General features: G+C 46.9%; 51 protein-coding genes and 1 pseudogene (1 of these 52 running past the window's edge). 11 read left to right on the top strand and 41 right to left on the bottom strand.

The annotated features are described in order from the left end of the window. Positions 1-290: 290 nt before the first annotated feature. The gene (locus IEW26_RS08585; RefSeq protein WP_188592072.1) at positions 291-1,589 is read right to left on the bottom strand and encodes an NCS2 family permease; all 1,299 of its coding nucleotides are present in this window, start codon (positions 1,587-1,589) and stop codon (positions 291-293) included. 441 nt (positions 1,590-2,030) lie between these two features. Between IEW26_RS08585 and IEW26_RS08590 the strand changes: the two genes are divergently transcribed. Next, positions 2,031-3,389, top strand: coding sequence for an alkaline phosphatase (locus IEW26_RS08590; RefSeq protein ID WP_188592073.1), 1,359 nt, complete (start codon positions 2,031-2,033; stop codon positions 3,387-3,389). Positions 3,390-3,548: 159 nt separating this feature from the next. Here IEW26_RS08590 and IEW26_RS08595 read toward each other — a convergent pair whose 3' ends face one another. Both IEW26_RS08595 and IEW26_RS08600 read right to left on the bottom strand, forming a co-directional pair. Beyond that, entirely contained in the window at positions 3,549-4,748 is a 1,200-nt protein-coding gene (locus tag IEW26_RS08595; RefSeq protein ID WP_188592074.1) for a macrolide family glycosyltransferase, read from the bottom strand. A gap of 63 nt (positions 4,749-4,811) precedes the next feature. After that, positions 4,812-6,239, bottom strand: coding sequence for an MFS transporter (locus IEW26_RS08600; RefSeq protein ID WP_229729742.1), 1,428 nt, complete (start codon positions 6,237-6,239; stop codon positions 4,812-4,814). A 186-nt stretch (positions 6,240-6,425) separates the two neighbouring features. Here IEW26_RS08600 and IEW26_RS08605 point away from each other — a divergent pair, with 186 nt between their 5' ends. Then, positions 6,426-7,652 (top strand): NAD(P)/FAD-dependent oxidoreductase, encoded by a 1,227-nt coding sequence (locus tag IEW26_RS08605; protein ID WP_188592075.1) that lies wholly within the window; start codon positions 6,426-6,428, stop codon positions 7,650-7,652. Positions 7,653-7,810: 158 nt separating this feature from the next. Here the strand turns inward: IEW26_RS08605 and map are convergent, their stop codons facing one another. Next, complete coding sequence (gene map, locus IEW26_RS08610; RefSeq protein ID WP_188592076.1) at positions 7,811-8,551, bottom strand: type I methionyl aminopeptidase; 741 nt, start codon at positions 8,549-8,551, stop codon at positions 7,811-7,813. Between the two features lie 300 nt (positions 8,552-8,851). Continuing rightward, positions 8,852-10,855, bottom strand: a complete 2,004-nt coding sequence (locus IEW26_RS08615) for a glycoside hydrolase family 16 protein (protein WP_373288457.1) — start codon at positions 10,853-10,855, stop codon at positions 8,852-8,854. A gap of 555 nt (positions 10,856-11,410) precedes the next feature. Between IEW26_RS08615 and IEW26_RS08620 the strand changes: the two genes are divergently transcribed. Together IEW26_RS08620 and IEW26_RS08625 are read left to right on the top strand one after the other, a co-directional pair. Continuing rightward, positions 11,411-11,878: a CBO0543 family protein gene (locus IEW26_RS08620; protein WP_188592078.1), complete on the top strand. Its 468-nt coding sequence runs from the start codon at positions 11,411-11,413 to the stop codon at positions 11,876-11,878. 112 nt (positions 11,879-11,990) lie between these two features. After that, the gene (locus IEW26_RS08625; protein ID WP_188592079.1) at positions 11,991-12,461 is read left to right on the top strand and encodes a ferritin-like domain-containing protein; all 471 of its coding nucleotides are present in this window, start codon (positions 11,991-11,993) and stop codon (positions 12,459-12,461) included. Between the two features lie 320 nt (positions 12,462-12,781). On the opposite strand, the gene IEW26_RS08630 is transcribed toward IEW26_RS08625, so the two are convergent. The 13 genes from IEW26_RS08630 to IEW26_RS08690 all read right to left on the bottom strand — a co-directional run bounded on the left by IEW26_RS08630 (position 12,782) and on the right by IEW26_RS08690 (position 28,407). Beyond that, positions 12,782-14,368, bottom strand: a complete 1,587-nt coding sequence (locus IEW26_RS08630) for an FAD-dependent oxidoreductase (protein ID WP_188592080.1) — start codon at positions 14,366-14,368, stop codon at positions 12,782-12,784. Then, the gene (locus IEW26_RS08635) at positions 14,361-15,365 is read right to left on the bottom strand and encodes an ROK family protein (RefSeq protein ID WP_308423450.1); all 1,005 of its coding nucleotides are present in this window, start codon (positions 15,363-15,365) and stop codon (positions 14,361-14,363) included. Before IEW26_RS08635 ends, IEW26_RS08630 begins: the two co-directional genes overlap by 8 nt. Before the next feature lie 124 nt (positions 15,366-15,489). After that, the gene (locus IEW26_RS08640; RefSeq protein WP_188592082.1) at positions 15,490-16,323 is read right to left on the bottom strand and encodes a MurR/RpiR family transcriptional regulator; all 834 of its coding nucleotides are present in this window, start codon (positions 16,321-16,323) and stop codon (positions 15,490-15,492) included. After that, positions 16,310-17,002: an N-acetylmannosamine-6-phosphate 2-epimerase gene (locus tag IEW26_RS08645; RefSeq protein ID WP_188592083.1), complete on the bottom strand. Its 693-nt coding sequence runs from the start codon at positions 17,000-17,002 to the stop codon at positions 16,310-16,312. The genes IEW26_RS08640 and IEW26_RS08645 overlap by 14 nt, the downstream gene beginning before the upstream one ends. A gap of 43 nt (positions 17,003-17,045) precedes the next feature. Next, on the bottom strand, positions 17,046-18,584 hold the full coding sequence (locus IEW26_RS08650) for a DUF4127 family protein (RefSeq protein WP_188592084.1): 1,539 nt from the start codon (positions 18,582-18,584) through the stop codon (positions 17,046-17,048). Further along, a complete protein-coding gene (locus IEW26_RS08655) occupies positions 18,571-20,277 on the bottom strand; it encodes a protein O-GlcNAcase (protein WP_188592085.1) in 1,707 nt (568 codons plus the stop codon). Before IEW26_RS08655 ends, IEW26_RS08650 begins: the two co-directional genes overlap by 14 nt. An 18-nt stretch (positions 20,278-20,295) precedes the next feature. Then, entirely contained in the window at positions 20,296-21,114 is an 819-nt protein-coding gene (locus tag IEW26_RS08660) for a carbohydrate ABC transporter permease (protein ID WP_188592086.1), read from the bottom strand. After that, positions 21,114-21,995: a carbohydrate ABC transporter permease gene (locus IEW26_RS08665; protein ID WP_188592087.1), complete on the bottom strand. Its 882-nt coding sequence runs from the start codon at positions 21,993-21,995 to the stop codon at positions 21,114-21,116. The genes IEW26_RS08660 and IEW26_RS08665 overlap by 1 nt, the downstream gene beginning before the upstream one ends. Before the next feature lie 139 nt (positions 21,996-22,134). Next, positions 22,135-23,433, bottom strand: a complete 1,299-nt coding sequence (locus IEW26_RS08670) for an ABC transporter substrate-binding protein (protein ID WP_188592401.1) — start codon at positions 23,431-23,433, stop codon at positions 22,135-22,137. A gap of 855 nt (positions 23,434-24,288) precedes the next feature. Then, complete coding sequence (locus IEW26_RS08675) at positions 24,289-25,188, bottom strand: cation diffusion facilitator family transporter (RefSeq protein WP_188592088.1); 900 nt, start codon at positions 25,186-25,188, stop codon at positions 24,289-24,291. A gap of 254 nt (positions 25,189-25,442) precedes the next feature. After that, positions 25,443-26,162 (bottom strand): hypothetical protein, encoded by a 720-nt coding sequence (locus tag IEW26_RS08680; protein WP_229729743.1) that lies wholly within the window; start codon positions 26,160-26,162, stop codon positions 25,443-25,445. Between the two features lie 110 nt (positions 26,163-26,272). Then, a complete protein-coding gene (locus IEW26_RS08685) occupies positions 26,273-27,577 on the bottom strand; it encodes a sensor histidine kinase (protein WP_229729744.1) in 1,305 nt (434 codons plus the stop codon). Between the two features lie 119 nt (positions 27,578-27,696). Further along, entirely contained in the window at positions 27,697-28,407 is a 711-nt protein-coding gene (locus IEW26_RS08690; RefSeq protein WP_188592091.1) for a response regulator transcription factor, read from the bottom strand. A gap of 132 nt (positions 28,408-28,539) precedes the next feature. Between IEW26_RS08690 and IEW26_RS08695 the strand changes: the two are divergent. Continuing rightward, positions 28,540-28,713: pseudogene (locus IEW26_RS08695) on the top strand (GlsB/YeaQ/YmgE family stress response membrane protein); the annotation flags it as partial. A 73-nt stretch (positions 28,714-28,786) separates the two neighbouring features. Here IEW26_RS08695 and IEW26_RS08700 read toward each other — a convergent pair. Continuing rightward, positions 28,787-29,554, bottom strand: coding sequence for an alpha/beta fold hydrolase (locus IEW26_RS08700; RefSeq protein WP_188592092.1), 768 nt, complete (start codon positions 29,552-29,554; stop codon positions 28,787-28,789). Positions 29,555-29,693: 139 nt separating this feature from the next. Between IEW26_RS08700 and IEW26_RS08705 the strand changes: the two genes are divergently transcribed. Continuing rightward, positions 29,694-30,311, top strand: coding sequence for a TetR/AcrR family transcriptional regulator (locus tag IEW26_RS08705; RefSeq protein WP_111270979.1), 618 nt, complete (start codon positions 29,694-29,696; stop codon positions 30,309-30,311). Between the two features lie 71 nt (positions 30,312-30,382). Here the strand turns inward: IEW26_RS08705 and IEW26_RS08710 are convergent, their stop codons facing one another. From IEW26_RS08710 to IEW26_RS08735, 6 genes are all read right to left on the bottom strand, one after another. Continuing rightward, positions 30,383-33,043: an ABC transporter permease gene (locus IEW26_RS08710; protein ID WP_188592093.1), complete on the bottom strand. Its 2,661-nt coding sequence runs from the start codon at positions 33,041-33,043 to the stop codon at positions 30,383-30,385. Continuing rightward, positions 33,036-33,728, bottom strand: a complete 693-nt coding sequence (locus tag IEW26_RS08715) for an ABC transporter ATP-binding protein (RefSeq protein ID WP_111270977.1) — start codon at positions 33,726-33,728, stop codon at positions 33,036-33,038. The genes IEW26_RS08710 and IEW26_RS08715 overlap by 8 nt, the downstream gene beginning before the upstream one ends. A gap of 113 nt (positions 33,729-33,841) precedes the next feature. Then, positions 33,842-35,086 carry a HAMP domain-containing sensor histidine kinase gene (locus IEW26_RS08720; RefSeq protein WP_188592094.1) on the bottom strand — a complete coding sequence of 415 codons (1,245 nt, stop codon included), beginning with the start codon at positions 35,084-35,086 and terminating at the stop codon, positions 33,842-33,844. Then, on the bottom strand, positions 35,086-35,787 hold the full coding sequence (locus IEW26_RS08725; protein WP_188592095.1) for a response regulator transcription factor: 702 nt from the start codon (positions 35,785-35,787) through the stop codon (positions 35,086-35,088). Before IEW26_RS08725 ends, IEW26_RS08720 begins: the two co-directional genes overlap by 1 nt. A 247-nt stretch (positions 35,788-36,034) precedes the next feature. After that, a complete protein-coding gene (locus IEW26_RS08730; RefSeq protein WP_188592096.1) occupies positions 36,035-36,223 on the bottom strand; it encodes a hypothetical protein in 189 nt (62 codons plus the stop codon). Between the two features lie 64 nt (positions 36,224-36,287). Then, the gene (locus IEW26_RS08735; RefSeq protein WP_229729745.1) at positions 36,288-37,028 is read right to left on the bottom strand and encodes a class I SAM-dependent DNA methyltransferase; all 741 of its coding nucleotides are present in this window, start codon (positions 37,026-37,028) and stop codon (positions 36,288-36,290) included. A gap of 141 nt (positions 37,029-37,169) precedes the next feature. Between IEW26_RS08735 and IEW26_RS08740 the strand changes: the two genes are divergently transcribed. Further along, complete coding sequence (locus IEW26_RS08740; protein WP_229729746.1) at positions 37,170-38,372, top strand: MFS transporter; 1,203 nt, start codon at positions 37,170-37,172, stop codon at positions 38,370-38,372. Next, a complete protein-coding gene (locus IEW26_RS08745) occupies positions 38,359-39,000 on the top strand; it encodes a TetR/AcrR family transcriptional regulator (RefSeq protein ID WP_229729747.1) in 642 nt (213 codons plus the stop codon). The genes IEW26_RS08740 and IEW26_RS08745 overlap by 14 nt, the downstream gene beginning before the upstream one ends. A 181-nt stretch (positions 39,001-39,181) precedes the next feature. On the opposite strand, the gene IEW26_RS08750 is transcribed toward IEW26_RS08745, so the two are convergent. Together IEW26_RS08750 and IEW26_RS08755 are read right to left on the bottom strand one after the other, a co-directional pair. Further along, positions 39,182-40,219, bottom strand: a complete 1,038-nt coding sequence (locus tag IEW26_RS08750) for a ketopantoate reductase family protein (protein ID WP_188592098.1) — start codon at positions 40,217-40,219, stop codon at positions 39,182-39,184. Positions 40,220-40,232: 13 nt separating this feature from the next. Further along, complete coding sequence (locus IEW26_RS08755) at positions 40,233-40,979, bottom strand: acetoacetate decarboxylase (protein WP_188592099.1); 747 nt, start codon at positions 40,977-40,979, stop codon at positions 40,233-40,235. A gap of 149 nt (positions 40,980-41,128) precedes the next feature. Between IEW26_RS08755 and IEW26_RS08760 the strand changes: the two genes are divergently transcribed. Together IEW26_RS08760 and arr are read left to right on the top strand one after the other, a co-directional pair. Next, a complete protein-coding gene (locus IEW26_RS08760) occupies positions 41,129-42,013 on the top strand; it encodes a LysR family transcriptional regulator (RefSeq protein WP_188592100.1) in 885 nt (294 codons plus the stop codon). A gap of 217 nt (positions 42,014-42,230) precedes the next feature. Beyond that, positions 42,231-42,647 (top strand): NAD(+)--rifampin ADP-ribosyltransferase, encoded by a 417-nt coding sequence (gene arr, locus IEW26_RS08765; RefSeq protein WP_188592101.1) that lies wholly within the window; start codon positions 42,231-42,233, stop codon positions 42,645-42,647. A gap of 1 nt (position 42,648) precedes the next feature. On the opposite strand, the gene IEW26_RS08770 is transcribed toward arr, so the two are convergent. The 6 genes from IEW26_RS08770 to IEW26_RS08795 all read right to left on the bottom strand — a co-directional run bounded on the left by IEW26_RS08770 (position 42,649) and on the right by IEW26_RS08795 (position 50,174). Beyond that, positions 42,649-43,827 carry an MFS transporter gene (locus IEW26_RS08770; RefSeq protein ID WP_188592405.1) on the bottom strand — a complete coding sequence of 393 codons (1,179 nt, stop codon included), beginning with the start codon at positions 43,825-43,827 and terminating at the stop codon, positions 42,649-42,651. A gap of 143 nt (positions 43,828-43,970) precedes the next feature. Beyond that, positions 43,971-44,273: an ArsR/SmtB family transcription factor gene (locus IEW26_RS08775; protein ID WP_145402283.1), complete on the bottom strand. Its 303-nt coding sequence runs from the start codon at positions 44,271-44,273 to the stop codon at positions 43,971-43,973. 173 nt (positions 44,274-44,446) lie between these two features. Then, positions 44,447-45,913: a glycoside hydrolase family 1 protein gene (locus tag IEW26_RS08780; protein WP_188592102.1), complete on the bottom strand. Its 1,467-nt coding sequence runs from the start codon at positions 45,911-45,913 to the stop codon at positions 44,447-44,449. Positions 45,914-46,002: 89 nt separating this feature from the next. Then, positions 46,003-47,985, bottom strand: coding sequence for a beta-glucoside-specific PTS transporter subunit IIABC (locus IEW26_RS08785; protein ID WP_188592103.1), 1,983 nt, complete (start codon positions 47,983-47,985; stop codon positions 46,003-46,005). 160 nt (positions 47,986-48,145) lie between these two features. Further along, a complete protein-coding gene (gene licT / locus IEW26_RS08790; protein ID WP_186322894.1) occupies positions 48,146-48,994 on the bottom strand; it encodes a BglG family transcription antiterminator LicT in 849 nt (282 codons plus the stop codon). A 244-nt stretch (positions 48,995-49,238) separates the two neighbouring features. Further along, entirely contained in the window at positions 49,239-50,174 is a 936-nt protein-coding gene (locus IEW26_RS08795) for an ArsR/SmtB family transcription factor (protein WP_188592104.1), read from the bottom strand. Between the two features lie 240 nt (positions 50,175-50,414). On the opposite strand from IEW26_RS08795, the gene arfA reads away from it, so the two are divergent. Then, positions 50,415-51,926, top strand: a complete 1,512-nt coding sequence (gene arfA, locus IEW26_RS08800) for an arabinosylfuranosidase ArfA (protein WP_188592105.1) — start codon at positions 50,415-50,417, stop codon at positions 51,924-51,926. A gap of 375 nt (positions 51,927-52,301) precedes the next feature. Here the strand turns inward: arfA and IEW26_RS08805 are convergent, their stop codons facing one another. The 8 genes from IEW26_RS08805 to IEW26_RS08840 all read right to left on the bottom strand — a co-directional run. Beyond that, positions 52,302-52,778: a hypothetical protein gene (locus tag IEW26_RS08805; protein WP_188592106.1), complete on the bottom strand. Its 477-nt coding sequence runs from the start codon at positions 52,776-52,778 to the stop codon at positions 52,302-52,304. Continuing rightward, positions 52,765-53,556 carry a MerR family transcriptional regulator gene (locus IEW26_RS08810; protein ID WP_229729794.1) on the bottom strand — a complete coding sequence of 264 codons (792 nt, stop codon included), beginning with the start codon at positions 53,554-53,556 and terminating at the stop codon, positions 52,765-52,767. The genes IEW26_RS08805 and IEW26_RS08810 overlap by 14 nt, the downstream gene beginning before the upstream one ends. Before the next feature lie 174 nt (positions 53,557-53,730). Then, positions 53,731-54,330 carry a hypothetical protein gene (locus IEW26_RS08815; RefSeq protein ID WP_188592108.1) on the bottom strand — a complete coding sequence of 200 codons (600 nt, stop codon included), beginning with the start codon at positions 54,328-54,330 and terminating at the stop codon, positions 53,731-53,733. Positions 54,331-54,523: 193 nt separating this feature from the next. Next, a complete protein-coding gene (locus tag IEW26_RS08820; protein ID WP_188592109.1) occupies positions 54,524-54,685 on the bottom strand; it encodes a hypothetical protein in 162 nt (53 codons plus the stop codon). A 45-nt stretch (positions 54,686-54,730) separates the two neighbouring features. Continuing rightward, the gene (locus tag IEW26_RS08825) at positions 54,731-55,768 is read right to left on the bottom strand and encodes an alpha/beta hydrolase family protein (protein WP_229729748.1); all 1,038 of its coding nucleotides are present in this window, start codon (positions 55,766-55,768) and stop codon (positions 54,731-54,733) included. After that, entirely contained in the window at positions 55,749-56,438 is a 690-nt protein-coding gene (locus IEW26_RS08830) for a GNAT family N-acetyltransferase (RefSeq protein ID WP_188592110.1), read from the bottom strand. The genes IEW26_RS08825 and IEW26_RS08830 overlap by 20 nt, the downstream gene beginning before the upstream one ends. Further along, positions 56,435-57,229 carry a MerR family transcriptional regulator gene (locus IEW26_RS08835; protein ID WP_229729749.1) on the bottom strand — a complete coding sequence of 265 codons (795 nt, stop codon included), beginning with the start codon at positions 57,227-57,229 and terminating at the stop codon, positions 56,435-56,437. Before IEW26_RS08835 ends, IEW26_RS08830 begins: the two co-directional genes overlap by 4 nt. A gap of 205 nt (positions 57,230-57,434) precedes the next feature. Further along, on the bottom strand, positions 57,435-57,671 hold the end of the coding sequence (locus IEW26_RS08840) for a CPBP family intramembrane glutamic endopeptidase (RefSeq protein ID WP_188592111.1). 582 nt of this gene lie beyond the right edge of the window; the window shows 237 of its 819 coding nt (coding positions 583-819); its start codon lies beyond the right edge, outside the window; the stop codon is at positions 57,435-57,437.

Here is a 57,671-nt window from a genome sequence, read left to right on the forward strand (position 1 = left end):
GAATAGCGTCTCTGGGGATCGTTAGAATTTTCCAAAGCCCAAATATGCCGAAATAAGGCTTCTCCTGATCGTTAGCGCTCGCAGCAGAGGGTGGCAGACTTGCACTTGCCACTTGCCATGAGCGATGGACGATATTTGATTAATGTGCCTGGATTGATGAGCATATTGGAGTGGATTGCGTACATTCTTTAGTTCAACTTATATAGATACAAAAGTATATCAAAAAAAAGAGAACTGCTTTATTGGAAGCAGTTCTCTCTGTGCATTTCAGATTCATTTCAAATCGTCTCTTAATGATCAAGGAAAACAAGTTGAATAAAGAACAGTATCGCGAAAATATAGAAGATCGGATGAACTTGCTTACCTTTACCCCGAAGCAGCTTCAGCACAGGATAGAAAATAAAGCCAATACCGATGCCTGTTGCAATGCTGTGAGTCAGTGGCATCAGAATAATGATCAGGAACGCCGGGAAGGCCTCTTCGAGATCACTCCAGTCCATTTTGCTAATGACACTGATCATGAAGAACCCAACTATAATCAGGGCCGGAGATGTGATTGCCGGAATGCTGGATATAACACTCACAATCGGGCTGAAAAACAGAGTCAGTGCGAGCAGTATACTTACAGTCACCGCAGTCAGTCCTGTTCTTCCTCCAGCTGCAACCCCTGTACTGGACTCTATATAGGCCGAGGTCGGACTTGTCCCGAGCATGGCCCCCGTCGTTGTACCCACAGCATCTGCCAGCAGCGCACCGCGGGAACGCGGGAACTTTCCGTCTTTGAGCAATCCGGCTTGTTCTGCAACACCCAGCATCGTTCCGGTCGTATCAAATAAGGTGATAAGCAAAAAGGTGAAAATGATCGTATACAGCCCATTGGAGAAAACCCCTGCGAGATCCATCTGGAACGCGGTTTCCCCAAGCCCCGATGGCATGGCCACAATGGATGCCGGCATTTGAAACAGACCCATGAACCAGGCAATGATTGCCGTAACGACCATACCGATGAAAAGGTACCCTTTCACATTGTAGGCCATCAGCGTAACCGTAATGATTAATCCGATAATCGTCAGATACGTCATAGGCTGCGCCAAATTACCAAGTGTAATCAGGTTCGATTCGGAATTTGCGATAATGCCCGCATTTTGCAGCCCCACGGTTGTAATAAATAATCCAATACCTGCTGTAATGGCATGTTTGAGACTCGCCGGAATTGCATCCAACAGCATGTAACGAAATGAAGTGAGCGACAGAATGATAAATAAAATCCCCGCAATGAATACGGCACCCAGTGCTGTCTGCCAGGATACGCCATATCCCTGTACAACACTAAACGCGAAAAAGGCATTCAAACCCATGCCAGGTGCAATGACGATCGGGTAGTTGGACCATAGTCCCATAATCAAGGTTGCGATAATACTTGCCAAAATCGTAGCAATAAATACCCCGTTGAAGCTCATTCCTGTGCCGCTAAGAATTCCGGGATTAACAATTACTATGTATACCATCGTGAAAAATGTAGTAATACCCGCAATGATTTCTGTCGAAACCGTGGTGCCTCTTTCCTTCAGCTTAAACCAGTTGTTCATTGTAAAGCCAGCCTCCAACTTTCATATTGTTCGTTCTGCATGAATCCTCATTGCCAAAAACAAAAAATCCTAATTCACATAGGATTGGATTTCTTTAGCTCCTATATTCGTCATTAGGATCAAAATAGCTCCGAATGTAAATATAAGGAAATCTATTGTTTGTTATTAACCTGAAGTCCATTTCGAATTTTATTAAATATGACATGCGTTGTCAATGAAATAACGAGTTTGTTCACATTATTTACGAACTATTTTATGAAAAATATATTTTTATATTCGTTTTTAAGGGTTTCACTGCACTTGTGAGACTATTTTAATTTTACATTCATCATACAATGATGATGGTTTTTATTTACAAATGAATGATAATCTTCATAAGGATCAACAAATGAACAAGGCTTCATGCATTCATGTTAGAGATATAACGAGGAGGAATTTATAGTGAAATTGTCCAAAAAAACATTGCCCGCATTCGCATTAACCCTGGCTGTATCAGCCTCTGCCCTTTTGTCTGCCGGGCCAGCAGGAACTGTTCAGGCTGCGGGTGCAGCAAAGAAACCGATCAAAAATATTATATTCCTCATCGGAGACGGGATGGGAACCTCCTACACGTCAGCTTACCGGTATATGAAGGATAACCCTTCAACCAAAGTGATGGAAAAAACGATTTTTGACCCTTATCTCGTCGGTGCACAAATGACGTATCCGGATGATGACAAGCAAAATGTGACCGATTCTGCTTCCGCAGCAACGGCCATGTCCTCGGGTGTGAAAACATACAATGCAGCCATCGCGGTAGACACGAATAAAAAATCGGTCAAAACCGTGCTGGAGCAAGCCAAACAAATCGGTAAATCCACTGGCCTGGTAGCCACTTCGGAGATTACACATGCCACTCCTGCTGCTTTTGGCGCGCATGACATCAGCCGTAAAAACATGGACGCCATTGCCAATGATTATTTTGATGAGATGATTAATGGCAAGCATAAAGTAGACGTGCTGCTGGGCGGTGGAAAAAATAATTTTGTTCGCAAAGATCGCGATCTCACCAAAGATTTTCAAAAAGCAGGATATAGTTACGTCACCGACCGTACATCCCTGCTTGCAAACAAAAATAAACAGGTGCTGGGATTGTTTGCTGACGGCGGACTCGACAAATACATCGACCGTACAAATGCAACGCCTTCACTTGCCGAGATGACCAATTCAGCAATTGATCGCTTGAAAACAAACAAAAAAGGATTTTTCCTTATGGTCGAAGGCAGTCAAATCGACTGGGCAGGCCATGATAACGATATTGTGGGTGCAATGAGCGAAATGGACGATTTCGCCAAAGCCTTCAAAGCTGCTATTGATTTTGCCAAAAAAGACGGCCAGACACTCGTAGTGGCTACGGCTGACCACTCTACAGGCGGTCTTACACTCGGCAAAGACGGTGAATACAATTTCTTTGTTGATCCGATCAAAGCGGCAACTCGTACACCTGACTTCATGGCTGCCCAGATTGCCAAAGGGGCTTCCGTAGAAGAGACATTAAACAAATACCTCAAACTGGAGCTGACAGCAGAAGAGCTTCAATCCGTTAAGGATGCTGCCCAAAGTGCTGATGTTACCAAAATTGATGATGCCATTGAAGCCATTATCAATAACCGCTCCTTCACAGGCTGGACAACCGGTGGTCATACAGGTGAAGATGTACCGGTTTATGCATATGGTCCTGGAAGTGATCGTTTCTCCGGCCTGATTGATAACACGGACAATGCAAAAATCATTTTCGATATTTTGAAAAAGAGCAAGTAATACGAGTTCTAATTGACTTGAATTTTAGCTTGCCGTTTCAGTTTAATAAAATACGCCTTTAAATTATAAACCCTTCCTTGCTTTCAACAAAAAAGCAGAGAAGGGTTTTGAAGTTGATGTAATCACTGTTGCGATTAAGCTTAGTGGATACTACGCTGCTTATACTTTAGCAAACTGCTGCATAATGGCTGCGGCAGCATAATCGCAACCCCCTGCTTGTCTCAGCGATTCACCGATCAGATGAGCTTTGTTTTTGTAGACGGAATTGCCTAGCACCTCCATGACTGCTTCTCGCAAGTCAGATGCATGCAGGTTATTTTTATCCAATACGATTCCCGCCCCAAGTTCTTGAACTCGGTTTGCAACAAACGGTTGATCTGAAGTCATCGGAATCATCACAAGCGGTACATCAAAATATAATGCCTCGCTGACACTGTTCATGCCTGCATGAGAAACAAAAACGTTCGTATACTGCAGAAGCTCAAGCTGTGCAACGTATGGTTTTACTATGAAATTATCCGGGATTAATTCGCGAAGTGGCTCTATGTCCGTGTTCTTGCCAGAAGATAGAATAACGTTTATCGGCAGATCTTTTAATGCATCAAAGCACAATTTGTAAAACTCCAGGTTTTTATTCAGAATCGTTCCCATCGAGATATACACGTTCTCTCGCGGATGCTCGCGGAGCAAATCCAGAGGAAATGCAGGCGCATCCTGACGCGGGATGATGGATGGCCCTGAGAAACAATATCGGTCGTGCAGCTCATCTGCTCGCGGCTGGAAAAAACGGCTGGTGTACACAATGTTCAAGGCACCTTGATGTGCCATCATGTCCTCCACTGCAGGTAAACTTACTTGAAGCTCTGATGCAATTTTCTGTGCTGTATTCATGATGGCTTCATACAGCTCTTCCGTATCTATAGGTTTGTCATGCAGGCCTGAAGGCTCCACCAAAGCAAAGGAGGAGATTGTACATACAGCCGGGATGCCCAATTTCTCAGCCAGAATCTGGCCACCCCAGCCCATCAGAGAATCATAGATGAGATAGTCAAATGCCTGATTCTCTATAACTCGAAGCACTTCGGGAATCATTTTGGGAATGATACCACATGTGACCATGTGAATGAATTGATAAGGGTGGCTGTATTCCAAGGGCTGCAGAATCGGGTCATGTGAGAAAGCATCATGTAAAAAAGGATATGTGATAACCTGAGCCCCAGTCTGCTCGATCCGTGAACGATACTCCTCTACACATACATAAACCACTTCTTCTCCAAGCTTGACCAGCTCCGTAATTAATCCCAGCGATGGATTCACATGACCTTCAGCCGGGGTGATAACAACCAAAACACGCGCCATCCTGCGCACCTCCTAAATGTAATATTTTCTCCGATCCTTACGCTGTCTGACCGGTTGTGAATCTTACATCGGAAGTGTATCTGTTTTCTGCCCAGCGGGCTGATGTTTGTGCCAAGCGAGACTTGAGATTCGTAAAGAAGAAAGGAAACTGCATAAAACCAATACAAGTTGAAGCGTTAATACCATGAAAATGCCTGTCGATATTCCCCATCCCATGTTCTCTGCTAGAGCGATCAATGCCCCGCTGACACCAATACTCAACGCTACATAGAAGGAATCAACAAACTGCAGATTGGACGACATCTTCCCCTCATGTCCAGACTCGGCATACTGCAGAGCAATGACCGCTGTTGTCGGGTTAGCCAGACCCACTCCAAATCCAATAATGATCTGGGAGAGCAGAATGAGTGTGATTCCGGTATTCGATAAAAACAAAGCAAGCATTACAAGAATTACTCCGCTAATCATGATTCCGATGCCCAGCATAACTCTCTGTTTACGCCCCGCACCCTCGTCTTTTGCATCCCATCTGGCTTGCAGCCATGCTGCTCCAGACCAGCTCAAGGAGCCAGCTGCGACTAACAATCCGGCACTGTGCGCAGATAAACCTTTCATCTCCGTCAGTCCCAAAATAACAAAGCTCTCTGTTGCAAAATAACAGGCGACATACAATCCTTTGGTTACAAGTGTTGCTGGCAAACCGGATTGCACCCGAAATGTTCCCTGAGGCAGCAGCTTGTACATTAACGGTATCATGATCAGTAATCCCCCAAGGGATAGAACGGCCCCTTGCCATTGAGTTACCATTCCAAGTCCTGTGAGTAACAAGCCGGTTCCAATAGCAAGCAGAATCGCTTGACTAATCCTTGAGTCCCCTCCCTGTACGCTTTCAATGACTTCCTGACTGCGCTGTAAAGCTTGGAAGGACCGGTATGTAAGCAGCAGTGCCACAGCAATCAAAGGAATGACAATCCAGAAAACAAGCCGCCAGGAAGCAAAGGAAGCAAGCAGTCCTGCCAAATAAGGTCCAATCAACGATGGCAGCACAAAAGCCATGGAAAACGCCGCCAGAATCTGTGATCGCAGCATATCTGGATAATATAACGTAACACATGTATAAACACATGTAATTAAAGCGCCGGCACCAAAGCCTTGAAGGACTCTTCCCCCAATGAGCATATACATGTTAATGGAAGCAGCAGCAGCAACGGTTCCAAGTACAAAGACGGTAAAAGATATAAGCATGGATGTGTATACGCCTCGTTTATCCACCTGCTGTCCCATCACTAATGTGCCTACAAGCTGAGATAACAAAAATGCGCTAAAAATCCAGCCGTATAAATGAATGCCCTGCAGTTCCTGAGCGATCTTCGCGGCAACTGTTGTTATCGCCAGTCCTTCAAATGCTGAAGTCGTTAATACCAGCATAATACCAAGGGTCATGGCTCTGTATTGTTTGTTATAAATACCAACGTTTTTATGTTCTTTCATTCACACCTCCCATAAAAAATTGAAATAATAGTAAAATACACCTGCAGATGTATCTTTAATATAGAGTAACCAGCATACTTTGTAAACTAAAATGTTTAAAAAGTAACAATAACCCAGGGAACCTCTGCATCGACTTCCAAAAAAGTGCTCATACTACGTACCGAATATATTTAAGGAGAGATCGACATGGATCTGCAGAGCGGCAAACTATATTGGCCAACTACGGTAACCAATCCACCTTCCTACCCCCGGCTTGATAAGGATGTTACCTGTGATGTTCTCATTATCGGTGCGGGCAGTTCAGGCGCGCAGTGTGCTCATTTTTTATGCAATCAGGGATTATCCGTCGTTGTGGTGGACAAGCGCAAGGTAGGCGAAGGCAGTACAAGCACCAATACTGCATTGATTCAATATGCCGGGGAGAAAAGCTTTGTTTCATTAAGCCACACCTTTGGTGAAGCCTCTGCCGCACGTCATCTGAAATTATGTGAGCAATCGATCCGCCATATTGAGCAGATCAGCGGTGAGCTGCCTATTGATCCCGATTTTATTCGGCGTGACAGTTTGTACTATGCGAGTTACCAGGAAGACATTCCCTCGTTGCAGGAGGAGTATGCTCTTCTTCGTAAACATGGTTTCAATGTGGAGATGTGGGATGAACAGCGTATAGGAAGTGTGTATCCCTTCCGTAAATCCTCTGCCTTGTATTACTACAATGACGCGGAGATGAATCCGTTAAAGTTTGTATATGGACTTTTGGAGAAGGCGAGGTTGGAAGGTGTTCAAATCTACGAGGAAACCGAAATTGCGGGTAAACGTTTTGAACAGGATGCCGCTGTTTTCTTCACCAAGGAGCGCCGCGAAATTCGTGCCAAACATGTGATTATCGCTGCCGGGTATGAGGATAAAGATTTCAAAGTAGAGAAAAATGCCACACTCTCCAGCTCGTATGCGGTGATTACCAAGCCGGTAGAACAATTGGAAAACTGGTACAAACGAACGCTAATCTGGGAAACGGCACGTCCATATGTATATATGCGCACGACCCCGGATAACCGAATAATTATCGGTGGTATGGATAAAGATACGGCATACGCCGACACAAGGGACTCCAAAATCCTGGCAAGCAAAGATAAACTGATCAGCGAGTTCACAAAGCTTTTCCCGAACATCCCGGTGGAAGCGGATTATTATTTAGGAGCTTTTTACGGAGGAACCCATGATGGCCTGCCTGTGATTGGTCAGTACGAAACATATCCGCATTGTTATGTCATCATGGCATACGGAGACAATGGAACGGTATATAACGGAGTCCTGGCAAAGATCGTTACAGATCAGATTTTGCATGGCTCCAGCCCGGATATGGAACTTTATTTGCAGAACAGACCCCTTCTTGAAAATGTGAAGGTTTAGCTCGGTTCGTTTAGGATTAGAAGATCCCGTTCTTTAGTATCTACTTGCACACAGGCACAAAAAAACCGACTCCTTAGGTGGAATCGGTTTTTGCTGTGTTTGCATAACATAGCTAAGTTTTATAAGGACAGTATTAGTCTTAAAGGAAAGAATCGCCCTTACAGTGTGATGATGATCGGGCCTTTTTTAGAGAGAATAATGGTATGTTCAATCTGTGCCACATAGCTATTTTTCGTAGCAAAAGTCCATCCATCGCCTTTTTGATATACCTCTTCTTCGGACGTCGAGATGAAGGGTTCAAAGGCAATAACCATACCTTCCTTCAACAGCTCATCATCTGAAGTGTCATTATAATTATAGATATGGTCTGGTGCTTCGTGAATTGCGCGTCCAACCCCATGTCCAGTCAGATTGCGAATAACGGTTAAGCCATGCTGACGTGCAGTCAGGAAAACAGCTTTGCCAATACCGCTTTTTTTGGAGCCAGGGTTTGCTTTTTTCAGACCTGCTTCAAACGCTAGTTTGACTACCTCACATATTTTCGTTAATATTTCTTCTCCCTGACCTACAACAAAAGAAATGCCCGTATCCGCGAAATACTCGTTTTTGGAGCCGGAAACATCAATATTGACGATATCGCCTTCCTGAATGACCCGATTGCCCGGAATTCCGTGAGCGACTTCTTCATTCACACTAATGCATGTATAACCAGGAAAGTCATATTCACTTTTGGGAGCAGAGATGGCTCCTTCTTTCTTGAACATCTCCCCGGCCAAATCATCCAGTTCCTTTGTCGTTATACCCGGAACCGTGCGCTCCACCAACGTATCTCGAATGGAAGCAACGATTCTGCCAATTTCCTTCAAACCATTAAAATCTTCTTCTGTTTTTGCAATCATATGTGCTGTCCTCACGATCCTTTTTCATTCTAAAACGTTCTTCTCATTCCAACATAAAATACAGCAATTTGCAACATTTTTAGGATTCGAAGTACTGGCGTAAAGGTCAAACTCAACTATTCAATATCTCAAACGAGTTGAAAAACGTTACCAGTACTTCTTTATAATACAGCAGCTGACCTTGGAGCGTGCAGAAAAAGAGGTGAACCGACGTTCACCCCTGGTAAATAAAGTTAATGATCATGCTGCATGATGGATTTCGTTCTCGCCAAATTAACTCAAGTGAACCACATTAAACCATTATTGCTGTTTATATACCCGAACATAATCCACCTGCATGGTTGCAGGAATATCCGAAGCATCCGGAATGCGACCACCATCGAAATTACCGCCGATCGCCAAGTTCATGATTAAATAGAACGGTTCATCAAATGGAGCATTCGGGTTGTTCGGTGCAGCTGCAGACGACCACTGCTGATTGGTAACTTTATAGAAGAATTTGCCGTCCACGTACCATTTGATGTTGTCCGGTTCCCAAACTACAGAATATACATGATAATCGTTAGCAATCGTTTGTCCTGCGGGGAAGTGATACTCTCCCCCTGCATACTGATTGGCAGGCCATTGTCCGCCAAAGTGAATCGTTCCGCTGGTTGTTCCAGGCAGACGACCTCTTGCCTCCATCACGTCAATTTCACCTGATGCAGCCCATGTGCCATATACCGAATCTTGCGGCAGCATCCAGAGTGCAGGCCAGACGCCATCCCCTGTAGGCAGCTTGGCACGGAAATCGACACGCCCGTACTTCAAGGATAACTTGTCTTTGGTATTCACCTTACCAGAGGCATATTTCGCAAAACGATTCGGGTCTTGAGGGAATGATTGGTTACTATGTGTTGCACGAATATTTAATTTTCCATCCTGAACAAAAATATTTTGCGGACTGGTAGTGTAGTGCTGCATCTCCGCGTTGCCCCAACCCCAGGTTCCCGGATCATCATTGAGATAATACCCTGTTTCTATATTCCATTTGCTTGTATCCAGCGCAGAACCACTGAACTCATCCTGCCAAATCAGATTCATGCCTTCAATCGCCGGATTGTTCGGTGTACCGATGGAGATGTCTTCCTGGTCCGAACCATCGGGACGCGGGGCATCCGGGTTGCCAATGAGTGTATAGTTCACATAGTTGCTGCCCACGTTTCCACCGGGCTGTCCGTTAAGCGGATAGCCGATTCGAATTTGCATATTTTCCTGAATAGGTCGGAACCATAGACCATAGATATGATCGGCCCAGTATCCCCACTGATTGGCATCGGAAATCGGATTGTAGCCATTGCCGGAATACGTAAATTTACTTTGACCACTATTACTTAAGTCTACCCATTGACCATTGATATTGATTTGGTATACAAAATGTTGTAATTCCTTCGCAATAGGTGCGCTCCCGTCAATCTTGGGCAATGGGATACCTGTGGAACCGCTTTCATCTGCTGTGAAAGTTGTCCCTTCATAGGCAGTAACTACGAATGAATTACGCACAGGTTCATTGAATGTAATGGTGTAAATAATATTCGCGGCCGATGTTTTGGACTGCAGCTTGACGTGAATAGATTCGGTTACGTTAAACCAATATCCTCCTCCACCCTCAGTGAATTGGCCGAAATTCTGATCGTAAATCCAGCCGCTGGCTGCGTTATTGTCAATATCAATCCACGTGTTGCTCTGCACAGGTTTCACATACACCTTGAGATCCTGAGCGACGGCTTCATAGGTGACTGATGGATTATTGTTAAAGGTGGGATACGTGAAGCCGGCGCCTCCGGTGCTGCTGGCAATGATGTCAGGCCCCTGTGTAGGGCTCATTGCTGTGATTGTTGTTTCGTTAATGTTTTGAAAAACCAGTCGATAATCAAGCTTTATTCCGTTCGCTTTGGAATACAATTGAACATCGGTTGTTGTGGAGAGAGTGAACCAATATCCATGAAATCCGGCGTCAGTCCAGTGCCCCCAGTTTTGGTTGTACGTAAATCCTTCCGCCTGATCAATATCCACCCATTGGCTTCCTACCTTCACATTAACACCTAAATCCCCGCTCACTTCGCTCCATGAAGCAGAACCCCCGTTAAACTTAGGCATCACGAACCCGAAACTGGCCTTGCCAACCCCGGATTTGGATATGACAGGTCCGTCAGCAGACGAAAAGTACTCCATGGACGTAATCGTCTTCCCGGCAGCCCGAGCCGTTGAGCCGGGCCCAAGTAAAACACTCGCCAGCATGATGAATACGAGCATCACACCCATCCTTCTGTATACCAATTGCCTCTCCCTGCAAGCAGCCGATTTCATACATTCTCCTCCTTCGAATCATTTTTCCAATCCATTATCAATAAGGAAAAAGATTACAGATTGGATATCTCTATTCTACCGAAAAGAAGAATGCGCTGAAAGTTATATTTAAAATTTGTTTTAGCCTGCCAACTCATTCTATGAATAAAAAGAGATGATTCCTTTACAACCTTCACCCTTGCATTATCTAACCGCCGGATGGGCATCTTAACCGGATGATACATGTACGCGAAGGAGTGGTATACCATACAGCACATTAATGATTGGTTAAAACACATTGCGCATGACTACATTTTAATTATTATCGCTGCTTTGCTTTTTTTGCAGTCAAAGCAGTAATTGGCTGGTTTACGTACAAGCATTATGATCAAAAATTAGATGCGTTAGCCAACAAAATAGACCGTTTGCTTGAACAACATAAAACAGATTAACCGTCGGATTTTAATAATCGATGTGAAGGACACTGCAGCTCGGATTCGTTGGCTCGTTTAACGTTTGGAGGAAAATACAATGATCGGTAACATCATTATAGGCTTGCTACTCCCCCTCTTGTTAGGTGTATGGATTTTACGGCGACATTACAGTTTTCTCGTACTTTATTATCCGCTAGGGGTAGCAGTATCTGCCTGTATTAACAATATCGGATTTAATTTTTTCTGGAATATCCTGCCGAATACACGTAATCAGTCTTTTGCAGCCCTTCCAATGGATCTCGGCATATACCCGATTACAGGCTGCATTATGATATATATGATTCAGGTCAGACGGAAAAGGCCATGGCCCGCCATATTCGTTTCATCCCTCTTGTTAACGTTGATCGAATGGACGGCCAAGATGATGGGACATGTCATTTATTTTAATGGGTGGAATATCTTCTGGACCTTCTGGTCTTACTTCCTTCCCTTTGTGCTCGCTTACGGATACAGTAAACTATTAAAGTTTACCTTTCCAGAGCGTTCAGAAGAGGGCTCCATCTAAAGAATGAAGTACGCATAAAATTTAAACTGTCTTCAGCAAAATATGCCAAATCGGATTAACGCTTCTAGGCATATGTGCATATCCTAATCCACAATGGTTATGGAGGGATAGTATGTACACAGCGTATCATTACTTTTACAGAAACACATTTACACCCGTATGGGCAACTTCGACAGCAGAAGCACTGGGGTTAATTCAATCGGCTGTTCAGGGAGAACGAAACGATGAGATGTTCTATGACGCTCTCATTCGGATGGCCCCTGACTCTCACCAAGTGGCTATCATTACAAGCATTCGCGATGATGAGCGCGGACATAACATGATGTTCAGACAAATGTATAAGGACCTCACAGGTCAGGAGATCACAGGGGTCAGCAGTGAAGCCCCGGAAACGGTCTCATCCTATCTTGGCGGATTGCAGAAGGCATTCCAGGGCGAGCTTGCTGCGGTCGAGAAGTACAGAAAAATATGGTTTGGTCTGCCCTATGGCATTTACAAGGACACCGTATGGGGCATTATTCTCGATGAACAGAAACATGCAGACAAGTACAATAATCTCATTATTTACAATATGCCTAAATAATTTCGCAGCTCGGGACTCGTCATCAAAAAGGGGCTTTCTCAAAAGATCTCAAAAACACACATTGGTGAAGAGAACTAACACCAATACATCCAAACGGGACAAAGCAGAGGTTTATCTTGCTTTGTCCCGTTTGCGTTTTTCCACCATTAGAAATGCTTGCTCGACACTTCCATTTTACCAAGGAAATGCTTTTTTTGTAGTGCAATTTTGGAGAACCGGGTTGGTCCTAGCCACTTTATGACTTTATGGGACAGCCCCTTACCTTGAATAACTATTTAAAGTCGACTGAGCTGGCTGGATTTATCGGAGAAGGAGTGCACTTAGGCCTGCAGTTCATCCTTGGTCCAGTGCAGTTGGACGCCGAGGGCAATCAGCTGCTGCTGATAGGCCTCAAGATGCGTTGCTAACTCCCTGACCTTAGCTGGCTCTACCTGCTGCTTGATGGAATAGGCCGCGAGCGTTCCCGCCGCTTCGCCTATATTCCATTCGGTTGGATGAAGGCGGTAGCAGCCGTTCGCGATCTGGGTCATGGATATGTTCTTGCAGGCTGGAAGCAGGTTCTTGACCCGCACCGGAATCAAAGCGCCCAGTGGAATCTCGTAAGGATGGTTCGGAATATAGAAAGTCCGCTTGCTTACCGTGGTAGGATGAAGATCTAGATGATAGCTGCCTACGCCCACGCTGTCCTCATAACGCTTCGGTCCCTCTAGCCCGCGCAGCTCCTTGCTCACATCCTGCTCGGCTATAGTGTACAGGCCGCAGATGCGCCGGGATTCCCGGATGTAAGGTGCCTTGGCCAATCCATCCTCTGTGCCAAGCACATCCCCGCGCAGCCGCACGCCTGGATAGCCCTTTCCGCCGTCCAGACGGGGCGCTTCGGTCTGAAGCCAGTACACGAGTGAGAGGGTGAGCTGCCGCGCTCCCTCCAGATGTAGTTCTCGTTCCTCCGACGATACGCCGATAATGGGTCCGGCATAATAATCGTTCAGCGCCCAGTTCAGTAGCGTGACTTCGCCGTCATTCAGCGGCTCGGTCCAGATAGCCGGGTCCACGATCCGCCGGTAATCCCACAACGAGACAATTCCCTGATCATTCGGGAACATCGTGAACTGCTTTAGCTTGCTCGTATCATCAGCATCCGAAGCGAACCAGCTCAAGATCGGATGCTGCGAGAAAGATGGGACATATTCGCGCCAGTAATCATAATCTCTTGGGCGCGGAATCGTGTAGTCCCCGCCCTCAACATAGTCCACGGCCGCAACATGAGTGATGGACTGCATATCGAGCGGGTCCGCTTCCTCCAATGCATGAGGTTCCCCTGTCTCGCTGCGGGCTTCTGCGCCGCTGACATGCTCTACTCCAGCAAGCGGCAGCAGATCGCCGCATTCTGTGGCATCCAGATAGTAGTCCCCGCGCAGCCGGATCAGGTTACCGCCCTGCCCCTGCCGGACAGTGACTCCAGTAACATGATCCCCTTCAGTATCAGCCGCCACTGGCACCGTATGATAGAACACCTCGATCCGCCCGGTGTTCACGTATGGAGCCAGCATCTCTTGGAGAACAGCCAGCGCCACCTTCGGCTCATGCGCCAGCCGGCTGACCCAACCGTTCCCTGGATTCAGCACGGGATTACTTCGGGCTTCATTCGTAAGGGGATAATTTCGTCTGTAATAGTTCCTGACCCTGCTGCGAAACTCCTGGTATGAGGCCGTGCTGCCCGATTGCTCAATCCAGCGGTGCTCATCGGGCGGTACAGCCTGCGATGTTAATTGCCCGCCTAGCCAGTCTGTCGCCTCCGTAACAATCACGCGCAGCCCAGCCTTGGCAGCTGCAAGCGCAGCCGCGGTTCCGCCGAGACCTCCGCCGATAATTACAACATCCGCACGCTTCTCCTCTCCACTAGCCATGCTCCCTCTCCTCCTTGTCCCGGCAGGTATCCCCGCCTCTGCCTATCTCAACTCGGTGCAGCTTCTCCAGTGCCAACCGGGCCGCACCAAAGCAGCCGGCACGGTTGCCCAGCTTGGCAGGCACGATCCGGCCAGCCAGTTTTTCGCCTGCCTTAGCGACCAGCAGCGGCCACCAGACGGCGCGGCTCTGGATAACGCCTCCCCCAATAATAATCAACTCGGGGTCTACCGCTGCCCCAATATCAGCTGTCACATGTGCCAGATACGCAGTATAGCGCTCCAACACCGCCCACGCAGCCGTGTCGCCCTGCTCAGCCGCTTCCATAACCTCACGGCCGTGCGTATATTCCCGGCCAGTCTCCTCCCTTGCCAGCTGCAGCAGCGCGCGGCCAGACACATATTGCTCCACGCAGCCCCGCTTACCGCAATTGCAGGGGCGACCATCTGGCACCAGCAGGCTGTGGCCCCAGTCGCCTCGGTTCAAAGAGTCCCAGCGCAGCAGCAGCCCGTCCGCCATATTAGCCCCACCGACCCCGGTGCCTAGGGTCAGCATGAACAGGTTCGTCCGGCCGCGCCCGGCGCCCAGCCAGGCCTCGCCCAGCAGCGCGGCGTTGGCATCATTATCGGCCGCCGCAGGACGGCCAAAGGCATCCTCCACCCACTGAGTAAGTTGCACTCCTTGCCAGCCGGGCAGATTATCGGTGGCGTAGACCACCTCGCCGGAGTCTGCGTTGATCAGGCCCGCCGAGGCAATCCCGACTGCCTTCACCGCGGGATGCCCAAGGAGCAGTTCCTCAACGAGGCTGTGAAGCTGGTTGAGGATCGAATCCCGGCCCAGCCGGGCCTCCGTATCGCGCACGGCTTCCGCTAGAACGGCCCCCTCTTCATCGGTAACAAGCCCCTTAATGCCTGTCCCCCCGATATCTACACCTATGACTTGCCACATTCGCACCGCCTCCACTACTACGTCTGTATCAAGCGGAAACGGCTTTGCCATCCTTTTGGGAAGGCACCGTTTCAGTTCTTAAGTGTCACCTCATATTTCTCATTTGCCTGCTTTCTGGCGGCATACAGCCGGTATATTGGTGCATCATTTATTATCGTTTCATTTCTCCCACAATTTAATATATCCGGTCAATAACTGCCCGGGCAGTCAGCTCCTTCATCCGCTTGGTCTCTTCTCCATGCAGGCGCTCCAGTCCCTGGCACAGCAGGTCAATAATGAACAGCTGTGAGATCTTAGCCCCGACAGAGCCGCCCTCCAGCGGCGACTCCTTCCCGGCGGTAAGCAGTACAATGTCGGCAATGGAAGCAATCGGGGACTTCGCATAATTGGTCATGGCAATGATCTTGGCCCCGTTCTGTTTCGCCTTCATCAGCATGTCATTCGTATCCAGCGTGCTGCCGGAGACACTGATCCCCACAGCAACGTCCCCCTCCCCCATCGTGACCGCCATCATCGACTGGATGTGGCTGTCAGAATTTGCTTCAACCCGCCGCCCGATACGCAGAAAGCGGTTCTTGGCTTCCAGTGCTGTGATTCCTGACGAACCTACGCCGAAGAACTGGACAAACCGAGCCTGGTCCAGATCATCTACGGCCTGCTGCAGCTGCTCCCGGTCAAGCATCCCCAGGCTGGATTGCAGCACACCAACCATCGAGGCATACAGATGGTCGGCATAGTCACCTTCGCCTGTCCCCTGCTCTCCATGATGCTGGGCTTGACGCTTCGGCAATCCCTGGGCAAGCATCAGCTTGAAATCCTGATATCCCTTGAAGCCGATCTTGCGGCAGAAGCGCATCACCGTAGTCTCGCCCGTTCCTGCGAAGTCAGCCAATTCGGTGACTGACAGATAGATCAGATTGTCCGGGTGCTCCAGTACACAACGGGCAACCTTCTGTTCTGATTTGGTCATTGAAGGATAATACGTATTAATCCGGTCATTCATTTCCATTGCGGTTCATCCTCACTTTTCTCGCCGCTGCTGCGAACGGCTGGGTAATCAGTTGCGGCCGGGTAATGGCCGAGCCTACCACGACCGCGTAGGCTCCCAGGTCCAGCGCCGCTTCCACCTGAGCGGGCTGCGTGATCCGGCCTTCGGCAATGACCGGAATCTTCAATCGCCGGGCAGCTTGTTCCAGCAGCTCTAGATTCGGTTCCTGCTGCTGCCGCGAATAGGGCGTATACCCCGACAAGGTGGTCGAGACACAGCTTACCCCCAGCAATTCGGCATAGACCGCTTCCTCCAGCGTAGAGATATCCGCCATTGAAGCGGCCGGGCTTGTGCTCAGCAGGTCTATGATCTGTTCCAATGTACACCCCCCAGGACGCCTCTGCAAGGTTCCGTCAAAAGCAATAATATCGGCTCTGGCTTCCAGCAACTCTTCTATCTCCCGCAGTGTAGGCGTAATGTAGACGGAGGAACCAGGGTAATCGCGCTTCACGATGCCGATCACCGGCAGCGAAACCGCCTGCTTGATCGCCCTTACATCTGCTGCCCCGTTCGCCCGGATGGCAATAGCTCCTCCCTCCGCAGCCGCTACGGCCATCCGGGCCATGATCTCCGACCCGTGCAGCGGCTCATCCGGCAACGCCTGGCAAGAGACAACTAATCCGAGGTGTAGGCTTTCCATTATACTTTTACTCAGGGTCCCCACCTTCTCTCTTATATTATAATCAGCCTGCCTCAACCGGCACATACTGCACAGACAAGCCCACCTCAAACATCCGGTTCCAGGGCATATAGCAGTCGGTAATCTTCACGCTTCCCTCCGGACTGTCGATCCGTACCACCAGTTCCTCGCTCAGCCGTTCCTGTACACGGGCAGCCACAATGCCGCGCGGCCCGTCAAGCTCATATTTGCCGTAACCCATCTCCTGCACGGGGCCGTCACTAAGTTCTCCCCGCACAACCGAGCAATAGCAGACATCCTCCGCGTAGCGGAGCGCCAGAAAATCCAGATGCACCTGTGTCCGCCCGCAGTGCAGATAGATCGTCGCCTGGGAGATGACGGTTCCGAGCGAGTTCGAGCTCGTGTTCCAGCCAGCGTAACCGGCCAGGTCGAACAGCATGTTCTTCTGACGCAGCATTTTGACCAGCTTTTGGTCGCCTCCATTGGCATAACCGACATCGGCTACAGCTACCGGAATCTTCTTGTGCCGCAGCAAATACGACCCATATTCTACCAGATCCATCAGGTTCCGATGTATATCATAGCTGAAATAAGCATGATGCTGCGATACCGCCTCCGCCATCGTCTCGCCCGGTGTGCTGACCAGCAGGACCAGATCCGCCTCTGCAGCGCTGGACGCGATTAGCCCGCCTGCGGCCAGAATCTGATACTTCAGCGTCTCATAAAAGAAGCGGTCCTCGAACAACGGCGTCACGAACGCCCCCTGTACAGCGGATAAACGCGGGTAGATCAGCGGCCTCCGCCCTTCGGCCATGTTCAACGTCCGGGCAAGCAGCGTACAACCCACCTCATCTGCTCCCGGATACATATAGACCTTAAGCTCCAGATCAAGCGCCATGATCCGCGCCCTTACCTTCTCCTGATCCTTGGCGGTATGCCCGTACGGGGCCGAGTCATCTTGCGGCACAATCATGAAGTCAATCACTCCGTCCCGGACCAGTTCCAGCGCCTGCTTGTTGGCTTCAATATTAACGGCTCTGCGGCCGAGATAATCCTGCAGCACGGCGGCAGGGAGCCGCAGATCAATATCGGCCAACTCACGGATCTCCTCGTCGGTGGCAATACCCAACTCCAGCCGGTGGCCAATAAAGCCTTTGCGGAAGATCTCCCGGCCCCAGTCGGCATAATAATCCGGTTCCTCGTCTGATAGAGAATACTGCGGACAGCGCATAATCAGTTGGAACGCATACAGCTTAAGCTGCGGATAGCACCGCTTGATCTCCCGCAGCTGCTCCAGACGGGCGTGCAGTTCATCGGGCTTCAGTCCGTGCAGCCTTGACGGAATGATCCCACCGTAGAGCAGCGCATCCAGCGCGATTACTGCGCTGTCCGCTCCTTCGCAGGCAGCCTCGAACCAGGACCACAACTGTTCTACATCACCCGGTCGCTTCTTCAGCCCCATGATGTCGGTAGGAGGGCGCTCCACAACATAATCTGTTCCCTGGGCCAGAAGATAAGGGAATTCATAATTACAGGGCCGCTCATCCAGCGGGACCAAAATCAACTTCCTAGGCTTCGTCATGTCCGTTCTCCTCCTTAGTCTCCTCCGGCAGTTCGATGCCCAGCGCCTTAGCCGCACGGACGGCCGGATCACTGCCGAGCCGTACACCATAGCTGCGGCAGGTCTCCATGTATTCATGGACTTCTGCTGCAGCCTGCGGCTCCAGCGGGTCCTCCAACTGCCTGCGCACCGCCCTCCAGAGCGCTGAATCTGCGATAGCCCGGCGCAGCCACGGCCCTGCTTCTTCGCTGAACTTGGTATTGTCTAATCCGCCCAGCCGCACGGCCGTCTGCTCCAGCCGGCTGAAATAAGCATCCAGCCGGTCCAGATCGCGCTCCGCCAGCGCATCGTCCAGCTCCGGGTAGCCACCGGAGTACAGGCGGCTGTTCAGATTCTGGCGGCAGAAGAACATCATTTCATCCGCCAGTTCCCCGGAGAATTCACGCACGGACAGCTCCCAGGACAGCTCCGGCATGTAGCGCTCGCTGTTCCACATATAGTGGGACATGGTGGTGAGCGTAATTTTAGAGCATTCCCACTGGTTCATGGGGTTGGCCACAACGGCGGTATGCCCGAGTTGGCCGAGACGTGAGCTGCGCCCGCGCACCGGGTCAAGGAACAGCCGGTCCTTGTCGCAGTCATTCACCGGAATATTGTCCCACAGCCACAGCTCATGCCCGTAATAATTGAAGTTATTCTCCGCATGCTTGCGGCCGATCTCCGGGGCGAAAACGAAGTAGCCGGTCCAAAAGACTTTGACAGCGGGATGAAGCTGCTCCCGGATATCCTTCTTGTACTCCGTATTCCAATACGACCAGTACTCTGAAGGACACATCACCAGGGAGAAGTGCGGCAGACAAACGGCCAGATAATCGTAGACCCGGTTCGTCACGTAAGCATGGGCGTTCCCGGAGCGCTCCAGGAACTGCTTGTTGTCACCTTTTAACACATAATCAATGTCATCCATCAGCAGCGCGAAATGCCGCACCCCAATCGCGATCATCGCAGCAAGTTTCTCCTCCAGCTTCGCGAAGTCCTCCCGGCTGCGGAATTCCAGATCATTGCCCGGGCTGATACAATAGTAGAAATCTACCAGATGTTTGTCGCATTCCTGCTTCAGGTCATGAATCTTGGCAAACATATCGTCCGGGTACGGCTCACGCCACAACTTCCGGTGATAGAGATCATCCTTCGGCGCGTACATGAAGGCGTTCATCCGGTGTTCACTCATGTATCTGACCGAATCCATGCGGTCTGCGAAGCTCCATGGTACACCATAGAACCCTTCAATAATGCCCCGCACCGCAAAAGAAGGCTCATCCTCCACTGTAACCACCGGCAGGCGGCAACGGTCCTCCTCCACCGTAAGCAGCCGCTTCAGCGCATCCAGACCATATTTTAGTCCCCGCTGGCCTGACGCAGTAATGACCAGCTTTGCATCCTCTCCAATCACAAGGCGGTATCCGTCTGCAGCAAGCCCGCAGTCATACTCCAGCATCAGCTGTGCATTCCCCTTGTCGGCGGTAGCTACACCCGGACCGGCAGGCTCCAGAATCACGATGCCGCCTTCCTCCAGCAGTCCGTGGACATCCTGATTCATCGCATACCGGGAAGCCAGCTCGCAGCACAGCTGCGGACCCTCCACAATCAGCTCTTTGCCTTGCGTATAATAGTCGCGGAACAGATACTGGCATTCCCGTAACGAAATTCCCATTGAGTTGTGCCTCCTTAGTTACCCTTTAATTGCTCCGGCAATTCCTTCCATATAATACTTCTGTGTGAACAGGAACACGATAATGATCGGCAGCACCGAAATCATCGTTCCGGCGGCAATCCAGCCGAAGTTATAAGAGAATTGCCCGTTCAGATAAGTCAGCGCCGCGGCGAGCGGATACTTCTGCGGGTCGTCCAGAACAACAATCGGCCACAGGAAGTTGTTCCAGAACGCCATGACCTCCAGCAACCCGATGACGGCAATCCCCGGCTTGACGAGCGGCAAAACCAGTTGGATAAAGATCCGCAGCTCGGAAGCTCCGTCCATTTTACCCGAATCCCGGATGTCGGCAGGAATGCCCAGGAATGTCTGCCGCATCAGGAAGATATTGAACACCGACACCGCTGCTGGAAGAACCACACCCAGGAAGGTATTGCCCAGCCCCAAAGCCTGAATCGTCAAATAATGCACAATCATAGCAGTAGCTGAAGGAATAATCATGGTCGAGATTAGCAGCGTGAACACCAGATTCCGGCCCTTGAACCGAAAGACGGCCAGCGGGTATGCGGTCAGACAGGACAGCAAGATATTGAAGACGACTCCGAGCAGCGTAATGACGACCGTATTCAGAATGTAACGCGGGAAATCCATGAATTTCCACACCTCCACATAGTTCTCGAAAGCAATGAAGGTTGGCAGAATGGCCGGCGGATTCGCAAACACGTTGCGCCCCGGCATCAGCGATACGCTAAGCAGCCATAAGAACGGCCCCATCATGAACAGGGCGAGCAGTATCAGCAGAATGTAAGTAATCAGATAACTCAAGCTACGCGGCATCAATAAGAATTCACCCCGCCTCTCCGGTTGAGCCGAAATACGAGCACGCTAAGCGCCCCAACCAGCACACTGACGATCAGCCCGAGCGCCGAGGCATAGCCGAAATTGAACTGCTCCAGCCCTTTTTGAAAAATATAGACGCTTGAGGTCAGTGTGGACGTCCCCGGTCCGCCCTTGGTCAGTATGTAGACCTCATCGAATACCCGGATTGCCCCCATGACCGAGATAAGCGTACAGAACAGAATATGCGGGCGCAGCAGCGGTAGCGTCACATGCACAATTAGCCTAACCGGCCCGGCTCCATCTACTCTGGCTGCCTCATACAGGTCTGCTGGAATGCCTTGAAGCCCGGCCAGATAGAGCATCATGTAATAACCGAGGCCCTTCCACATCGTAATGAACATCAGGACATACAGCGCTGTGGTGCTAGTGGAGAGCCAGGAGACCTGCTCACTGAGAATACCCACCTTCAACAGCAGATAATTGACCACTCCGTTATTGCCGAGCAGCCAGCTCCAGATCAGCGCCACTGCTACCATGGACGTTACTACCGGGATGTAGTAGGCGGCCCGGAACATTTTGACTCCCGGAATCTTACTGTTCACCAGAATCGCCATCAGGATTGAGAGGATCTGGATTACCGGCACAATCAGCACATACACAAGTGAGTTCCATAGTGAAATCAGGAAATTATGATCTTGGAAGGCCCGGGCAAAGTTATCCAGACCCACGTAATGCGTCTCGGTAATGACCGAATAATCTGTCAATGAGAGCGGTACTCCGTATATAATCGGCCAAAAGGTAAAAACCGCCAGAAACAGCAGGCCCGGTGCCATAAAAGCCCATGCGGTAAACGTCTCGGATCGAATTCCTTTATACATCCGCTACACCTCCCTCTCCTTCAAATACCCCCACAAAGTGTGTCTTTAGCTGAGATGTTTACTCAGATACTTTGCGGGTACCCAAAACATATAAAATTTCTTGTTGGGGGAATCCCCCATCCAGCTATGTTTCAGCAGCTTAGGAACCCTGACTGATAATGTCGTTAACTTCCTTCTCTACCTTGTTCAGCGTCTCTTTGATATCTGCGCCGTTCATCAGAATCTCTTGCAGTCCCCGCGTCAGCGCAGAGTTGATATCCGAGGCGCTTGGCACACCGACCATGTAATCAGTAGCCTTATCCAGACTTTGCGAGGATGCCACCTTTGATTCCGCTTCCAATGAGCCGTCTGAATCGGTGAAGAACGGGTCCTGAATTGAAGCCTTGCTTGACGGCAGTGTATTGGCGACTTTGGAGAAGGCCGTCTGGTTCTCGGCGTTCGTAATGAAGGCGGCGAACTCTACGGCTTCCTTCGAGTTCTTCGACTTTTGTGGCACGACCAGGTTCATAGAGTTGGAGAGACGCAGATTTGCCTTGCCTGTTGGCAGTGGGACAGCAATCGTATTCTTGTAAACATCCGGCGCGGAGGTCTTAATGAAGTTAATGAAGGTCGGGCCGGATAACTGGAAGGCGACCTGCTCACCGGAGAAATACTGGATCTGCTTGCTGAAATCCGCGTCCTCCTTGAGCACCACGCCTTCCTTCATCAGATCGCGCATCTGGGTAATCATCGCTTCGGCTTCCGGCGTATTGAATGCGGCGGCTGTCTTGTCTTCATTCAGAATCGGAATGCCATCGATCGGGAACAACTTGGAGACCAACTGCTGGGCATACCCGGCTGCTCCGGTCTTCTCATGAACCTGACGGGCCCACTCCACCAACTCCTCGCGGGTCTGCGGCGGGTTCGCGGGGTCGAGGCCGGCTTTTTCCACCAGCTTCTTGTTCATGAACAGCACCTCGGTACCTGTATACCAGGGAAGCGCATAAGCTTTGCCGCCGAGCACGGTAGAATTATAGATTCCCTCAAAATAACTCTTTGCCTGCTCATCCGTCAGATACTCGCTCAGATTAAGCAGTGCCCCCTTGCTGCCTAACTGGCTGGCGAATTCGGTGTTCAGATTTACGACATCGGGACTCTTGCCGCTGGCCGTGCTGGTCAACAGGCGCTGCGAGATGGCATCATAAGGATAATCCTTCCACTCTACCTTCACTCCCGGGTGGTTGCCCTCATACTTGGCGATCAGATCATTGAAGTAATCATTGAACGTAGGCTGAAGTGCAATCGTCCAGAATTCGAGAGTTACGTCCTTCGCAGCAGCCGTTGACTGCCCCGCGCTTCCTGTATCCGGTGTACCCTTGGTACTGCCATTCCCTCCGCAAGCCGCAAGTAGCATAAACATCGTCAGCAGCAACAATACTGTGAAGCCCTTCCTGTTCATTCTCACACAACATTCCCCCTTAGTATAAGTGTGAGGTGAGCGCCCTTCCCGCGTAAGTATTCCTGACTTGTTGCTCCCTCTTTGCAAAGAGTATAGCAGAATTTACATTAAAATGAAGTATTTTTCCTAAATTAAATTAAAAAGAGAAATAATTTTTCTTTTTTTGATTTTAAGAGGTAGCGGAAACACCTTCCCCGAGCTTCAATGATAGATTCGCTTTTCAAGAAACATCGGATTTTGATCCGGATTGCCAGTACCGACTTTTGCCCCTTCCATATCGTGGTTCAATCCATTTACTCCTTAGACTCGAATATGCTACATGTTTTTCTGTTGGATCAACGTCCTTTGCTTCAGACAATTCTACAACAAGTCAAGCTTCATTCTCTCCTTCACCAGTAATACAACCCTATCAGGATTTTGGAGCAGTTATTAATTTAAATGTCGGCCAACGCACTTGGGCTACTGGCTATTCATTTCAGATCATCACTACCGATGGGAGCGTTATCATAGAGCCATATAATGATTATGCGTTTTATGCTCTCAGACCAGGGGTTACAGTTATAAGAGCTGATTTTGGTAATGGAAACTGGATGTATTATTCAGTAGTCGTAAAATAATTTAATGCGTACTAATCATAAAGAGAGTACCTTAATCACCAATAGATAGTGAAAAGGTACTCTCTTTTTTAGACTAGTATTAACTTGTATCCCCTACGCCGCGCAAAATCAACAAACCTGAACTTAACTGGCCTATGCCGTGCCTCTGTATACTGGAATTGACTGGCGTCCTCCAGATACACCTGACTTATGGGACAGCCCCTTTCACGTTCTCTCGGGTGCATGTAATTCTCTATGATCACAAGGATTCCTTGACATTTTCCTGCTCGGGCTCAGGCTCTACATGCACATGCACCGTATATACATCATGCTCTTCCAGCAGCTCATTCTCAACATCTGTGCAGATATCATGGGCTTGCTGCAAGTCCAAATCACCTCGAACCGTAATCACCACGTCCACTACAGCATTGCTGCCATAATTCCGTGCTCGTACATCCTTCACCGTCTCGACACCATCAATTCCGGCAATCGTATCACGATATTCCTCAATCAATTCAACATCAAAGCCATCCGTAAGATGGTGTGTAGCTTCTCTGAAAATATCCCATGCCGTCTTGCAGATCAGCAAACCGACGATAATCGCCGTTACCGGGTCAAGCCAAGGCAGACCGAATTGTGAGCCTACAATCCCGATGACTGCACCGATACTTACCCATGCATCCGAAATATTATCCCGTGCGGCAGCCATCACAGCCTGACTTTTAATCCGTGTAGCCAGTCGCTTGTTGTAACGATAAACCAGGTACATAATGATCGCACAGAAAACCCCGGTATACGCCGCAAGAAGATCGGGGGATTCATGTTTGCCTTGAAAAACAGAACCGAAGGCTTCGAACAAGACTTGAAGCCCGACAGCCATCATAATGAACGAAGCAACCAGAGACGCCACGGTTTCTGCTCTCCAATGCCCATATGTATGATCTTTGTCTGCTGGACGCTGTGCGAGCTTCAAGCCAATCAATACCGCAATAGATGCCACGATGTCCGTTGCATTATTCAGTCCGTCTGCCTTGAGCGCCTCCGAACCTGCCGTAGTACCAATAATCAGCTTCAGTGCAGTCAAACATATATAAGCGACGATACTGATGATCGCCCCGCGCTCCCCAAGTTTTAGATTATCGTATCTCTGCTGATCCACTTCAAATTCCTCCTGCAATCTTCAACTCTACTAACACTCGTATGATGGTATCATTGAACATTTGTGTGGGTCTAGAGAAACGTTTTAAGTGTAAGACAACATAGTCTGAGAGCGGCAAGAGTTTAACGAGAATCCAAAAAAGTTGCGTCTGGAAAACATGTTCCCTTGTCGTTTACAATTCAAAAAACCTGTCCGTCTCCGGGCAGGTTTTTTGAAACGAATTTTATAGAATAACTTTAAACATCATTCAAAAATTAATCCAGAAGCGTATAAATCTGTATGCTCTCCACCTTCGCATCCTTGATATGAAACGACATTACATCCACATAGTTAGACGGCTCGTAACGGAAATCGTCCTCTTCATTCGGGGCTCCGTCACCGAGCAACTTCCCTTCAGGATAAGCACTTTTTAGTGTATCCAGACTGTCTCCTACTTTAATATTCCGCGCTGTTGTATATGTGGGTTCTGTTATTTCAATATGAAAGATGGAGTCTTGTTTCCCCTCCGGGATACTGATTGTTTTGATCTCCAGCCCCGGATACGTGTACACTTTTTCCGTAAAACCGATTAATGTGTCCATATTCGTCCCGTCGTCAGCGCTGTAGGTATGAGATTTCAGGTTATCCGGTTTGCCCAGCATCTGTTCCATCTGCTCTTCATTCGCTGTATCGGCAATCGCAATGGTGTGTTCATTATAGACAAAAGCAAGTTCCTTCAGCACAACATTGCCTTCCTTCTCCATCGAACCCTCCTTAATGACTTCACTGCCCTCTCCCTCGGAACTTTCGGAAGGAGACGTATTGGAATTGGCTGCACCTTCGCCTTTGTTCTGTTCATTCGATGCACCTTGTTCAGCCGAGTTCTGGGCAGGAGCTGGAGAATTGGAGTTGCCGGACTGACAGCCCGTCAGTGCCATCGTTAATAAAGCACTAAGCAGGATAAGACTTGCAGATTGGTTCGTTAATTTCATCATGATCCCTCCATAATGTGTGATTTCTTCTTATGAAGTGATTATAAAAAATGCATTTGTTAGTCTCATAACAGAAATGTATCAGTCTTGTAACGTTACTTATTTAGGCTGCTTTACGAACGAGGCAAAACAATCGTCACGGTCGTGCCTTCTCCCAGTTGACTTTCGATGTCAATATATCCGTTAAATCGTGCCACAATTTCTTTGCAAATGGACAGTCCGAGACCCGAACCGTTCGCTGTATTTGCATTCTTTGCCCGGTAAAAACGTTCCTGCACTCGCTCCAGCTCATCTCCCGCGATGCCGATGCCTTGATCACATATCCGTATAACCACTTCACTCGAAGTATGCTCGATCTGCACTTCAATCTGTGACGTATTATCCGAGTATTTGATGGCATTGTCCACAAGGTTGGCGACCGCATGGGACATCAGCATCGGGTTTACGTTCGCATAAATTTTGGTTATACTCTCATCCTGCGGTCCTTCCTCTGCTCTGTTGATTATGATTGCGATTCCTTTTTCCTTGGCCTTGGCTCCCATATTTATAACGACTTGCTGAATCAGCTCGTTCATTTCCGTCCTCTCGACCTCCAGTTCGTCAGAACCAGCCTTGTCGAATCGGGATAGTAATAACAATTCGTTGATCAAACGGGTCAGCCGATCCGATTCCTGCAGCAGATGAGCATAGATCTTATGAAGCTGCTTGTCCTCCGTCTCCTCTTCATACAGATATTGCGAGAAGCCGCGAATAGCTGCCAAGGGTGTCTTGAGCTCATGCGATACATTGGAGACAAATTGCTTCTGGTACTGAATGTAATCATGAAGCTGCTTCCCCATTTGGTCTAACCCTTCAGCCAGCATGCCAAGCTCATCCTTCCGCTTCAGATGAACTCTGCGAAACTCCTGTCTGGAGAAGCTTTGCACAGCGCCAAGCAGCACCTTGACCGGTTTGGTTGTATTGCGTGCAATCCAGAGACTGGATAAGGTAATCAGCACAATAAATCCGCCTGCACCTGCAAACAGGATATAACGTATCTGATCCATCATTGTATAAAAGTACGATATATCCTCAACGAACTCATACACATAAGCGTTCTGGTAGTATTGGTCCTGAATGGGAGTCGCAAAATACAGCAGATGATCTTCCGTAACCGTGTAGGCATAGCTGCCTCCAAGAGCTTTATCTATATTTTTTGCAAAAACAATTGGCTTGCCTTCATTAATGATGATGCCATCTACAGCCAGACCCAGCAGCTGACTGGAGCTGTCGTAGATACGTACTTCCTTGCCAGAAGCTTTCAGCTTCTCCAGAGCAAGTCTGACAATCTCCTTGGTCTGCGGCTCTCCAGATGATGACCTGTGCTGTGATAAAACCTCTCGGAAGGACAACTCGGAGAGATCGGCTTTCTCCATCATCTGTTTCTCAATGGTAACGAAACTGTAGTAGTCAATCGCCTTGTTGATTGCAAATATGATGATGCCAAAGGAAAGCACGGAGAAAAATAAATAATTCAGCAGTAAGCGTGTTGCATATTTCAGACCTCCCCACCTCCAAGCTGATAGCCAAAACCGTAGACGGTTCTGACATACTTCGGGTCGTCCGCGTTATCCTCCAGCTTCTTTCGCAAACGCATAATGGTCATGTCTACGCTGCGACTGTCTCCCATAAAGTCATAACCCCATCCGATCTGCAACAGTTCATCCCGCGTAAAGATTTTGTCAGGCCTTTTAAGCAGCGTTTCCAGAATTTTAAATTCTTTGGCTGTTAAAGACACTGGGATATCATTTTTCAGCACCCTTCGGCTTTCCATATCAAACGTCAGCTCTTCATGAATGATGCGTGTCGATTGAACCTCTGTTGTTGCTTCACTTATGTTTTCCCTGCTCTCGTTTCTTCTCAGAATAACCTTGATGCGGGCCAGCAATTCCCGGTTGTCAAAGGGTTTGGTCATGTAATCCTCGGCTCCCAGCTCAAGCCCTAACACCTTGTCAATGATCTCGTTTTTGGCCGAGAGCATGATCACCGGAATGGCGCGTTTTACGGTGATTTCCTTGCATAAGTCATACCCGGAGCAATCTGGCAGCATGAGATCAAGCACCACCAAATCAGGTTGAAAGGAGTCCAGCAGCTGAAGGCCAGCTCTGCCATCCTCTGCGGTCTGCACATCATAGTTTTCTCGTCTGAGCACCAGCTCAATTAAATCTCGAATTGCAATTTCATCATCAATCACTAGAATTTTCTTCAATGGAATTCCTCCAGTTCGACATATCCGCACATTCATTTTCGTCTTATCCTTCATCGCGTAATAACTCAATGTCTTTACTATAACAATGCTTTGTCAAAAAAACATCGGCTTCCTGGTTCAAGTTGCTCTTTTGTGATTGGAAATATTGTCGCAGGTTTTATTGGTTCCTGGCTAGGAACAGAGCTGCTTGGTGCAAGAGGGCCTGTTGTGGGTGGGTTTCATATCATTCCCGCGATCGTGGGAGCCATTATTGCGTTGCTGATCTTTTTTGCTCTGGCGCGTAGCGGTGCATTCCGAAGACGCTAAAAATAGACTCAAAGCGATAAACCACTCGATCGGTTTATCGCCTTGAGTCTTTTTATTTGGAAAGTTGTATATTTTATTTATTCCATTTCTCAAACCACACTTCCAAGGCATGGACCACCTGCTGAAGCTGCTCTTCTTCTGTGATCTTAGGTTCGTTGTCTCCCTTCTGCATGCCATAGGAGCCAAATTGTCCATGATTTCCGCCCTCAATGCTTACAAAAGTAGTATCTCGGGGCAAGTTGTTTTTAGCTTTTTCCCATTCTTCCCAGTTCAGAACGCCATCTTTGCTTCCCGTAATTTGCAGTGCGGACAAGTCCGTGCCGTCCAGTCTTCCGCCATCATCCGCATAGGATGCCAGGTAAAAGACACCTTTGATCTGATCTGTGTGTGCCGCAGCATATCTTGAAGCAAACACACCTCCTAATGAGTGCCCACCAATAACAAAGCTTTCATCGCCATGTTCCGCGAGAAACGAATCTGCGCGGCTTCCCCCAAACATCGCCAAATTCAGCGGCATCTGGGCAATATAGACCCGGTGTCCCTGCTCCGCCAGTTTTCGTGCCATAGGAGCATAGCTTGCCGGTTCTACCAGCCCTCCCGGGTAAAAAACAACATTAGGCTGTATGATATCCTGATCCTTCGGTTCAAATTGGTATCCATGCCTGATTTCACTTACAAGCACCTTCCCGTCGCTTTTCATTGCGTCTTCTGCTTGTTTGGACGGGCTGTAGGTTACGGATGCCAAATAGGCAAACAATCCTGCAACCAAGGCAATGATGATCACACTGGTCCATATCGCAAATTTTTTCCATCTGTTGCTGCGCGCTGCTGTCTTCGTCATAACCTGATGACCCCACCTTTATAACTTATCGTATTCCTTGACGATTTTTATTATATTTACTGGTAAGTAAAATTACAAGCCCCTTTGCTTAAATGTATCTTTTAACATAAAATATTGATGAAGGAGCGTGTAAGAATCTATGCCAGCACAAGTACCTAAACGTTTACGGGGCAGACCCAAACAGACGGACAATGATATTTCTATCCAGCAAACCATTATTTATACTGCCTCCACTCTTTTTAAAGAATTTGGATACGAGACGGTAACACTTCAGCAGATTGGCAAGAAATGCGGTGTATCCAAACCGACCATATATTATCATTTCGCGAGCAAAGCTGATCTATTCCAGGCGGCCATGACAACAATGCTGCAGAATGTAAAAAAAATTACATCGCGTATGCTGGAGGAAGCAGAGCATTTGCAGGACGGATTGATTCAATTAGCAGAGGCCCGGCTCGCCAATCCGCATGGCCAGATTGAAACGATGATGCGAGAAGCGGAGCCGCTGCTAGAGGAGACACACATTCATGCAATTCGAGATGCGGAGCATCAGATTCATGAAGTATTGGCTGCGCATTTCAAGCTTGCCATGGAGCAGCAGATGTTCCGCGAGGAAGATCCGTTATTTCTGGCAGAGGCGTTCTCTACGTTAATGTTAATGGGCAATCGTGAACATGATATGAAGAAATTTGAGTCGCATCACGTCCTGGCGGAAAAGATTGTGCATGTTTTTCTCAACGGTGTGACCTTATCTTAGATCTTGTTATGAAAGTCAAAGAACCCCCGCGCTTCGCTCGAAAGCTCAGCAGCGAGGGTTCTTTGACGTGGTTAGTTTTCCCCACGCAAACCATCTGTGATTTGAATGCGCTCAAGCCGTCTGAGCGGCCAATATGAAGCTAACAGTGTAGCTGCAATGGCTCCTGCACTCGCGATTAGAATGCTGCTCCATGGGACAAACCATTCCATCTGCACAGCGTTTCTCATTAGATAAGATACGCCGTAACTTAAAGCTGTTCCCAGCACGCTTCCATATATCGCTGCGAATATGCCGTAGAACATGCCTTCCAGCAGTACCATTTTGCGAATTTCCTTCTGAGTCATGCCAATGGCTTTTAATACAGCGAATTCCTTCGTTCGCAGAATGAGATTCGTACTCACCGTATTCAAAATATTCAGGAACGCAATGGCTGAGATGACACCTATGAAGCCATATAGGAAAATATTTAACGTCATCGCATCGTTCCGGGCTTGCTTCATTTCCTCTACCCGATTCTGGTAACTATACCCTGCATCCTTTTGCACAAGGCTTTTGAAATAATCTACAATCGCCCCTTTACCTGTCTCAGGATTGGCTTGAATGAAAATTCTGTCGTAGGTGTTATCACCCGTGATGTTTTCAATCACCTTTGGTGTTGTTATCATTTGAATAATCGCACTTTCGGAGTATTTATCAGAGAGAGGACCTTGATCTGCAATTCCGACAACGGTCACTGTTTTGTATGGTTGCTTATCATGCATTGATCGGACTTTAATTTTATCCCCAACCTTGAAGCGGGTTTGATCAATGATCATCTTGGTTCCTTGTTCGGTGATCATGCTGATTTTCTGGATAACAATGACACCATTTTCATCGTTCATCTGGCTTGCATCAATGCTTCCGGACGTGAGTTTGGGACGAAGCTCCTGAAGCCCGTTTAGACCGTAAGACATCAGAAAGTTGTTCTCCATCCGATATCCATTTTCCTTTTCAACCGTGTACATTTCTTTCTGCTGCTTGTAATAATCCGGATTCACTTCATCTTTCGGAATGATCGCCTGGAGCTGATGATTGTAAAAAGGATAGGCTTGGTTAACTCCATCAAGTGCAGCCAGCTTGTTATACACCGAATTAGGGATACGTTTATTCATACCCTGATATTCCAAGGAGTAAGAGTAATTGATGCCCGATGAAGAGGTTGTGCTTAATGTGTTCACCAAGCCGCTAAACACAATGTACATGACAATGCTGATAATCATTGAAAAGGCCGTAATGCGAAATCTCTTTCGGTTCCGCCGAATATTTCGACTGGCAAACCTTCCTTCGAATCCAAGCCATTTGCTTCCAGCAAAAGACAAGCGTTTGAAGCGTTTGAAATCCCCCTGCTCTACCACCGTGCTACCTGAGGTTTTCAGTGCTTCAAGTGGCGAGACGCTGGATGCCAGCTTGGCCGGACCCAGCGCTGACACATAGACAACGATCAGTCCTAAACCGGCAGCCGCAAGTAGAATAGGTACTGAAATAATCATGTGCATATCGTTCAAGAAACCTAATGTCAGGAAACTGATGTTATAGAATAAAACCTTCATCAAAATGGTTCCTGTAAACAATCCGATCGGAATAGCAATTAAACTAAGCACAGTTGCTTCCTTAAATACAATTTTGCGGATCTGAGCGGGTGTGGCACCTATACATCGCAGCATGCCAAATTGAGAAATGCGTTCAAGCACTGAAATATGAAACGTATTGTAAATTACTGCGCTTGTGCATCCCATAATGATAAGAACAACGGCTGCCAATGCATACATTGAACTTTGGTTAACATTGCTATAGGTACTCTTGCCAAACAGTTTGAGCAGTTCATTGTTATATTCGATCCGAATATTTTTATTTACGGATTCCCGGTTCAACTCCTGAGCCGAATCCTGATCTACGCTTTCCCAACCCAAGGATGACAGAATGGCTTCCGTTTTGTCCTTTATGTTGTCCATTGATTTCATCGTGGCATAGATAAAGAAAGTCTGAGAAGGATCGATTTTTTGATGATCATCATACGTAATTGCTGAATAGATAAAGGTGGATGACCACATTACATTTTTGGCTGGTTTCATCACACCGACGACGGAATATTGCTGTTTCATGCGCGGTTTGAATTTCTCATCCAGGTCCCAACCATAATCACCAACGGAGTTCGCACTCTTCACCTTTCCTGTGGAGGCTTCGAGCCGATCTCCCAGGTTTAGCGTTATCTTATCTCCAATTGCTGGTTTCGAAGCGAACGTATTCAGGCTCCAGGATGACAGGATGATTTCGTTAGGCTTTTGCGGCAAACGTCCACTCTCTAACTGAACTTGAAGCTTGGACATGGCTTGCGAGTCGTATCCTTTCACATTCAAATAACGATACGGCGCAGCAAAAGGGTTTTCCTTTTGCTCCTTTTCACTCGTGGAGCTTATGATTGCATAACCAATACGATGAATGACTCCCGCACTGCCTATGGCGGCCTGATTCACAATACGAGGTACGTCTTTGCCTGATACCCCATTGAACGACACTTCATAATCTCCATAATCCCGAATTGTCTGACGCACCAGTTTGTCCTGATAACTCATGGCAAGTGTGCCGACAGCCGTAAGAAGCGTTACCGATAGAATGATGCCAACAATGGTAAGTATGGATCTTTTTTTCTGGCCAAGCAAATATTTCTCCGTGAGGCCTGTATACTTACGCATGGTGCTCGCCTCCAGATTGCTGATCGAAAAGAACCCCGTCTTTAATGTTCACAATGCGATCCGCTCTCCGGGCTATATCGGAATCATGTGTAATCATAATCAAGGTTTGATTGTATTTTCGAACCGAATAGGTGAGCAAATCTACAATTTCCTTGCTGTTTTTGCTATCCAGATTCCCCGTCGGTTCGTCAGCCAGAATGATCGAAGGTTTGTTAATCAACGCGCGTCCAATGGCTGTGCGCTGTTGCTGTCCACCCGATAGCTGGTTAGGGAGATGATGCTTTCTGTCTTTTAGCCCGAGTACGTTCATTAGTTCGTCTGCGTAGTCTTCATCGGCTTGACGATGGTCGAGCAGCATAGGCAGTTTAATATTTTCCTCTGCGCTTAGAACCGGAATCAGGTTATAGGCCTGGAAAATGAATCCGATCTTTCGTCTTCTGAAGATTGCTAAATCCGCTTCGTTCATAGAGTATAAATCTGTCCCATCAATATGGACTTGTCCACTTGTTGGGCGATCTACACCTCCAAGCAGATGCAATAACGAACTTTTCCCCGAACCGCTGGCACCAACAATGGCGACAAATTCACCCTGTTGAACCGTTAAATTAATCTGTTTCAGTGCATCGACTTTGGCGTCGTTACTTCCATATGTTTTACATAATTCATGCGTTTTTAGAATTTCCAAAGCATGTGCCTCCTTCATGAGCTGTGAACAACTGCTGTATTCATATGGGTTATTATAGGCTCGGAAGCTTACGTTAAAGTGAAGAGGAAGCTTACGTTATTGTAAGCTTCCTCTTAATATACTGTTTTCATGAAAGTAATTCGGAATTCGGCTCCCTTTCCAGGTTCACTTGAAACTGAGATAGTTCCACCCATACCTTCAATAATAGACTTCGTCAGGGACAGACCTACCCCGGTACTATGAGGTTTGGCATTACTTCTTCCGCGGTAAAACCGGGTGAACACATGAGAAATTTGATCCGTGCTAATTCCTTCTCCTTCATCCCGGATGATAATCGAGTGAAACAAGCCCTCGTCCTCCATCGTAATGTACACTTTGCCTGATACAGGAGAGTGCTCCAGCGCATTTTTAGTCAAATTAATAATCGCCTCGGTTAACCATTCTTCATCCGCATGCAGAAGCATGCCCTCGCCGCCCCGAACGATGATAGTCTGTCTCTTCTGCTCCGCCAACGTCTGCAACGTCATCACGGTTGATTCAATAATGTCTTTTGGTTTAACATTTTGCATTTGAAAAACGATAGCACCCGCTTCCACTCTTGCCAGCTTCAGCAGGCTGATAATCAGCCATTCCATGCGTTCAATCTGCTGCCTGCTTCGTTCCAGAAAAGTGGTTCGTATCTCTTCTTTCATATGTGGATCATGCAGCATATTGTCATTAAACACAAGCAGGGATGCCAGCGGTGTTTTGAGTTGATGCGATATATCCGTAAGCAGATGGCTTAGAAATGTTTTCTCCTGCTTTAGCTGATCCACACTATGACTTAGTCTGCCTGCCATCATGTTAAAGCTATGACCAAGGGCACTGAAGTCTCCCTCAGCATTCTCAGGCAATGAGGTATTGAATTGACCTTCCACCACCTGCTCTGCTGCATGTGTAACACGGCGAATTCTGGAAAACAGCTTGCGATACTCCCAAAATAAAAGCATCAAAACCGGGATACCACACAGAAAAAAGATCAACGCCGTATTCCCGGGCAATACAGCGCCCGACAGGGCAGGCTGATCCTGAATGTTCATTTGCTCTGTATACCCGTATTGAGACAATATTTGTTTACCTAACGTAAGATCCTGTTGGTCTGAACCTTGAGTAATATTATGAACGAGCTGATCTTCGAGCTGTGGCTGCTTACTTAACACTTGTCCAACAAAGGCCGCATGCTGGTTTACAACTGTTTCATTGATGCTTTGTATTTGCTGGTTCATCACAATGTATATAAGGACGGCCAAGCCTAATTGAACAAGAATGAATTTGGTGAAAACAGATTTCCACTCCGGATTACGGATGACTTCGTTCATCAGCGGTACGCTCCTGTCGTTTCAGCGTTCCATTTGTATCCAACCCCACGAATCGTAACAATATACTGAGGTGCGGCTGGCGTTTCCTCCACCTTTTCCCTTAATCTGCGTATATGTACGGACAGCGTATTATCATCAATGAATTCACCAGAGACATCCCATAACTTCTCAAGGATCGATGTCCTGCTGCATATTTGTTTGGGATGGGACATTAACATGAGAAGCAGCCGGAACTCCAGCGTTGTCAGCGGGACTTCCATTTTATTTTTGAAAACAACACCTTCTAACACACGGACCTCAAACTCTCCGGATTTCCATATGTTTGAATGCTGTTCAGGACGGGAATTACGCCGCAAAACGGCTTTGATTCTGGAAAGCAACTCCTTGGTGCGAATCGGCTTGGTCATATAATCGTCAGCACCCAGATCAAGTCCTGCGACCACATTGATCTCTTCATCCAGCGCGGTTAGAAAAATGATCGGCACCTGTGATTCCACACGAATCTCCTTGCATAATTCATATCCCGTTCCGTCAGGCAAATTGATGTCCAGCAAAATAAGTTCTATCTCCGTCTGCGCAAAAGCGTCGCGAGCTTCCTCCAAGGTTCCCGCATGAGTGACCTTATAACCTTCATTCGTTAACGTATACTCTATCCCAAATACAAAATTTTCATCATCTTCAACAAGTAAAATGTGTTTCATTGCAGCACCCCTATCCTAGCGTAACCTCTTAAATCCAAGTGTATGTGCTCCATCATTCTACTAAATGTCACATTTGAATTACAAGGAGGGGCTTGTTGCGGTTTCTTACATGAAGATGTTCTGCTGCTGACGGGAAAAACAAAAAAGACAACCGATGTATGGATCGGTTGCCTGTGACGAGAAATGATAAAACGACCATGTGGTATAAAAAGCGCAAGATGCCTTTGTATTCTCTCCCGAGAACTATTTAATTCGCTAACTTCTCCGGGTTTTTCACTTTAATGGAAACGACCTCACCACAGTTCAGACAGATCGTATACACACGTTCAGAACCAAGCGACATCTTTTTATCTAAAGGCCGCAAATTAATAAAGTCGGTTGCCTCCACAAAGGATGTACCTCCGCAATCGTTACAAGTTCTAAATATTGTTGTCATAACAAATATTCTCCTTTCTACTTATGTAGTTTTAACCTATCATTTCAATCATTTAAATGCTTACTTACCCTTTCTTACATACACTAATTACCATTGGGCTTGAAGGTTCAAACGGCGTTTGATCCCAATTCGCATATTGACTCTCCACGGCAAAACCTTGCTTTTCAAGCAGCTGTTGCAGTATCTGCACATCTGTAAATCGGCAAGCGATGCGTGACGTCGTTTGACGATGCCCCCAGTCCCGGATGGTCGTCCAGTGCATAATCTGGTTCCCGGCATCATACTTCTGGTTACCCGATACATTGACGGTCACACCATCCATATCGGTAAATGTGCCCCAATGCTCTTCTTCCTCATCCGACAAATCTGTCCCGTCCGGATTTCGCATTTCAAATGCAAATATACCGCCGGGCTCCAGAAGGTTATACACGGTTTGCAGCAATGCGTGCTGATCCTCATCACTCAAAAAAGCCTGAAATGCATTTCCCGTCAAAAAAATCATGGAAAAGCGCTGATCGGTTTCAAATGTACGTGCATCTGCTTCGATAAATTTAACCGGTAGACCCTTCGCTTTGACCCTCGCATACGCGAGCATGGGCTCCACAATGTCCACTCCTGTGATCGGTATGCCCCTTTCGGCTAAAAAAAGCGCCACTAGTCCGGTCCCGCAAGCCAGTTCCAGCACATGCCCCGGATGCTGCTTCGCTAGTTCAAGGAAAAATTCATATTTGTCAGTTTCGCCGCCAAATTCAAGATCATAATTCATTGGATCTCGGTACTCTTCCTGATTGTTGTGATCAATCAATACATCTCAACCTCCTTCCATAAAAAATGTATTTACAACAGGAATTATAACACACTATAATGGTTTACATTGAGTAAAGGTTAACAACGTGTTAACCATCGCGAAAATGACTACATGACGGAGAAGGAGAAATTTAAACGTATGAGTTCGATGACACAATCTACCCGCTTTCCGATGTTCATTCTGATGTTAAATCTGTTTATTGCTTTGTTAGGTCAAGGGATGCTGATTCCGATCTTACCAGAGTACCTGAAGTTGTTTCATGCAGGGGGGACCGTTGCCGGATTTTTGGTAGCGGCCTTTGGCGCAGCCCAATTTCTTTTTTCGCCGATCGGAGGACAATGGGCTGACCGTTTTGGACGTAAAAAGCTGATTATGGCTGGCATGTTTCTTGTTGTCGTGTCAGACCTTATCTTTGCGGTATCCACATCTCTGCCTCTGCTCTATATCGCTCGTTTCATCGGGGGAATCAGTTTAGGTCTGATGGTTCCAGCCAATCTGGCATATGTTGCTGATATTACGACTCCTGAGACCCGTGCCAAGGGCATGGGTTATTTCGGTGCATCGATGAACCTCGGTATGGTACTTGGGCCAGGTCTGGGCGGTTTTATCGCCGAGATGGGTGTGCGTATGCCTTATTTCGTCGCTTCCGGTCTGGGTCTGGTTGCGGCACTTCTTACCCTTCTTTTGCCAGAGACTCTTCCACCTGAAAAAAGAACGATCTCAACGGAGAAGAAAAAAGGGGTTAACATGGGCAAACAAATCTGGAGTTCGTTCAAGGTTCCCTATTTCGGATACTTGTTAATTATTCTTGTTATGACCTTTGGTCTGATGAGCTATGAAACTGTATTCTCACTGTTTGCAGAGTATAAGTACGGTTTTAATGCCTCAACGATCTCTATTATCATCACCATGGGGGCGATTATCGGCATCGTAGTGCAGATCTGGCTGCTGGACTTTTTTGTGAAACGGTTAGGTGAAATCAAGCTCATCCGTCTGTCCTTAATCATGACCCCGATTGCTCTTTTGCTCATGTTAATCAAGGTGAATCTGATCTTCCTGTTATTTGCTTCAGCACTGTACTTTGCTTTCAATGCATTTCTGCGCCCAACTGTCAGCTCGCTAATTTCGCAAAACGCTGGCGATCGGCAAGGTTATGCCTCAGGCCTGAATACCACGTATTCCAGCTTAGGTACCGTCTTTGGCCCGCTTGTTGCAGGTATACTGTTTGACAAAAACGTAAACTTTCCGTATATTTTTGGTGCCTTTATGTTACTGGCGGCGTTAACACTTACCCTGAAGACACAACGTTCCAGGAAAGGAAATCGGTATGCAACTGAATGAGAATTGGCATCAGCAGTTAAAAAATCAGAATCGTGATGAGCTGATCGAAGCGGGCAAGCAACTGTTTCTAAAGCATGGACTGCTTCAAGTGAAAATCAAAGACATTTGTGCAGAAGCAAATCTTAGCCGAGTGACCTTCTATAAACATTTTCAATCCATCGATGAGCTGTTGCTCACTATTCAGATGCAATTGGTTGAAACTATGACGGATCATGTAAGACAAGCTGCAAAGCCGAATGGTAGTGGCCGTGAACAACTAGCTACAATGCTGAACGCCTGGGTTTCTTTTGCCAAGATGAATCCTGACCATATTCGTTTTATCCAGTTGTTTGATATCAATTATGAAGTTGTTCATTTTCAGCAAGAACTGAAAGATACCTATGAGCGGTTTATTCAAAACGGTAAAGAGAACCACTTCCTGCTTCAAGCATTGATCTCAGGAGTTGCCGACGGCAGCATCCGTAATGCTACACCTCCGCTTAAGCTGGCGCAGTTTATATTTACGGTGATGATGGGCATGCTGCAGAAAATGTTTACACAGCGATCTCATGAACTACATCAACTGGATGATCAGATGACGAAGCAGTTGGTCAATATGCTGCTGCAGTATGCTGCGAATGAGGATTAAGGATAGGTTATTTTGTGAAATAAGATTAGACAGATTAAGCAACGATTCCAGCGATAGACTTTGCAAAATAAAAGAAGCCTTTCCTCTCATGTTTACTTCTTGACTCATGTGGAAGGAAAGGCTTCTTTATTTATGTTTTATGTTATGATTTCGACATTACACCAAGCTTCATGCTTCAAGCTTACACCCGTGCCACATTCAAAAGCTGTTCGAAAGCATGAATGTTGGTTGCAAACTCAGGTACGTTGCGTGCTTCTTCTGCGGCTTCGACGAGTTTAACCACCATATCATTATATGGTGTTGCAATGCCCACTCCTTTTGCCTTGCTCGAAACTACGCCGTTGATGTGATGAATCTCTGTTTTACGTTGTTTCTCCAGATCCTGCAGCATGCTTGCTTTAAGCAGTCTGGAAGGTTCCATTACCTGGCGCAGCGTTTGAATACGTGCCGGGATTTCCTTTTCGCTCTGCAGCTCCAGTGAAGCCATATCGAATCCGTTCATGGTGACAAAAGAAACACCGTTTGCATGTCCAACCTTGATTGTTTCGTCAATAATGTGAACAGCACTTCGAATACCTGTCTCATGATCCAGAATATCTCCATACGTCCCGTTCAGTGCAGCGGACAAGCCACTGAAAGCATTGTTGATCAGCAGTTTTGACCATTTGGTTCCTATCAGGTTATCCGAGATATGTGTACCGCCAACCAGATCCAGCACTTCTTTTACACGACGAATTCGTTCGGTCGTTGCTCCGTTCAATTCTCCGATCTGGAATGCATACTGCTTGAATTGAGGATACGCCGTGGTCAGACTGGATACGCCAGGTTCCATGAACGTAGCGCCAAATTCAACCGAACCAGCAATAACACGATGTGGCCCGACAATAGATGCCACGCTGTCTTCAGGAATCCCGTTCTGGAGAGAGCATACGATGCTATCTTCATGCAGGTATGGAAGCAATTCTTTCAGCACTGATTCATTGAACAGCTGTTTCGTTAACAATAGCACAAGATCATATTGACCTGACTTTTGTTCAGGGGTGATTGCTTTTACTTTGGCCTGAAATTCGGTCGTCCCGGTGACTTTCGCTCCTGTCTGATTCAGCGCATTGACATGCTCCTGGTACGTATCAATTAACTCTACATCCATTCCACCATCGGCCAGATAAGCTCCAACGATAGTTCCTAGTGAACCTGCACCTACAATCGCAATTCTCATATGTGTTGCCTCCTTATTTTTGTTCCAGATAGTTATATACAGGCTGTGCCGCATTTAAGGTTAGATTGGTAAGGATGTGGGAAGCGGACACAACTTCAAGCACTGGTAAATCTGCCAGAGGCGCAAGTGCATGCTCAAACAACTGCAGCCGGGCTGGCCCTGTCCAGGCTTCCTTCACCTCGATATCGGTAATTTGGGTACGGATCAAATCGCAGATGCGCAGATTACCGGTATAATCCGTAGCGATTTTGATCATAAAGTTGGGACGGCAGATTTCCTTTTTGGCAAGCTCTTTGTCCAGCTCCACATGTTTGAAACCCATCGTTGCTGTCGCAACCCGCAGTGATCCATAGTCCAGCGTGCCCACAAGGGTATCGGAGTCTGTGTACAGCTTGGGAGCACCGAGCTTTTTCGGATAGGCAGTTAACTCTCGTCCGCTCGCAATGGCGGGGAAATTATCCACGTACATCGAATGCACATAATCCCCTTCTTCCCCATTGAATTGCACAGGAATGACCTGTCCAGCTTCGGTGTATGCGCCGAGTCCGGAAACATCCGGCATCCACATCACTTCGAATTTCACCAGTGGTTCGGTGATTTGCAATGGCTCGGGAACAGCTGCGCGTAAAGCTTGCTCATCCGTCCGATAAATGATGTTAAGGTACTCGCGGTTGACGAATTTATAAGGTGGCATCGGATATGCCGGGGCTGTTAAAGGTGTATTCAGATTTTTGGCAATATTGTGCACATCGATTTTCATAAAAAGACACCTGCCTTTACATCAAGTTATTGGTTGATTGTTTTATTTGATTATTTGCTATAAATAAAGTCTACATCTTTCTTTAAATTTAATATAATACATAATAAGTACTATATATATTTATTGAAATAAATAAGGAGTGCATACAAATGGAGCTTCTCCAGCTGAAATATTTTCAAACCGTCGCATATACGGAACATATCTCCAAAGCCGCTGCACAGTTAAATATCGCCCAGCCTTCGTTAAGTCTTACGATCAAGCGGCTGGAGGACGAGATGGGTACACCCCTCTTTCATCGAAAAGGCAGAAATATTGAATTAAACGCGGCGGGAAAAATTCTGCTGAAGCATGTCAACCGGATTTTTGTTGAATTGGAAAATGCACGGCTGGCAATCAAGGAAAAGCATGATGAGCTTTCTTCGCTGATCCGTATTGCGATTTCGAATTCGAGGTTTCTTTCGGGGCTGATCAGTGAATATATCGAAGTGTGCCCAAGCGCTCAGCTCCACCAAGGGATTGCAAGTCGAAGTGACATTGTGACACAGCTGAAAAAAGGAGATATTGATCTGGGGATCACGGGTCACCCCATTGTGGATGAGGAGATTGTAAGCGTGGTGCTGGTTGAGGAGCATATTGTGCTTGTTCTGCCTTCCACCCACCCATATAGCGGGGAACAGGAAATCTCATTACATGCGGTTGCCAATGAACCTTTCCTGGCGCTCGCCAATAATGATGAATACCGCCGATTTACCACGATGTTATGTGAGAAAGCGGGGTTTGTTCCGCATCTTGCTTTTGAGGTTGATTCACATACATTGGTCGAGATCATCCGACTGGATCGGGGTGTTGCATTACTGCCGATCTCCGTCTGCCGTAATCTTGGACTGCACTACGTTCCTATAACTGACGATGCTGCAATCTATCCCATCAGCCTGTCATGGGTAAAACATCGAAACTTCTCACCGTTCTTAGAGCAGTTTCGCGACTTTATTACCTCGTATTATGTGACCAATGCTTCGATATTCAGAGTATAGATCGCTTTGGGCACTACTTTAAACAACAACATAAAAAAGTCGCTATAATAGCGACTTTCGTGGATATATATACGTTTTGTGCTTCGACAGTACCGTTCAATATCGTTCTCTCTACTTCAATTATAATGTTTTTAAAAATAATATAACAGACTGTTTTTTCACCAGTGCCTCCACTATACTGCTAAATACAAATCTAAAAAAGTAGAGGTGTGTCCGTATGGATGACAAACAAAATGTCTTGGATCCAGGTCCTTTTTTTCACGGTACAAAAGCAGAATTAAACATTGGCGATTTATTAGAGCCACAATTTTTATCCAATTATCAAGACAAAAAGTCGAATCACATCTACTTCACTGGAACATTAAATGCTGCCAAATGGGGTGCTGAATTAGCCAAATCGAGTGCAAAGGAACGAATCTACATTGTCGAGCCCTTAGGCGATTTCGAAAATGACCCCAACGTAACGGATAAAAGGTTCCCTGGAAACCCGACTCGCTCCTACCGATCCAAATCACCGCTAAAAATAGTAGCCGAATTAGCTTCATGGGAAAGACACTCCGACGAAGAAATTAATCATATGGTGGCCTCTTTGAAAAAGCTGAGTGAAGAAGGCAAAAATGTAATCTATGATTAATTCAGCTTAGTTGCTGATTGACATTTACTTTTGAAACGACATTCACTTTATTCAGGATGACCAAAGCAAATATGGCAATTACAATTCCAGCAGCACCAAGCCATGTAATGGATGAGAGGGAAAAGCTCTCGACAGCAATTCCACCCATACCAGCGCCTGCTGCCATAGCAAGCTGCATCATGGACTGATTAAGACTTAACATCACTCCTGAAGCTTCCGGTTCAATAGTCGTTAGATGATATTGTTGCGTTGGACCGGATGACCAGGCGGAAAAGGACCACAGCAAAAGTACGATCATTACGCCCGCTAATGTATGGGTTACAACGGACAACAGGATCAGCATCATAATATGCAGTGTAAATCCACCGAATAATGTTCGATTAACGCCCCATCGATCCGCACTGAGGCCGCCAAGTTTGGAACCAATCATGCTTGCGATACCAAATACAAGCAAAGCTCCGCTGAGATATTGTTCATTTATTTCCGACACTTTAAGTAAATAGGGAGAAAGATAGGTATAAGTGATGGAGTAACCTCCAAGCCAAAAGAAGGTAATCGCTAAACCCAATGCAACTTTAGGTTTTTTCAATAGACTTAGCTGCTGTCTGAGCGGGACAGGTACGTCCCCCTTCATACGTGGGATGGCAAAAGAAAGAATAACCATAGCGATGATCCCCAAAAGTGCAATTGCGCCAAACACAGATTTCCAACCCAGCGTATCGGCTGTGATTCGTCCAAGAGGTACACCAACGATTAAAGATGCCGTGAAGCCCATAACCACTGTAGCAATAGAACTTGCTTGTTTACCTGCAGGTGCAATTTTAGCGGCAATGTTCAAAGCAGTGACCACGACAACTCCTGCCCCAATCGCCATCAGGATACGAGCAACGACAAAGAGTCCATATCCTGGCAGGACAAATGCAAGGATATTGGAAACAACAAATATGCCCATACTGATAATGATTAACTTCCTTCTGTCCATACTCGCGGTGACTGCCATTAGAATGGGTGTACATAGAGCATAGATCAAAGAAAAAATGGTGATTAGCTGACCTGCTGCAGCCAATGAGACATCTAAAGAAGCAGCTACCTTATCTAAAATACCTGATAAAGCATACTCGGAAGTCCCGACCAAAAAACTAACGATTGCCAAAATGTAAACTTTTGAACTTGATGACATCAATTGAACACCACTCCTTAATAAATTAATAAAATGTTATATCTAAATTTGTAGATATACATAATTACAAAATGACATATTGTGAATTGTCGATATGAAATGCCAAAGAAAAACTGAATTCTTGGTAAGAACTCAGCTGCAACTTACATATCACTCATCATATAACGAGTAAATTCAGCTATCGCTTGCTCGTCTCTCTGATAATACGTAAATTTGCCTATCCGTTTGGTTGTAATCAGCCCTGCCCGCTGCAATATCGTCAGATACTGGGAAGCCGTTGACTGTGTCATGTTGAGCTTGTCGGTTATTTGACTTACACACACCCCTATCTCGTTCATATCCACTCCTTCGTGGGGTTCGAAATGCTCATCAGGTTCTTTGAGCCATTGCAAAATCTGAAATCTGGATTCATTCGAGACAGCTTTTAAAATTTCAATTGGATTCATAATCATCATTATATCGATATTTTGCGATATGTCAATTTAAAGTGGTTGTTTTATTTTTTTGGTCAGACTTCAGGGATGTGAGATCACATATAAAAAGACTGCCACACCGGCAGCCTTCTTATATGTGCATTAAAATATTAGTGCTTGATTAATGAGTCCTGATTGCAATTGAGTTAAAGAATCTCTCCGTTAGACTCAATCACTTGTTTGTACCAGTAGAATGAATCTTTACGCGTTCTATCCAAAGAACCATTGCCTGCGTTGTCTTGATCTACATAGATAAAGCCATAACGTTTACCCATCTCGGAAGTAGAGCAGCTGATGATATCAATTGGTCCCCAGCTTGTGAAACCCATCAGTTCCACACCGTCAGCTACCGCTTCCTTCATCTGCTCGATATGGCTGCGCAGATAATCAATGCGATACGGGTCATGCACCGATCCGTCTTCTTCCAGCTTATCCGTAGCACCAAGACCATTCTCTACGATGAAGAGCGGCATGCGATAGCGATCATACAATCGGTTCAGCGCGATGCGAAGACCAATTGGGTCAATTGGCCATCCCCACTCGGTAGCTTTCAGATGCGGGTTTTTGATCTGACTTACCAGCATACCGGAGTTGCTGTTGTCGTTCGGGTCGTATTTTCCGATATACGTCATGTAATAACTGAATGCAATAAAGTCCACCGTATTGTCGCGGATAATCGCATCATCTTCAGGGCCTTTCACCAGTTCAATGCCTTGTTCTTCAAAATATCTTTGCATGTAGGACGGGTACTCCCCACGTGCCTGTACTTCCGGGTAGAACAGGTTCATCTGATCTTCCTTCATCGTCTGCAGCACATCTTCCGGTTTGCTGGAAGCTGCGTACGTCTCCAGACGGCAGATCATACAACCGATTTGGGCATTCGGCATCTTCTCTTTACCACTTTTCACAGCAAGCGCACTCGCTACAAACTGATGGTGCGTTGCCTGGTAGGCTACCTGCTCCGGTGTACCCTTGATTTTATCTTCCAAAATGCCGCCGCCCGTATACAGGCTGGTCAGCATCATATTCATCTCATTGAAGGTAATCCAGTATTTCACTTTATCTTTGTAACGGTCAAACAGTGTGTTGGCAAATTTCAAGTAGAGATCAATCATCTCGCGACTTTCCCAGCCGTTGTATTTGCGGGTTAGCTCAATTGGCATTTCATAGTGCGAGATCGTAACCAGCGGCTCAATGCCGTATTTCAACAGTTCGTCGAACACTTTATCATAGAAAGCAAGCCCTGCTTCGTTAGGAACCGCTTCTTCTCCTGTCGGGAAGATTCGTGGCCAAGCGATGGAAAGGCGGAATACTTTGAAGCCCATCTCTGCAAACAAGGCGATATCTTCTTTGTAGCGATGATAGAAATCTACGCCATTACGTTTCGGGAAATACACATCGGTATTGCCGCTCAAATATTGCTCCAGCTCCACGGAATTAACGTCAAACGTGAAATCTTTGCCATTACGCTCTTCATGCGGCACATAAGGTGCCATATCAGAGGTGGAAAGTCCTTTGCCGTCAGCATCAAATGCGCCTTCAAGCTGGTTGGCAGCGGTAGCTCCGCCCCATAGGAAGCCTTTAGGAAATGAGTGTTTTGTTGTTTGTGTCATGATGGTTTCTCTCCTTTTTTTGTGTAAATATAACGTTTGATTTTAACTTGCTGTAAATAGAAAGCCTTCATTCGTTTTGTAATAAGCTTTTAACGAACGGTGAGCAGCAGTAATTCATTCATTGGAATCACCCCCTTCACCTGAACGGGAACCACGTCGAGATAATCCGGCGTATTGGCTACAATGACCGGGGTTACCAGATTAATGCCGGCCGCCTGAATGCTTTGCATATCAAATTCAAGCAGCAGATCACCCTTCTTCACCTCTTGTCCAATAACAACCTTCTCTTCAAAAAACTTGCCTTTCAGGGACACTGTGTTTAGTCCAACATGAATAAGAATGTCGATCCCGCTGGAGGAAGTCAGCATGATGGCATGTTTGCTTTTCGCGATCATCGTTACGGTTCCGTCAAACGGCGCGGTTACTCGTCCCTCTTTGGGATAAATCGCAATCCCCTTTCCTGTCATTTCTTCTGCAAAGGTAGGATCAGGTAGTTCCTTGAGCAAGACCAGCTCGCCAGTGAGCGGGCTGTAAATTTCACCTTTCTTTTCCTCAATGGAATGAACCGTTACAGACGGAGACATGTCTTGATCAGACGATTTTGTTGATGCTGTTGATGCCAAAATTGTTGTCGCTGCTGCTGCCTGCTCTGACTTCTTTGCATCTCCTTGCTCGGATGCAGTTGGCGCTGCAGCCTGAACAGCATCGGGTTCATCCCACTTGAGCAGCAAGGTAACCGTAAAGGAAACGACAAAGCTGATGCCAATTCCGATGAGTGCATACCAGAAGTTTGCCATACCCCCATCTGGGCCGATATATAAAGGCAGTGACAACAGGCCCGGTACGGCAAAACCGAAACATTTCAGCCCGACTGCTGTAATAAAACCACCGCCGGCTGCTCCACCGATGATGGAAGCATAGAACGGTTTTTTCAGCTTCAGTGTTACCCCATAGATTGCAGGTTCGGTAATGCCCAGAAAAGCAGATATACCGCTGGATATAGCAATGGATTTCATCGATTTGTTTTTGGTTTTGAGGAATACAGCCATTACAGCACCAGCTTGACTCATATTGGCTACAAGGTTAAGCGGCAGTAACAGCACGTCATAACCGAGCTTGCTCAAATTCTGTAATGTTCCCGGGAAAAACGCATAGTGCATCCCCGTCATAACGATCACTGGCATAAGACCGCCCAGCACGATGCCTGTTAATGGACCCGAGTGAGCAAAAAGCCAGGATGTGCCGATCTCCAGATAAATACCGATGTAATTCCCGAGTGGCCCAATGGCGATTAACAAGATAGGAACCGTGATAACCAGCACGATCATCGAGGTGAAAATCACTTTAACCGGACCAGGGATGAACCGATCCACCCAGCGATGCACGTAACTCAGGAGCCATACTCCGAGAATAATCGGAATGACAGACTGGGTATAATTGACGATGGACACCGGCAGCGAGAGAAAGCGAATCGGCTCCAGATGATTTTCCAGATAAGCATTCAGAATGGTCGGATATAATAATGTGCCTGCAAGGGTTAAAGCGATATATTCATTCACTTTGAACTTCCGCGCAGACGATACAGCAAGCAGAAAAGGCAAGAAATAAAAGGCTGCATTGGCTACAGACGCCAAAATCTGATATTCACCACTTGTCTCCTGTATAGCTCCCAAAGTCACAAGCAATGCCAATATGCCTTTGAGCATCCCCGTACCTACAATGGCAGGAAGAATCGGAGTGAATATACCCGAGATCGTATCCAGTACGGCATTGATGCCTCTGGAACGCTTCGGTTCCGCTTCCGCTTCTGCTCTTACTGCGCCGTTTTGCTTCAATTGCTCCTCCAGCTCTTCATACACCGCAGCAACCTTGTTGCCAATCACCACTTGAAACTGGTCGCTTTGGAATTGTGCCCCAAGGACACCATCCAGTGCGCGGATCTGTTCGAGTTGAACCTTGTTTTCTTCCCGCACATTAAAACGCAAGCGAGTAATGCAGTGCCAAGCCTGCGTAATATTTTCTTGTCCTCCCGTTAATCGAATAATCTCTTTGGACAACTCCCGGTGATTCATGCTGCTTCCTCCTTTTTTGGCGAAAAAAAAAAACCAAATGTAAACCCGGCCCGCTGTGGAAGCGGAATCGGAAACATTTGGTGGTGCCTGATCGTATCAGTAACACTCCATATTCAATTCACAGGGTCAATGGTATAACTTCAAACTGGTTGCATTGAGGTCAACCCGCGTCGGTACGGGATGTCACTCTCTCGATGTGAATCATGAGGTATACCATCTCATCGGGAGTAATCACGAATCCGCGCTGCTGCTCCATCGCCTCCTTTATTTTGAGTGCGCATTGGAAGCTGACAGGATATCGCTCCGACAATACATCATATAAAAACTGCTGATCCTTGAATGAGAGCACTTCCCGGTTCATTTGACGAACGATGAAGTATCTCAAATGGGTGATGAATCTGGAGAAATCAGCCGACTCCTGATTCAGCGCCATTCCAAAATGAGCAGTCATGATACCTAAAATGTCGTTAATCATCTGTGTGATCTTGATCGTTTGGTTCATACTGCCAGAATCAAATTGCGAATTCACAAAATGAAGGGCAATGGAGCTGGCCTCACCAGAGGGCAACGAGACCAGAAAAGTGTCATTGATTCTCTTGACTGCCAATTCTCCAACACGGTATTCCGCAGGATACAGATGCCGGATATCCCAGTGAAGCGGATTTTGCATATCTACCCCTTTTCTGAAACGATCCAGAGCAAAATGAATATGATCCGCAAGGGTTAACAGGATGGAGTCATTCAGCTTTTTTCCGATAATCTCTTTGCCTTCTTCTATAATCTGATCCGTGATATCAATCACTTGCAGAGGGATATCGCTAAGAAATTGCTCGACTCGCTGATATTTATCATTCGAGCCAACCCGAAACATTTTCTGAATCTGGCTCTGCTCGATCGGCTGTCCCTTTACTTTTTTGAAGCCAACGCCTGTCCCGATGACAATGACTTCACAGCCTTCGGCGTCTTCCGCCAGGGCGATGTTGTTGTTTAATGATTTCTTGAACCTCATGATGTTCTCACCCCCCAATATGCAAAAAGCACCACCATGGTCTAATACACAAGCCAATACACTTGTGAAATCCAGACTGTGGTGGTGCCTGATCGAATCAGTGACACTCCTTATATAGCTGTATTCTATACCAGTCATGTAATCGTTGTCAATACCATTACTCTGGAATAATGATATGCTTTTTTGGGTATCTGACTTCAGGCCTGATACCGCCTTTATTTAAATTGATAACAAATAGCATATTCTATTCATTCGAAATATTGATTTTCTGTGCATCATAATAATATCGAATCATAATATCCTGATCGTAGTTGCCAAAGCCCTTGCCAAACAGTGTAAGTCCCCCGCGTCCCGCCGCGCTTTCCTCCGGCTTCAATCCAAACGTCCAATAGGTGGCTGACTGGAGCTTCAGGTCCGAGATGGTAACATCCGAGATTCGCTGGCTATCCATAAACGTACCCTCGTTATTGATACGCAGCACCTTCAATACTCCATACTGGTTAACATCTAATCTCCACCATAAAGGGGTATGCTTCCCCTTCCGATCACCGAAGTCACCTGGGCTTGTCCATGTACCGAGATCATAGCCGTTCAGTGTAAAGCGAATATCAGATGGCCAGTTTTCATTGACTTTAGGTGCTTCCGAACTGAGTTCAAGTGAAATTTCAATCTCTCGCAGATGCTGATCATTATGCAGATAATTGGGAATCTTATATTCAACAAAACCTCTCGCCATCCAAAGAATTCCCGCATTAACCCGATCGGGGTCCATGAAGCAGGCGGGTGTATCGAATTGTCCAATAACCTGGGTTGTTGTTGCAATTCCGCAGGTCGGCCAGGCTTCATAGTCTGTATATTGTCCTACCGGGATGGATACTTCGTGGTAAGAACTATCCACAGGCATGGGTGGTGAAAGATTGATGGTCATGAATTCTTGCACGATAAAGCAATATTTATAGGTGCCGCCGTTTTCCCGTTTCATTCGGCTACCGACTACGCCTGCTTTTTGCAGCTTGCTGACATGTGTACTGACGATAGCTTTGCTGAGATAAAGCTCCCCGGCGAGAGCATTAATGTGCATCTCTCTGTTTTGAAGCAGCAGCCGCACGATATTCAGGCGAGCTTCACTTGCCAGAGCCTCGTACACCAGCAGTGACTTCGCATCGGTTCCAAGCATCATAGATTCCACTTCCTTATTTTCCTATAGTTCACCTTCAAGATGGTTGTTTTCTCTTTCAGGATTCGTTATTTAGCAAACTGTATAAAATGAACTTGCTCAATCTAATAGCATTATGATACATATTAGATAACAAATCAAATGTTTTGATTTTGCTTTTAAGCGAATTCAATTTAGATGAAAACAAAATAATTAGTCGTTGTATTACAAAAACACCAATTCAAATTTATGGAGGTTTTCGTTATGCTGCAATCCAAAATGCTGATCGATAAAGATTTTCAAATCGCTGAAGTAGACCCGCGTGTCTATGGCTCATTCATAGAACATCTGGGACGTGCCGTATACGGCGGTATTTATGATCCAGGTCATCCAACAGCAGATGCACAGGGCTTCCGTCAGGATGCTATTGAAGCAATCAAAGCGCTGAATGTACCGATTGTTCGTTATCCGGGCGGTAATTTCGTATCCGGTTACAACTGGGAAGATGGCGTTGGTCCGGTAGCGGAGCGTAAACGCAGACTTGAGCTTGCGTGGTGGACGATTGAAACCAATGCGGTGGGCACAAACGAATTTGCGGATTGGGCCAAGCTGGTTGGCACCGAAGTGATGATGGCGGTTAACCTGGGAACACGCGGTATCGATGCAGCCAGAAACCTGGTTGAATACTGTAACCACCCATCCGGCACATACTGGAGTGACCTGCGTGTCTCCCACGGCTACAAAGACCCTCATAAATTCAAAACATGGTGTCTCGGTAACGAAATGGACGGCCCTTGGCAGATTGGTGCAATGACTGCTCATGAGTATGGACGTATTGCTAACGAAACGGCCAAAGCGATGAAATGGGTAGACAAGGATATCGAGCTTGTCGCGTGCGGCAGCTCCAGCTCCGGCATGAGTACATTTGCCGATTGGGAAGCAACTGTGCTGGATCTCACTTATGATAATGTGGATTATTTGTCCCTGCACCAGTATTACAACAATAACAAGGACAACACGTATGACTTCCTGGCAACATCGCTGGATCTGGACCAATTTATTGATAGTGTTGCTTCGATCTGTGATTTTGTACAAGCCAAAAAACGCAGTAAAAAGAAATTGATGCTTTCTCTGGATGAGTGGAACGTCTGGAACTCCATCGGAACAAGCCGTATGGAAGAACGCTGGCAGATTGCCCCGCCAGAATTCGAAGATGTATATACGCATGAAGATGCACTTGCCGTGGGCTGTTATCTGATTACGATCCTGAAGCATGCTGACCGTGTAAAAATGGCGTGTCTCGCACAGCTGATCAACACGATTGCTCCAATTATGACGGAAAACAACGGAGCGATCTGGCTCCAGACAACGTATTACCCGTTCCTGCACGCTTCCAACTTTGGACGTGGTACAGTGCTGCGCTCTATCACAAATTCGCCTAAATATGATTCCAAAGAATTCACTGATGTGCCTTACCTTGAAGCAATCAGTGTACATGATGAGGAAAACGGCACCATCACGATCTTTGCAGTGAATCGCCACCTGGATGAGTCCATGGAACTGAATGTTGATCTTCGTTCCTTCGGAGAAACGACATTTGTGGAGCATATCGTGCTGGAGAGCAATGACATTAAAGCAACCAACACCAAACAAAATCCACATAACGTGTTGCCTCACAACGGTGGACACACTACAGTGGATCAAGGGAAAGTGCAAGCTGTGCTGAACAAGGCCTCCTGGAACGTCATTCGTTTGAAAACAACAAAACAGGCTTAATCGCTGTTTAGTCGTTCCTTACTGATGTAATAAATTCAAGACTCTCACCCCGTACCTGAATTGTGGTACGGGGTGTTTTGCTGTATACAGAAACGAATAATGTTAGGCATGGCTCTAACGATCTCAGGAAAGCTTATTTACCTCTGCTAAGCCCAATTGATGAGCTAACGATCCCGGACGACACTATTTTGAACAAACTGGCTTTTTTCTGCACCGAAAACCTATTTCAGAGCGAAATAGCGTTCCTCGGAATCTTTAAATTTTCCAATGCTCGATTTTTGCCCGAATAAGCTCTCTAAGAATCGTTAGCGCTCACATGACATCCTGCTGCAAGGTGAAATATGGTAATATCGGTAACTGCAATACTCCACAAGGTCATCCTGGGCCCAGTCGGAAATTTTTCTCGCAAAGGGCTTTCGCCCCCTTTCCCCGTGACTTGTGAGTTACTACCAATTCTCCATCATACAGAATAGAACAGCTTATCCAGCTGGCACCTTCCTGTATGCCTGCTTCGACATGGGTGGATGTCAGCGGAATGAAGGTGTCTTTGGGAACGACAAAGCTCTCCCTGTAGGGAACTTCAACCGATTCCGAATAAACACTTTGCGGATGTTTTCGAGCATCGATCTCCACCTTCAGGTCAACGACTGAATCCAGATCACTTTCCACAAGCACCTCTACATTAATTACATCTGAGTTTTGTTCAGCTTGGCTTTTTGAATGTTCACGATTCATTTCATCGGATGCATCTTCTATATTGCCACAAGCAGACAGTATAGTTAGTAGACCTGTCAGCAAGATCAGGAACCAGGCATTGTTACTATACAACCGTACTTTTTTACGTTCCAGCATGTCCATTGTCCTCTCTTTGTTTGAGAAAATAGTCGATCATCTCATTCACATAAGACATGAATTCCTTGTCCATTCCCATTACTACAGGCTCCACACCATCCTCTTTGGGGAGGATAAGTTCCCAGTATTTGTCCAGCAGGCTTTCGTCATGATCAAATAACACTAATGCCTTTTCGTACAAATGTCCGGCAACCATCTGGGCTTCTGGAGAATAAGGAGAAGAAGACATCAATCCACGTATGTGCTGAAAAATCGTGATAAGCTCTTCTGTTCGTGGATCATTACTGCCGAGGACAGGCAAGCGTTGCAATATATCCTTTTCTCTTGAAGTTAATTGTAAATCATCGCTGAATTCAGATTGTATTATACCCTCTTGAAGGGGACGGTCCTCCATCTTGGATATAACTTGTAACAAGTCTTCAAGATCATTAGTTCCTTTGAGTTGAATGCTGTGAATCGTTGACCTGAGATAATACTGCTTCCGGCTCAATTCTTGCTTTTTCCGTTCAATAAGCTCTATTTGTTCGTTTAAAGAGGCTACCCAATCTTCGTTTTCTTTCATATTGTTTTTGCTTTGAAGCAGTTCCTTAATCTGTTCCAACGTAAAACCAATGGATTTCAACAGAAGAATTTTTTGAAGTCTCAAGATGGCATGTTCATCATAGTAACGATATTTATTTTCCAGTATACGGGTGGGTTGTAACAACTCAATCTGTTCATAGTAATGAAGTGTTCTTTTGCTAATGTTCGTTTTTTGGGCTAATTCTCCAATGAGCATCACGGTTCTTCACTCCTTCCTTCAACCATTATAAACAATAACGTTAACGTCATTGTAAAGCCTGTAAATTCTCACATACTCCTTTTGCTTCAAAATAGAACGCCAAAAAGGCGATGTATCCATCGCCCTTGGTGGAAGCGGAAGCGCAATTCTTCCTAGTCTATTTGGAAATTTTCAAGCCTCTTGCTCCTCCGCTTCGGCCTCGGCCTGTGTGGCTTGAGCCTGATTCTGCGGTGTCATCAGACCCTGCACAGCACCCATAAACGGCTGGATCTGTTTGATCATGCCGTAGCCCATTTTCACAACAGGCACGAAACGCTGAATCATGCCAAACAAACGCATCCCGCCGCCAAGCATACCGCCAACCGCACCTGCTCCGCCCAATCCACCGAAGCCTCCCAACAGGGAGCCCATCATTGGCATAAAGGACGACACCTGAGCTTGACGCGGTGAAGTACGGGAGGCTACCCGAGATCGTGTGCATGACTTGCGGGCACCATTGACCTTTTTCCGACTTCGGGAGGATGTGGTTTTACCGGCTCCGGCTGACTTGGGTTTCATTTTAGAAGAAGCGCTGCGTGCTGCACCTGCTGTTTTGGTTTTGGTCGTGGATGTTTGAGATTGTGCAAGTTTCCCGCCCCCGCTGAGCATAACGCCCTCGTTGTTCACGCCAGAGATGTACCCGATGTACGTTTCGCCATTATGAAGAGTCACGCAGACCGGGCGATCCTTGAATCGCTTTGCCTTGTCGTGTATTTCACTGGTTCTAGCCATGGAATTCACCTCACTCGACTTGATCTACTGTAGTCTACGCAATGGGTGGACGACTTGCCTGTGCGAATAACACAGCTGTCAGTTCAAAACAGGAAATGCTCCGCAGGTAAAACGAAAAGGTGAGGACTGGGAAGCTTCAACGAAAAGAACACATTGCGCCTGATCGCGTAATGTGTTCTTCCTTTTATAAAAATCATTGAGCAAGCTGCTCCTTCGTATAATATCGTTCAACTTCTTTGGTCATGAGGTACCTGTTAACCCCTCTGCTTGCATGAACAGCCCTGGCAGCATATTCTGCTGCCTGCTCAAGATGGTTTAATCTGCGTTCAATCTCGGCCAGAAGTGCAAAGCGCATCCACTCTTTTTTAAATTCTTGGACTTGCTTAATTTGCAGGCTTCATCATAATGCGCGTTTTGTGAGGAAGTCCTCGATTTCATCCATGTAACCCTCCGTCGTTATACTTCGCGGAGCAAATAAAAAGCGGAGTCCCATCTTCCATTGAGAACCTGCTATAGATGTCGGTAACATCGAGTGCTCTGTGTGCTGAAACGTCTTGACATGCAGCAGATAGGCTGGCTGGATTTCCTTGCGATACGTGCGTTCGGTATCTTGAATATCTACATTCACATCATCTTCTCCCAGCAGGAGCAACACCGGACTTTTGAAATGATGCAGACTTTCGGTGGCATCGGCTTTGAAGTTTTTGCTGACAAAACTCCAGCGTTCCCGGGACATCGGTTCTTCCCCATTGCGAACAAGCTTCATATATTCCTCATAGGAGCCATCATGCTTTAAAACCTCTTTGATCCGGTTCTCATATTCGACCTGTGCCTCAATCTCCTGCGATGTATGACCATCCTTGGCCATTTGACTCCGCGTGTTGTATTCCCCTTGCTTCAGCCAATTGATGGCTGGTGATACCAGAATGCTGAATGCCAGATTTTCCTTGCCAGCAAGCTTAGGAATGACCCATCCAGCCTGACTTGCTCCCCATACGCCGATGCGGGAAGCATCGATGGCTGGCTGTTGCTTGGCCCAAGCGATAGCCTGTTCTGCCTCAACTACCCGATCATCAATGCTCTGGTCAAGCCAGTTGCCTTCCGAACCTCCAATTCCGCGTTTATCCAGTGACAAGGACGCGTAACCAATAGAAGCTAGGCGTTCCCATAATGGCTTGTAGCCTTCGCTATGTGTTGCATCAATCGGGCCGTCTCCATGAATAAATAGCACCAGGCCAAGCTTCTCATTCTCGTTAACCTTCTTCGGAAGTGCAAGTATGCCCGTTAATTTGCCCTGCGGCGTTTGAATCTCAACCGATTGCTGTGCCATGTTATAATCCTGCTGGACAACGACATATGCTCCGGTACCTGCAAACAATAGTACAACGATAAGCAGTGAAATCCATATTTTTTTGTGTTTAAGCTTGTTCGGTTTCAATAGAGTATTCTCCTTTGCGTGTCATATAGTACCAATACTGTTCACCAAGCAGCATGCCGGTAAGCAAACTGCGTGTACAATTTTTTTTATGAAAATGAACACGTTCATACAGTTGAATCGCATGCTCGTTGTTACGTGCCACATGCAGACTGAGATAGGATAGCGATGCACTACTATGCAGCATGTAATGCTGGGCCCAATCCAGCAACCGTTTAGCCAGGCCTTTGCCTTGATATGTCGGGTGCACCACAAGGTCCTCGATATAACATTCCCCTGCGAAAGGCTCATGTTTTAGAAACTGTATGCCTGCCAATATACGCATCAGTTTCCCGTATCCGATGTGTTGACTGCATGCTTTCCACCACTTCAAGTTTGTTCGTTTGACCGAGTCCACTCCCTCTGCCGCTTTCCATTTCAGGCCGAGCGTGCCTGTAACGGTGTTGTTCTCCAGCGTCACCACCCTCAAGCTATGGGTCTGCCTAGGTTCGTGAATTAATAATTGTTCGAAAGTCGAGGACAGATCGGATATAGATAATGAAGAAGAGTGCTGGAATTTATGTCCGAATCCATATGCCATCAGCTCGGCAGCCTCCTTGTAACGCTCAGGCGTTACAAGCTCAATCTGAATGGACTGTGGATGGACAGGCTTGGTATAATTGCGATTGCTCATACGTGCACCTCCTCCGGGTTGGCAAGGTACGAGAACAATTCATAATGAAGCTGATCCGGCGTAAACAAGGATAAATAGGATTTCTCCACCATAAGTAAAGGCCCGGAGCACATGTATCCCCTCTGTTCTACATGAGCGTAGAATTCCTGGATATGTGCGTTAAGCTGTTCTTCGTTCTGCACCATAAGAGTACGTTTAACGTATGAGCCTGCGGGCAGCAGCAGATCATATGAGCCTTGTCCTTCCTGCGTGTACATGCCAACACGGCCGGAATCGTTGTACACATAATGAATATCCTTTTCGAACAAATTCGGGATTTTGCCTTGATGCTGCATCAGCTTCTGGACATTCAGGCTTTCAGCAGCCTGCATCTCAAACCATAATTTGAGCGGAAGGGCTTCCCATTGTACTATGGTAAACGTTCCTTCCTCTATGTCGGAAATTTGCGCTTTTTCCACCAACAGCTTTTCGATAAAATGTTTATTTTCCTGCAATCTTCGAATTTCCGCTTCCGTGTTCGCCAGCGCTTGATGAAACAGCGGCGTGATCTGCTCTGCTGTCAGATGGGACAGACATTCTTGGATAACCTGAACTGATAAACCCATCTTGCGCAGCAATAAAATATGAGCCAGTCGATATATTTCGTGCATGCCATACATCCGATATTGATTTTCCCCTGTATATGCCGGATCGAGTATGCCTTTCTCCTCAAAATACCGGATCTGATGTGTAGATACCTGCATCAGTTTTGCCAGCTCGCTTATTGTAATCTCACCCTGCATCCTGTTCATTATGATACCACCTTTGTTTTTCTGTCTTTCGTTAGCATAAACCTTAGGTCTGACCTAAGGTCAAGCGTTATTTTCATTTCATTGTGACCAGTGACGTATACATCGATACACCAAAAAAAAAGCAAGCCGTTTCCCGGCCTGCCCCTTGCTTGCGAATATGGTGAAAAAGTGGTCTGGAATTACGTGTGAAAATGCGATGGACGCCTTATTTCCTCGGGTAGATTTGTCCTTTACGGTGTGCACGGATCAACATCGGGATCGCAATCACTAAACTGATCATGACAGGTACAATAGAAGCTTCAAGTCCGAAGCTGCCGCCTGTCAACAAGGCTGGCCCCGACAGCTCTACATCAAAAAATCCTTGGGAGACAATCCCCGAAACCGGAATGCCCAGCAGACCCTCCACTGCATTCCACGCAAAATGAAGTCCGATCACAAACCA

The sequence above is a fragment of the Paenibacillus silvae genome (assembly GCF_014639235.1).
Lineage (GTDB): Bacteria > Bacillota > Bacilli > Paenibacillales > Paenibacillaceae > Paenibacillus > Paenibacillus silvae.

Excerpts from the sequence above, each read along its gene's own strand:
- IEW26_RS08585 (WP_188592072.1), bottom strand. The coding sequence starts at position 1,589 with ATGAACAACTGGTTTAAGCTGAAGGAAAGAGGCACCACGGTTTCGACA.
- IEW26_RS08595 (WP_188592074.1), bottom strand. The coding sequence starts at position 4,748 with ATGGCGCGTGTTTTGGTTGTTATCACCCCGGCTGAAGGTCATGTGAAT.
- IEW26_RS08600 (WP_229729742.1), bottom strand. The coding sequence starts at position 6,239 with ATGAAAGAACATAAAAACGTTGGTATTTATAACAAACAATACAGAGCC.
- IEW26_RS08605 (WP_188592075.1), top strand. The coding sequence starts at position 6,426 with ATGGATCTGCAGAGCGGCAAACTATATTGGCCAACTACGGTAACCAAT.
- map (WP_188592076.1), bottom strand. The coding sequence starts at position 8,551 with ATGATTGCAAAAACAGAAGAAGATTTTAATGGTTTGAAGGAAATTGGC.
- IEW26_RS08615 (WP_373288457.1), bottom strand. The coding sequence starts at position 10,855 with ATGGGTGTGATGCTCGTATTCATCATGCTGGCGAGTGTTTTACTTGGG.
- IEW26_RS08620 (WP_188592078.1), top strand. The coding sequence starts at position 11,411 with ATGATCGGTAACATCATTATAGGCTTGCTACTCCCCCTCTTGTTAGGT.
- IEW26_RS08625 (WP_188592079.1), top strand. The coding sequence starts at position 11,991 with ATGTACACAGCGTATCATTACTTTTACAGAAACACATTTACACCCGTA.
- IEW26_RS08630 (WP_188592080.1), bottom strand. The coding sequence starts at position 14,368 with ATGGCTAGTGGAGAGGAGAAGCGTGCGGATGTTGTAATTATCGGCGGA.
- IEW26_RS08635 (WP_308423450.1), bottom strand. The coding sequence starts at position 15,365 with ATGGCAAAGCCGTTTCCGCTTGATACAGACGTAGTAGTGGAGGCGGTG.
- IEW26_RS08640 (WP_188592082.1), bottom strand. The coding sequence starts at position 16,323 with ATGGAAATGAATGACCGGATTAATACGTATTATCCTTCAATGACCAAA.
- IEW26_RS08645 (WP_188592083.1), bottom strand. The coding sequence starts at position 17,002 with ATGGAAAGCCTACACCTCGGATTAGTTGTCTCTTGCCAGGCGTTGCCG.
- IEW26_RS08650 (WP_188592084.1), bottom strand. The coding sequence starts at position 18,584 with ATGACGAAGCCTAGGAAGTTGATTTTGGTCCCGCTGGATGAGCGGCCC.
- IEW26_RS08655 (WP_188592085.1), bottom strand. The coding sequence starts at position 20,277 with ATGGGAATTTCGTTACGGGAATGCCAGTATCTGTTCCGCGACTATTAT.
- IEW26_RS08660 (WP_188592086.1), bottom strand. The coding sequence starts at position 21,114 with ATGCCGCGTAGCTTGAGTTATCTGATTACTTACATTCTGCTGATACTG.
- IEW26_RS08665 (WP_188592087.1), bottom strand. The coding sequence starts at position 21,995 with ATGTATAAAGGAATTCGATCCGAGACGTTTACCGCATGGGCTTTTATG.
- IEW26_RS08670 (WP_188592401.1), bottom strand. The coding sequence starts at position 23,433 with ATGAACAGGAAGGGCTTCACAGTATTGTTGCTGCTGACGATGTTTATG.
- IEW26_RS08680 (WP_229729743.1), bottom strand. The coding sequence starts at position 26,162 with ATGATGAAATTAACGAACCAATCTGCAAGTCTTATCCTGCTTAGTGCT.
- IEW26_RS08685 (WP_229729744.1), bottom strand. The coding sequence starts at position 27,577 with ATGATGGAGAAAGCCGATCTCTCCGAGTTGTCCTTCCGAGAGGTTTTA.
- IEW26_RS08700 (WP_188592092.1), bottom strand. The coding sequence starts at position 29,554 with ATGACGAAGACAGCAGCGCGCAGCAACAGATGGAAAAAATTTGCGATA.
- IEW26_RS08705 (WP_111270979.1), top strand. The coding sequence starts at position 29,694 with ATGCCAGCACAAGTACCTAAACGTTTACGGGGCAGACCCAAACAGACG.
- IEW26_RS08710 (WP_188592093.1), bottom strand. The coding sequence starts at position 33,043 with ATGCGTAAGTATACAGGCCTCACGGAGAAATATTTGCTTGGCCAGAAA.
- IEW26_RS08720 (WP_188592094.1), bottom strand. The coding sequence starts at position 35,086 with ATGAACGAAGTCATCCGTAATCCGGAGTGGAAATCTGTTTTCACCAAA.
- IEW26_RS08725 (WP_188592095.1), bottom strand. The coding sequence starts at position 35,787 with ATGAAACACATTTTACTTGTTGAAGATGATGAAAATTTTGTATTTGGG.
- IEW26_RS08730 (WP_188592096.1), bottom strand. The coding sequence starts at position 36,223 with ATGACAACAATATTTAGAACTTGTAACGATTGCGGAGGTACATCCTTT.
- IEW26_RS08740 (WP_229729746.1), top strand. The coding sequence starts at position 37,170 with ATGAGTTCGATGACACAATCTACCCGCTTTCCGATGTTCATTCTGATG.
- IEW26_RS08745 (WP_229729747.1), top strand. The coding sequence starts at position 38,359 with ATGCAACTGAATGAGAATTGGCATCAGCAGTTAAAAAATCAGAATCGT.
- IEW26_RS08750 (WP_188592098.1), bottom strand. The coding sequence starts at position 40,219 with ATGAGAATTGCGATTGTAGGTGCAGGTTCACTAGGAACTATCGTTGGA.
- IEW26_RS08755 (WP_188592099.1), bottom strand. The coding sequence starts at position 40,979 with ATGAAAATCGATGTGCACAATATTGCCAAAAATCTGAATACACCTTTA.
- IEW26_RS08760 (WP_188592100.1), top strand. The coding sequence starts at position 41,129 with ATGGAGCTTCTCCAGCTGAAATATTTTCAAACCGTCGCATATACGGAA.
- arr (WP_188592101.1), top strand. The coding sequence starts at position 42,231 with ATGGATGACAAACAAAATGTCTTGGATCCAGGTCCTTTTTTTCACGGT.
- IEW26_RS08770 (WP_188592405.1), bottom strand. The coding sequence starts at position 43,827 with ATGTCATCAAGTTCAAAAGTTTACATTTTGGCAATCGTTAGTTTTTTG.
- IEW26_RS08775 (WP_145402283.1), bottom strand. The coding sequence starts at position 44,273 with ATGAATCCAATTGAAATTTTAAAAGCTGTCTCGAATGAATCCAGATTT.
- IEW26_RS08780 (WP_188592102.1), bottom strand. The coding sequence starts at position 45,913 with ATGACACAAACAACAAAACACTCATTTCCTAAAGGCTTCCTATGGGGC.
- IEW26_RS08785 (WP_188592103.1), bottom strand. The coding sequence starts at position 47,985 with ATGAATCACCGGGAGTTGTCCAAAGAGATTATTCGATTAACGGGAGGA.
- licT (WP_186322894.1), bottom strand. The coding sequence starts at position 48,994 with ATGAGGTTCAAGAAATCATTAAACAACAACATCGCCCTGGCGGAAGAC.
- IEW26_RS08795 (WP_188592104.1), bottom strand. The coding sequence starts at position 50,174 with ATGATGCTTGGAACCGATGCGAAGTCACTGCTGGTGTACGAGGCTCTG.
- arfA (WP_188592105.1), top strand. The coding sequence starts at position 50,415 with ATGCTGCAATCCAAAATGCTGATCGATAAAGATTTTCAAATCGCTGAA.
- IEW26_RS08805 (WP_188592106.1), bottom strand. The coding sequence starts at position 52,778 with ATGCTGGAACGTAAAAAAGTACGGTTGTATAGTAACAATGCCTGGTTC.
- IEW26_RS08810 (WP_229729794.1), bottom strand. The coding sequence starts at position 53,556 with ATGCTCATTGGAGAATTAGCCCAAAAAACGAACATTAGCAAAAGAACA.
- IEW26_RS08815 (WP_188592108.1), bottom strand. The coding sequence starts at position 54,330 with ATGGCTAGAACCAGTGAAATACACGACAAGGCAAAGCGATTCAAGGAT.
- IEW26_RS08820 (WP_188592109.1), bottom strand. The coding sequence starts at position 54,685 with ATGCGCTTTGCACTTCTGGCCGAGATTGAACGCAGATTAAACCATCTT.
- IEW26_RS08830 (WP_188592110.1), bottom strand. The coding sequence starts at position 56,438 with ATGAGCAATCGCAATTATACCAAGCCTGTCCATCCACAGTCCATTCAG.
- IEW26_RS08835 (WP_229729749.1), bottom strand. The coding sequence starts at position 57,229 with ATGAACAGGATGCAGGGTGAGATTACAATAAGCGAGCTGGCAAAACTG.